Raw genomic sequence first — 56208 nt, 5'->3', positions numbered from 1 at the left:
CGCCCATGCACTCGCCTTCCTTGACCGTGAAGAGACCGTCGGGCGTGATGTCGTTGTAGTCGACCCCCAGCTTTTCCTTCAGATAGTCGGCCATCTCCTTGCCGCGCGTGAGCTGGCAAGGCAGGTTCGTGCACACGGTCAACTTGAACTTGCCCACCGGGCTCGTGTTGAACATGGTGTAGAAGGTTGCCACCTCTTGCACCGCGACTGCGGGCATCTCGAGGTAGTCCGCCACGAACTGCATGACTTCGGGCGACAACCAGCCTTTCTCGACCTGCGCTACGGCAAGGGCGTGCATCACCGCCGACTGTTTTTGGTCGGCAGGGTATTTGGCAACGGCACGGTCGATTTTCTTCAGGGCTTCGGGAGAAAGCATTTCCGATCCGACTGTTCTCTAAAACGTTATCCCCGCTCGCGCCAGTGCGGGCAAGTCGATGTCTCGACCGCCCGCAACTCACAGGCACGGCTACTGGAACGGCAATGGTATCGACCTGCGAAACCCTGCCGAATTAAAACCTGCGGGCGCCCGGGGCGCCCGCTGCGCGTTTAGCGATCGATCTCGCCGAACACGATATCCTGGGTACCGATGATTGCCACTGCATCGGCAATCATGTGTCCCTTCGCCATCTCATCGAGCGCTGAGAGGTGGGCAAAGCCCGGCGCACGAATCTTCAGGCGATACGGCTTGTTTGCTCCGTCCGACACCAGATAGATGCCGAACTCGCCCTTCGGGTGCTCAACAGCGGCATACGTTTCGCCGGCGGGCACGTGGAAGCCTTCGGTGAAGAGCTTGAAGTGGTGAATCAGCTCTTCCATGTTCGACTTCATCTCCACCCGCGACGGCGGCGCCACCTTGTGGTTGTCAGTGATCACCGGCCCCGGGTTGGCCCGCAGCCACTTCACGCACTGGCGAATGAGGCTGGCCGACTGACGCATCTCCTCGACGCGCACCAGATAGCGGTCGTAGCAGTCGCCTTCCTTACCCACCGGGATATCGAACTCGAGGCGGTCGTACACTTCGTACGGTTGCTTCTTGCGCAAATCCCAGGCAATGCCCGAACCGCGCAGCATCGCCCCGGAGAAACCCAGTTGCATGGCACGCTCGGGCGACACCACGCCGATGCCCACCAGACGCTGCTTCCAGATACGGTTGTCGGTGAGCAACGTTTCGTACTCGTCGACACACTTCGGGAAACGCGTGGCGAAATCTTCGATGAAATCGAGCAGCGAACCCTCGCGAGCCTCGTTCATCTTCTTGATGGCGCGCTCGTTGTGGAACTTCGAGGCACGATATTTCGGCATCGAATCCGGCAGATCGCGATACACGCCACCCGGACGGTAGTAAGCCGCGTGCATACGCGCACCCGAGACCGCTTCATACACGTCGAACAGATCTTCGCGCTCACGGAAGGCGTAGAGGAACACCGCCATCGCGCCCACGTCGAGTGCATGCGAGCCGATCCACATCAGGTGGTTCAGCACGCGCGTGATCTCGTCGAACATGACGCGGATGTATTGTGCGCGAATTGGCACGTCCACGCCGAGCAGCTTTTCGATCGCCATCACATAAGCGTGCTCGTTGCACATCATCGACACATAATCGAGACGATCCATGTACGGCACGGACTGCAGGAACGTCTTCGATTCGGCGAGCTTTTCGGTCGCGCGGTGCAACAGGCCGATGTGCGGATCGGCACGCTGGATCACTTCGCCGTCCAACTCGAGCACCAGGCGCAGCACACCGTGCGCTGCCGGGTGCTGCGGACCGAAGTTCAGGGTGTAATTCTTGATGTCTGCCACAAGGCCACCTTAATGTTTCAGACCGGCGTAATGCGTTTCGCGGATGATGCGCGGCGTGATTTCGCGCGGCTCGATCGTCACCGGCTGGTAGATCACTCGCTTCTGCTCCGGGTCGTAACGCATCTCGACATAGCCCGAGGTCGGGAAGTCCTTGCGGAACGGGTGACCGATGAAGCCGTAGTCCGTGAGAATGCGACGCAGATCCGGGTGTCCTTCGAACACGATACCGACCAGATCGAAGGCCTCGCGCTCGAACCAGTTGGCCGAACTCCAGACGTCGATAAGCGACGCCACGACCGGCAGATCGTCTTCCGGCGCGAACACACGCACGCGCAGGCGCCAGTTGTGGGTGAGCGAAAGCAGATGCGAGACGGCGGCGTAGCGCGGGCCGTCGTAGGCACCGTCGCCGTAGGCCGAATAGTCCAGGCCGGCAACGTCCATCAGTTGCTCGAACTTGAGTTCCGGGTGATCGCGCAGCGTGCGCGCGACGTCCAGATAGTCACTCGCCTTGACGGTCAGCGTAAGCTCGTCGAGGGCCTCCACCAACTGCTCGGCGCGGGCGCCAAGCACGTTTTGCAGGGTGGTCTTGAGTTGTTCTAGTTTAGACATGGGCGGTAGCGGTTATTTACGCGCGATCGTCGCAGTCCGCTTGATCTTCGACTGCAACTGGATGATGCCGTAGACCAGCGCCTCGGCCGTCGGCGGACAGCCCGGCACGTAGACGTCGACCGGCACGATGCGATCGCAACCGCGCACCACCGAGTAGGAATAGTGATAGTAGCCGCCGCCGTTCGCGCACGACCCCATCGAGATCACCCAGCGCGGCTCGGCCATCTGGTCGTACACCTTGCGCAGCGCGGGCGCCATCTTGTTGCACAGCGTGCCGGCCACGATCATCACGTCCGACTGACGCGGGCTCGGACGGAACACCACGCCGAAACGGTCCAGATCGTAGCGCGCCGCGCCGGCGTGCATCATTTCAACGGCACAGCAGGCCAGACCGAACGTCATCGGCCACAGCGAACCCGTGCGCGTCCAGTTGATGAGTTTGTCAGCCGTGGTGGTGACGAACCCTTCGCGCAAAACCCCTTCGATGCTCATATGCTTACCCTGAATCCTTCTGCAATGCAGCCAGTGACCTTGGCGGCCTTATTCCCAGTCGAGCGCACCGCGCTTCCACAGGAAAACGAAACCGACGAGCAGCTCAAGCAGGAAACCCATCATGGAGATAAAGCCCACCCAGCCGATATCGCGCAGGGCGACGCCCCACGGAAACAGGAATGCCGTCTCGAGATCGAACAGGATGAAAAGGATGGCGACGAGATAGTAGCGCACATCGAACTTCATGCGCGCGTCTTCGAAAGCCTCGAAGCCGCACTCGTACGGAGAGAGTTTTTCGCTGTCGGGTTTGTTGGGGCCGAGGAATTTACCGATCCCAATCAGTACCGCCCCAAGACCGCCACCTACCAGAAGAAACAGCAGGACGGGATAATAGGTTCCGAGGTTCAACTCTACCCTCTTTCGGTTAGTTCAAAGAACCGCTCTCGTCGATGGCGTGGGGACCAGAAAGCGGATGAACGGTGAGCACAAAATAAAATGCCAGCCAAAGCATGATCGCAAGGCTGGCATCGGAGAACTGTGGTGCCGACGGCGAGACTCGAACTCGCACAGCTTTCGCCACTACCCCCTCAAGATAGCGTGTCTACCAATTTCACCACGTCGGCATTCAAATTCTGCAATCCGCTGTCACTTACGAATCGCTTCAAGACCGCTATATTAGCGCCCTTCAGCATTTTGTTCAATGCACAAATCGAATTTTTTTCTACTTTCTTTACAGCTTATTACTTGTCAAAAACGCGCCGAAAATCACTTCGGCACGTCTTGCGGATTCACCGCCGAAGCCGGGGCCGGGGCGCTTGCCGCAACGGGTGCAGAAGCCGCGGTCGGCGACGTCGCAGCAGGCAAATTGCCAAGGACACCGATATTTGCCGTCGGCTTGTAGGAGCCGAGATACGTCAGCCCCAGCGTCGTCACGAAGAACACGGCCGCCAGAACCGCCGTGGTGCGCGACAGGAAGTTGGCCGAGCCCGATGCCCCAAAGAGACTGCCCGACGAGCCGCTGCCGAACGCAGCCCCCATGTCGGCACCCTTGCCATGCTGCAACAACACCAGACCGATGATGCCCAGCGCGGAAAGCACCTGCACCACGATCAACAACGTTTTCAACAACCCCATCTCATCACCCGTGTAGAAGAATCCAATTTGCAGCGCATTTTGCTGCACTGCGTCATGACTATTTCATGCCGTTACGCCGAACGGCGACGACCTCAGCGCGACAGGGCCGCCTCGCAGATCGCCAGAAAATCGATTGCTTTCAACGCCGCGCCGCCGATCAGACCGCCGTCGACGTCTCCCATTGAAAACAGCTCGGCCGCGTTGTCCGGCTTCACACTGCCGCCGTACAACACTGCCACATCCGATACCGCCTCATCCTTCGCGCGCAGCAGCGAACGCAGGTGGGCGTGCACTTCCTGCGCCTGGGCCGACGTCGCCGTCTTGCCCGTACCAATCGCCCAGACGGGCTCATAGGCCACGACGATCTGCGCGGCCTGCTCCGAAGAAAGCGATGCGAGCACCGCCTCGAGCTGACGCGCTACCACCGCCTTCGTCTCGCCCGCCTCGCGCTCCGCCAGCGTTTCACCCACACAAACGATCGGCGTCATGCCGGCGTCGAGCACACGATTCGCCTTGGCCGCCACGCTCGCATCGGTTTCGCCGTGATACAGGCGACGCTCAGAGTGACCAACGATCACGAAGCGCGCCCCGAACTCGGCAACCATCGTCGCAGCAACCTCGCCCGTGAAGGCGCCGCTCACGTGAGCGGACACATCCTGTGCGCCGAAGCCCAACACCTGCCCGGACAGACGTGCCTGACACTGCGCGAGATAAGGGAACGGCACGCACACGGCCGCGGTCACCCCCGGCGCACTCAGCACCGGCGAGGCCAGCAGGTCGCCCAGCAATGCCTCGTTGCCGGCCAGGCTGCCGTGCAGTTTCCAATTGCCCACGACGAGCTTGCCAGCCTTGCGGCTAATGGTGCGAGCCGAAGCTGCGGTACCAGTTGTCACGCCTTATCCCCCAATGCGTATGGACGAAAAACCTCTCATTCTAGTGCGTGTGGGGCATGGGGGTCAATTTCGCCGGCTTTCGAACGCAAGAACCCGCATGATTCCAGGCTTCCATGCGGATTCTTCCCGCCAACCGACGAGGGCATGCTTACCAGGTCAGCACGATCTTGCCGACGTGCGTGCTCGTTTCCATCAGGGCATGGGCCTTGTCCGCCTGCTCGGCAGGGAACGTCTGATAGATCACCGGGCGGATCTTTCCCGCCGAGAACAACGGCCAAACCTTTTCGTGGAGTTGCTTCGCGATCGCGGCCTTGAAGGCGACGGAGCGCGGACGCAGCGTCGAGCCGGTCACCGTCAGCCGGCGGCGCAGCAACGCCCCCATGTCCAGCGTGGCCTTGCTTCCGCCCAGCAGCGCGATGATGGCGATGCGACCATCGAATGCGAGCGCCTGGACTTCGCGCGGAAGATAGTCGCCCCCCACCATGTCGAGTACCACGTCCACGCCACGATCCTGGGTGAGCGCCTTGGTCACCGCGACGAAATCCTCGGTCTTGTAATTGATGCCGCGCTCGGCACCGAGGGCCTCGCAGGCACGCGCCTTGTCGTCCGAGCCCGCGGTCGCGAACACGCGATGGCCGAGCGCCACGCCGAGCTGGATCGCGGTCACGCCGATGCCGCTCGTGCCGCCCTGCACGAGCAGCGTCTCCTTCTCACCCGATTCGGTTTCGCCGAGATGCGCCCGATCAAACACATTGCTCCACACCGTGAAGAACGTCTCGGGCAACGACGCCGCCTCCACGTCCGTGAGCCCGTCCGGCACAGGCAGCACCTGTGCGAGCGGTGCGGCACAGTACTCGGCGTAACCGCCGCCCTGCACGAGAGCGCACACGCGCGAACCGATCTTCAGCCCCCAACGGTTGTCCGCACCGTCGAGCGCGCCTTCCACGATCTCGCCTGCTACTTCCAGCCCGGGCAGATCCGACGCCCCCGGCGGCACCGGATACTGACCGATGCGCTGGAGCACGTCCGGACGGTTCACACCCGACGCGCTGACCTTGATGAGTACTTCGCCCGGCTTCAGTTCGGGGCGTGGCCGCTCGGTGAGCTTGAGCACTTCCGGTGCACCGTACTGGCTGATCTCAATTGCCTTCATCGTGTCTGTCCTCGTTCCGTTGTCTGGTTGACGATGGTTGCGCGCCCCGACGCACAGCGGCGGCCCGCGCCGGCGAGACCGCCCCCTCGTCCATGAAAATGGTGTAGAGCCGGTACCATATCACCGACTGGACCGTCGCGTTGCCCGTCAGCGAGGTCAACCCGAAGGATCGCGATCTTTCAGGAGTATTCGAGACGTCCGCCTCGGACGATTCCGAGGCATCAAGCGGAATGACTGGCGCGCCGCGTGCGATCAGTTCAATCTCACGCAGCGCGCCGGATTGGCCCCGGACGGGGCGAGTCTGTCGCGCGCGGCAACTCGAAGCGTCCGAGCGCACTCAGCCCGCGCCTTCCGCCCCCTCGTCGATCAGTCCGTGCCGGATGGCATAGCCGATCAGCTCTGCGGCGTCGTCGAGCGCGAGCTTGTGCAGGATATGCGCAACGTGCGAGGTGATTGCTCGCTCACTGGCATGCAGTGCGTGTGCAACTTCATTGACGGCCAGGCCGTCGACAAGCATGTGAAACACTTCTTTTTCGCGAACCGACAGCCGCTGATGCCTCGGCTCGTGGTCGCTTGCATCGGCACCGTGTTGCGTGCGCGCCGCCCGATGCGATGCCCGCGGTGGATCACGGCGCGCCCCTGGTTCGCGCCACCCTGCGTCGGAAGCCGCCCGCGTTGCTGCCCGGCTTCGTCCGCCTTCGAGTTTCATGCCCGCCTCCTATTGTGTACACCGACTCATCCGAACCGTGCGCCGCGACGCGCGGCGCGCGAACGGCGTCGCCCATTGTGCGGCAAGGAACGCATGTTCGTAACTTCGGGGAAGCTGATCGTAACGGCGGGCCCGATTGCCTCTGCCTAACAGGAACGCCTGCCTCGGCGTGCCACATACCGGCGCAACGCTCGGCAACGCATGGGCCACGAGCGGCCACCTCCCCGGTGAGCGCTCGCTCACCTGCTCACCCGGCGCGCGCGGCGGCGTCGCCGGAGCCCTCGGCACCGGCGGTGCCATCCACGCTCGGGGCCAGCACGAAGAGACCGCGCCCGCCGTGCTTGGCGTCGTACAACGCCCGGTCGGCGGCTTCGAACAACATGTCGGGCGTCTTGTCCTCGCCGCTCGCCACCATCGCCACCCCCACGCAGGCGCCGACCGTCACCTCTCCCACCGAGAGCGCCATTGGCCGCGAGGCGGCATCGAGAATCGACAACGCCGTACGCTCGACATCGAGCGCATCGTGAACGTCGCGCATGATCACGGCAAACTCGTCGCCACCGAAGCGAGCGAGCACGTCGCCCTCTCGCACGTTCGCCACGAGCCGTTTGGCCAGGCGCCGCAACAACTCGTCGCCCAGCGCGTGTCCCCATGTGTCGTTGACCAGCTTGAAGCGATCGAGATCGACGAACAGCAATGCCTGCGCCCCCGCGCCTTCACGCGCGCGGCGAACGGCGGCGGCGAGCGCCTGATCGAAGCCCTTGCGATTGAGCAGCCCCGTCAGGTGGTCGGTATGCGATTCGCGTCGCCAGCGCCGCTCGTTCGTGCGCTCGATGGTGATGTCGCGCACGAACAGGTGCACGCCGGCGAGCACGTTTTGCGTCGCCCATTCCGGCTGATAGCTCACTTCGAAACAACGGTAGGCGGCGCCCTCGCCGAAGTCCCATGTGAACGTGGCCGCCTCGCCCGCGAACGCCCGCGCAAGGTGCGGCGCGAATTCGCGGTACAACGAAACGCCAAGCAACTCCCGCGCAGTCGCCCCCAGGATCTGGTCTCGTCGGCGACGCAGGCGTGTCTCGCACGCGCGGTTGACGAACGCGAATCGCTCATCGCCGTCGAGATAGGCCACGAGGTACGGCACGCGGTCGGCGATTTCCTGCATGCGGCGCACGCTCGCGCGTGCCGCCTCGCGCGACACTTCGAGCGCCTCGGTCCGTTCGCCCAGACGCTCCATCATGTCGCGAAATGCATTCGCCAGCGCACCGATCTCGTCGGCACGCTGCACCGGCAATGACTGCATGGCCCGCATGTCGCCCCCACTGCGAGCCACCAGAACGCGAAGCTTGTCGAGCGGGCGCAGCAGGCACCGCGCCACGCACCACATCACCAGGGCCGTCATTGCGATCGCCGCGATCGCCAGCAAGATGACACGCCGACGCACGCGCGCAAGCGGATCGAAGGCTTCGGCGCCGGGCAGCACGGCCACGACCGTCCAGCCGGTCGCGGCCATCGGTGCGCGGGCGACGAGCGGATGCATGTGAAGCCATTCGTTCGATCCGCCGTCGCGCACGCCGCAAAGCGTCTGCACCGGCCCCACGGGCGAGAGGATCCTGGTGACGTCGGCCTGGATCACATAGCGCGGCGGACTGTCGTTGGAGATGAGGCAATACCGTCCCGTCTGGCCGACGGCGTTACTGGCCAGATCGACGATGAAGTTCTGTCGCAGCAAATTGACGGCGCCGCCGATGACGCCGATCAGTTTCCCCTGCTTGTCGGTGACGGGCACAGCCAGCACGATGCCGGGCGAGTTGGTGATCTTGCCCGCGATCACGCTCGATGCCGCCTGCGGCGCGCCCGCAAGCAACTGTCGGAAATAATCGCGGTCCGCGATGTTGATGGCGGTGGTCGCGAAGGTCGAATCGTAGCGCATGTGTCCGTCGAGGTCGGCCACGAAGAGCGTGTTGAACGTCTCGGGCATGGACACGGACATGTTGGCGAACGATTCGAACTGAGCCGGTGTCAACGTGCGGGGATCGCCGATATTCCTCGCCATGCGGTGCAGCGCGAGGAATTTTCCGCGCATCTTGTCGTCGAGCTGATCGGCCACGAGCTTGACCTGCGTGTCGAGCTGGGCCTGCAGCGAGTTTCGCAATTCACCGTAGACGAAAAACTCGATGCCGACGGCTACGCCGACGATCAATACCATGGAAACGAGCGCGGTCATGGCCGCAACCCGCCCCTTCAACGACTTCACCATGCTGGCCCGTACGAGAGTAGCTTTATGCTGCTTTTGGTTTTTGGTGGCTTTTTGCGAGAGCTTACCACCCGAAACGGCACATTTTTGGGAAACTTGAGCAAATTCGGCATTCGCGCGTCACACCTTGCGCGACACCGGGAAGCGACATCGCGAGGCGCTCGATACCGTCGCTCGGCGAACCCGTCGTAAAATTGCGCATCCAACGCGCCACGAGGGCGACGGGCGAGACAGTTGCCCCATTCGGCAGACGCACCGCCGCACCGCCCGCCGCTTCGTGACCCGACTCGCCCGACCCGATGGAATTCATGACGAGCACCCAAGCCCAAGACACCCCAGCCGCCCCGGAAACAATGAAGCCGACGCCCCCGATGACGCCGATGATGCAGCAGTACACGCGTATCAAGGCCGAGCATCCGAACATGCTCGTCTTCTATCGCATGGGCGACTTCTATGAGCTCTTCCACGACGACGCCGCGAAGGCCGCACGCCTGCTCGATCTCACGCTCACCGCGCGCGGCCAGTCCGGCGGGCAACCGATCCGCATGGCCGGCGTGCCGCATCACGCGGTGGAGCAGTACCTCGGCAAGCTCGTCAAGCTGGGCGAGTCGGTGGCCATCTGCGAGCAGATCGGCGACCCGGCCACCTCGAAGGGGCCGGTGGAGCGCAAGGTTGTACGCATCGTCACGCCGGGCACGCTGACCGATGCCGCGCTGCTCAGCGACAAGGTCGATCAGTACCTGCTCGCCGTGCAGGTCACGGCGGCACGTCGCGCGAGCGAGCGAGTCGCCGGTCTCGCCTGGCTGTCGCTGGCGAGCGGCGAACTGCGGTTGATGGAAATCGCTGCGGACAAGCTCCCGCGTGAACTGGAGCGCATTCGTCCGGCCGAGACACTCGTGCCCGACAGCGCACTCGAGGCGTTCGAGGGATTCTCGCTTGGCACGACCACGCGCGTGCCCGACTGGCATTTCGACACGGCCGCCGGCACCCAGCGCCTGCGCGACCAACTGGGCGTGGCGAGCCTCACCGCATTCGGCTGCGACGGCCTGAATCCGGCGCTCGGCGCGGCCGGCGCCCTGCTCCAGTACGCAGCCGCCACGCAAGGGCAGTCGCTGCGCCATGTGCAAAGTCTGAACGTGGAGCGGGAGGCGGCCTATATTGGCCTGGACGCCGCCACACGTCGCAACCTGGAACTCACGGAGACGCTGCGCGGCACGGAATCGCCGACGTTGCTCTCGCTGCTCGACACCTGCGGCACCACCATGGGCAGCCGTCTGCTGCGCCATTGGCTGCACCATCCAATGCGCGATCAGCAGGTGCCGCAGTCGCGTCAGCTGGCCATCGCCACGTTGCTCGAAGGCCCGGGTGCGTGGCGCGCATTGAACAGCGAGCTGCGCAACGTGGCCGACGTCGAGCGCATCACGGCGCGCCTGGCCCTGCTCACGGCGCGCCCGCGCGACCTGTCCAGCCTGCGCGACGCCCTGCGCCGGCTGCCCGAGCTGCATACGACGTTGCGCGCCGTGGAAGCCCGCTCGCCACTGTTGGCCATGCTGCACGAGGATCTCGCGATCCCCGACGCCGCCCTTGCCCTGCTCACCAGCGCCATCGCCGAAGAGCCGGCCGCAATGCTGCGAGACGGCGGCGTCATCGCCCGCGGTCACGACGCCGAGCTCGACGAGCTGCGCGACATTTCGGAGAACTGCGGCCAGTTCCTCGTCGACCTGGAGACACGCGAACGGGCGCGCACCGGCATCAACAATCTGCGCGTGGAGTTCAACAAGGTTCACGGCTTCTACATCGAAGTCACCCGCGGGCAGACGGACAAGGTGCCCGACGACTACCGCCGCCGCCAGACGCTCAAGAATGCCGAGCGCTACATCACGCCCGAGCTCAAGACCTTCGAGGACAAGGCGCTGTCCGCGCAGGAGCGCTCGCTCGCGCGCGAGAAGATGCTTTACGACGCGCTGCTTCAGGACCTGCTGCCGCACATCACCGAGTTCAAGCGCATTGCCCAGGCCCTGGCGCAACTCGATGTACTCGCCGCACTCGCGGAACGCGCCGAGACGCTCGGTTGGGTCAAACCCGAGCTGGTGGAGGACCGTGTCGTCGACATTCGCCAGGGGCGTCACCCGGTGGTCGAGCAACAGGTCGAGCGCTTCATCGCCAACGATTGTTCGCTCGGCGATGCCCGCCGATTGCTGTTGATCACCGGCCCGAACATGGGCGGCAAGTCGACGTTCATGCGTCAGACCGCGCTCATCGCCCTGCTCGCCTACGTCGGCTGCTACGTGCCGGCCGAAGCCGTGCGCCTCGGTCCGCTCGATGCGATCTTCACGCGCATCGGCGCCTCGGACGATCTGGCGGGCGGGCGCTCCACATTCATGGTGGAAATGACCGAATCGGCGGCGATTCTGCACACGGCCACCGAGCACAGCCTGGTGCTCATGGACGAGATCGGGCGAGGCACGTCGACTTTCGACGGCCTTGCGCTCGCCTGGGCGATTGCACGCCATCTGCTCGGCCACAATCGCTGCTACACCCTGTTCGCCACGCACTACTTCGAACTCACGCAGTTGCCCGACGAATTCCCGCAATGCGCGAACGTTCATCTGTCGGCCGTGGAGCACGGCGAGGGCATCGTGTTCCTGCATGCCGTGCAGGATGGCCCGGCGAGCCAGAGCTACGGCCTTCAGGTCGCACAGCTTGCCGGCGTGCCGATGCCGGTGATTCGCGCGGCGCGCAAGCACCTCGCGCTGCTCGAACAGCAGGCGCTGGATCCGGCGGCACCACAACTCGATCTGTTCGCGCCGCGCGCGACGCTCGACGACGATCGCTTCACGGACGATGCCGTGCGGTCGCAAGACGGTGCCGTTGCCCATGGCACCGATCACGCGACGCTTGCCCCGGCTGCCGAAGCGACGCTGGCCCGCCTGGCGCAAATCGATCCCGACGACCTGCGTCCGCGCGAAGCGCTTGACCTGCTGTACGAACTGCGAGGCCTGATGGACGGCCGCGCGAACGGCTGACGTTTCGTGAAGCCCCCGCGTCGCGAGCGCCCCACCGGTTTGCCGCCGATTGGCCGGCGGGCCGTACGCGTCTTTTGCGCGGCGACGTTCGCGCTCGCCTGGGTTGTGACGCTCGCCCTGCCGTCACCCGCGTGCGCCGCCAATGCACGCGTGCCAGGGAAGGCTGCGACCAGGGCGCCGACCAAAGGCCCCGCGAAGCCGCCGCCATTCGAATTTGCGGTGCTTGGCAACACCCCGTTCGGCAACACGGAAGTGCCTGTGGTGCGCAGCGTGCTGGCCAGCATCGGCGACAGTGCTGCGGCATTCGTCGTGCACGCGGGCAACCTGAAAGGACCGACGGAGTCGTGCCGCGACGATCTCATCACGCAGCGCCTCAGTCTGCTGGCCAGTTCCCCAAAGCCGCTGATCTACGTACCGGGCGGCAACGACTGGGCGGACTGCCAGCGCCCCGGAGACGGGGGCTATAACCCGGTGGAGCGCCTCGACTTCCTGCGCGATCATGCATTCGACGACGACGCCCTGCTCGGGCCCGGCCCCGTCGGCTACGCACAGTTCGACCTCACGCGTCAGAGCGACATGGCACGCTTTCGCCAGTACCACGAGAACGTGCGGTGGTTCTACCGCGGCGTGGTGTTCGTCGGACTGAATCTACCCGGCAACAACAATAACTACCGCTCCGCGGGTGGACGCAACGGCGAGTACGAGGACCGCGTGATCGCCACGCGAGTGTGGTTGCAGCACGCCCTGGTCTATGCCAAGCAAAAGGAAGCACGGGGCATCGTTGTCGTCGCGGCGGCGGATCCGCAGTTCGAGCCCGCGCGCAGCGGCGGGTTGGGCGGAATCTTTTCCGATCGCGCCGGGCGGCGCGGCGTGGACGGGTACAAGGACTTCCGCACCCAGCTGCAACGACTCGCAGCGCGATTCAAGGGGCCGATCCTGCTGATTGACGGCGGCCGGACGATGCATCATGCACAGCCGCTGCGCGACGCGCACGGCGCGCCAGTGAAGACGTTTACCCAGTTGAGCACCTTCGGATCACCGACGGCGAACCGTTGGGTGCGGGTGCGTGTCGATCCACGCACACCTCAACTGTTCCGCTTCGACAGCGAACTGTTACCGCCGAACAGCAATGCAGCGCCCGGCAACGCGCGAATCGGGCCGGCGCCCGTACCCGGCATCATGCCCAACCCGGAGCCGGAGAAATCGCAGTCCGCACCGACAGCGCCGTTCGCACCCTCCGACGGCGTGTCAGGGACCGCGCCGACTGCTGTGCCCTATTCCTCGCTCTACCCCAAGCCGGGGGCTTCCGCGACTCACGTGAACGGCATGAGCTCGGACCCGAACCAGGGCGTCATGCCGATCGGCCCGTCGCTCATTCGCGAAGGGGCCCCGCGCGGCGCGACGCGCCGCAACTGACAATCGGCGCGCACAAAATGCAAACGCCGGATCCGGCACATTGCGCGAGGCAATGCGCCGAACCCGGCGTCCGTTCCAACTTGGCATGCGCGATCCGTTCGCCCGCATGCACCGCACCCGAGGCGCGAATCGCCCGTCTGGCAATCCGACGCGCCGAGACTCAGTGCAGCGTGGGGGCGTCGTCTTCGTCTTCGTCGACGATTTCGAGACCCGATGCACCGTGCGCGTGCTGGTGCTCGACTTCCTCTTCCGTTGCGGGACGCACGTCCGCCACCGTCAGCTCAAAGCGCAGCGCCATGCCGGCGAGCGGATGGTTGCCGTCGAGCACGACCTTGTCGTCCGCCACATCGGTCACGGTGTAGATCAGCGTGTCCGCTTCGTCATCGCCATCTTCCGGCGTGCCCTCGAACTGCATGCCGACTTCAAGCGGCTCGGGGAAACGGCTGCGCTCTTCGACCTTGATCAACTCCGGATCGTAGTCGCCGAAGGCATCGGTCGGCTCCAGTTGCAGGTGCGTTTCGTAGCCGACGTCCTGTCCATCGAGCGCTTCCTCGATCTTGGGGAACGTGCCATCATAGCCGCCGTGCAGATAAACCATCGGCTCGGCGCCGCTTTCCTCGATCAGGTTGCCCTGAGCGTCCGACAACTTGTAAGTCACCGAGACGACGGTATTCTTTTCGATCTTCATCAAACTCTCCGAAAAACAGCCCGCATTATACGCGCAGCCGTATGACAGCGACCCGGCAATCGATCGGAGCCAAGCCTCGACATCCGCATGACGACTTCCCGCCCCTCCTCGCCCCCGCTCGGCGGCCTCACCCCCGATGCGTTCATGAAGCGCTATTGGCACAAGCGCCCACTGCTCATTCGGCAGGCGATTCCCGGCTTCATGGCGCCGCTCTCGCGTGAGGCGCTCTTCGCCCTCGCCGCGCAGGACGACGTGGAATCGCGCCTCATCACCCACTCGCGCAAACGCTGGACCCTCGAGCACGGGCCCTTCGACGCCGACTCGCTGCCGCCGCTATCGCGCAAACAGTGGACACTGCTCGTGCAGGGCGTGAACCTTCATGCACCCGCCGTCGACGCCCTCATGCAACAGTTTCGCTTTATTCCCGACGCCCGTCTCGACGACGTCATGATCAGCTACGCGACCGATGGCGGCGGTGTCGGCCCGCATCTCGATTCCTACGACGTCTTCCTGCTGCAGGCGCACGGCCAGCGACGCTGGCGCATCGGGCCGCAGCGCGACACGACCTGGCAAGAGGGCGTACCGTTGCGCATCCTCCGGCACTTCGAGCCAGAACAGGAGTGGGTACTTGAACCTGGCGACATGCTCTATCTGCCGCCTGGCTATGCGCACGACGGCGTGGCCCAGGGCGAATGCATGACCTACTCGATCGGTTTTCGCGCACCGCTCGAACAGGAAATGCTGCAGAACTTCCTGTACTACCTCGCGGAGAACGCGCCGGAGCTCGCGTTCGCCCGTCATTTCGCCGGCCGATATGCCGACCCGAAGCAGCCGGCCGTCAAACACCCCGCCGCGCTGCCCGATGCGATGGTCGACACGCTCGCGGCACAGCTGGAGAAAGTCCGCTGGGGGCGCAAGGAAGTGGAAGATTTTCTGGGCCGCTGGCTGAGCGAGCCGAAGTCGCATGTGTTTTTCGACCCGCCGGCATCCCCCGTTTCGCCCGGCCGATTCGCCCGGGAAGCCGCGTCGCGAGGTATCGCACTGTCGCCGAAGACCCAATTGTTGTATCGACGCAACCGATACTACGTGAACGGCGAGCCGCTGGAAGTCCCCGTCAGTACGCGATCGACGTTGCGTGCGCTCGCCGACAAACGTCGACTCAATGCCAAGGAATGTGCGAATTTCGAGCAAAAAGACCAAGAAATCGTCGAAATTATGTACGATTGGTATGCTTCGGGCTGGGTACAGATTTCCGCCGACCCGGGGCCGGCGCGAAAGTTGCGCGCCGTAAGGAAAAAAGCGGGGTAATTGCGCGAGTTTGACGTGACGCATTGGGGAAAACCCAATATAATTTCTCGCCAAGCAGCTTGCATGACCAAGGGTAATCCTCAATTGCCAATGTCTCGCAATCGGCTTTGCGCTGGCAAGAGCGTATTACCGTAACTAATTATTCATTCGCTTGTCTTCTACCATAAAAGGACGTGATCATGAAGAAGTCTCTCCTCGTCGCTTCGTTGTTGGCTATCGCCCTGACCGCCTGCGGCAAGAAGGAAGAAGCCGCTGCTCCGGCTGCTGACGCTGCCGCTTCGGCTGCTACGGCTGCTTCGGACGCCGCTTCGGCTGCTGGCGCTGCTGCTGATTCGGCTGCTTCGGCTGCCGGTGCTGCTGCTGACACGGCCGCTTCGGCTGCTGGTGCTGCTGCTGACGCCGTTGCCTCGGCTGCTGACGCTGCTGCCAGCAAGTAAGCTCTCGCTGCCGCAAGGCAGCCGAGACAAAAAAGCCGGTCATTCGACCGGCTTTTTTATCGCCTCACGCGCCCCCACGCCCTCCTTCCGCACACGTCGCGCACACACAGCCTCAGGCGCCGGCTAGCACGTCAACCAATCGAAGCCTCCCGCCTGGGTGGCCACGAGAATCTCCGTCGCCTCGCTGCCGATCACAGCCGACATCGCCGTCATGGCCAGTTCCGGCGTGTTGTTCTGCTCGCTCAAATGCGCACAGATCACGCGCTGCAATCGGGTACGGTCGATCGCCCCGAGAATTTCCGCCGCCGAATCGTTGGCCAGATGGCCGTACGTGCCGCCAATGCGCGCCTTGAGCGACGGAGGATACTTGCTGTTGGCCAGCATTTCGCGGTCGTGATTGCACTCGAGCACCAGCGCATCGCACCCGCCCAGCGTAGCGATCAGATGGGCCGTGGGGCATCCGGCATCCGTGAGCACCCCCAGCCGACGCGCGCCATCGGAGAAGACGAACTGGAGCGGCTCACGCGCGTCGTGAGGTACCGTATACGGATGAAGCTCGATCGCACCGACCGCAAGGCGTTCGTCGGACCGGCACCAGCGCACCAGCGCGTCGTCGGCGTCCACCTTGAGCGTGGCGTGCGCCTTGACGGCCTGCCCTGTGCCCCAACTCATGATGAGCGGGATCCGATACTTGCGCGTGAGGGAGAGAGCACTGCCAATATGGTCGGCATGCTCGTGCGTGATGACGATGGCGGCGAGCGACGCCACGTCGACCGAGCGAGCCGCCAGGCGCCGCTCGACCTCTCGCATCGAGAAACCGCAATCGAGGAGAATACGCGTCGTGGAGGCGCCTTCCGACGCCTCCACTAGCAGGGCATTGCCTTCGCTGCCGCTGCCTAGACTGGCGAACCGCACGCCCCGCCTTAACGGAGCTGGTTGCCGATCACACTGATGATCGTCTGCGCGATCTGCGAGTTGTCGACGTTACCCTTGTCGTCGAGCACCTGCACGCGGGTCTGGTTGTCGCCGCGCCCCTGCACGTTCACGCTGTACTTCTTCGCCTTCTTGCTGTCCTGCACTTCCTTCGCATGGAACAGGCTGTAGAAGAAACCATTGTCCTTGGCGAGCGTGGCCGGATCGACGTAGCTCACGAAGTACAAGCCCTTGGCGCGATCACGATCGTCCACGGTGAAGTTGCCGCGATCGAGCGCCACGCCCACGCGGCGCCATGCACGGTCGAACGGCTCGTTGATGTCGAGGTAGGCCGAATCGGCCGTCTTCACGACCTGGGTCGCCGGCGCACCCGGCTTGGCACTTTCCACCTGCGCCTTGGCCTGATCGGCCTGGACACCGAAGCGCTGCATCAGCTTGGTCAGCATGATGGCCTCGAGACCCGGATCGTTCGGCGCCGGCTCCCACTTGGTCGTGTCCTTTTGCGAGTTCGTGAAGACTTCGACCATGCGACGATGCGTGATGTAGATGTCCGTGCCACCGTTCGGATCACGTTCGACACGGGTGCGGAAGCGGTCGCGCTCTCCGGTGGAATACAGACCGTCGAGGACCTTGCCGAGCAGATCGCGAATGATGTCCTGATTGAGCTTGGCGCGGTTTTCCGCCCAATCGGTTTCCATCACGCCCGTGTCGGGCGAATCGATCGTCAGCACGAAGCCGTTTTCCTGCCAGAATTCACGCAACGTCGGCCACAGGTCGCCGGCGGGCTTTTGAATCACGAGCCAACGCTCGTTGCCGTCGCGCACCACCTTCATGCCAGGCACATCCGGCAGCACGGTAGTCGAGGGGTTGGCTGCCACCACCTTCTGCTGATTCTCGTAATTCGACAGCGTGGCGGTGCCGCCGGGCGTCACGTACTTGCGATCGACGGCCTGAACGTTCGTCAGATCGGGCGGCACGTCGAGCGAAGGGCCGGTCTTCGAGCTCTTGTAATCGACCTTGTCCGACGACAAGGCGCTCGAGAGCGAGCTGCATCCGGCAACGAGGGCCAACGAGGCAATAGCGGCCCATGCCAGCACGGGACGAGCTACGGAATTACTGACGATTCGTTTCATGAGTCGCAAAAAAAGGGATGGGCAACGAACCCGGGTGCCTGAACGACAGCTTAGACAACGGCAATGTTGGCCGACTTGAGGGCAGCGAGCACCGTTTCGTGGTACGGCTGCGCCAGCGGCGTGAGCGGCAGGCGAATGCCCGACGCGATCATGCCCATCTGTTGCAGCGCCCATTTCACGGGGATCGGATTGGCTTCGACAAACATGGCACGGTGCAATTCGAACAGCTTGAATTGCCATTCCCGGGCCTTGGCCACGTCGCCGGCCAGCGCGGCCGCGCACATTTCGTGCATCGCGCGCGGTGCCACGTTGGCGGTGACCGAGATATTACCCTGTCCGCCCATGAGCATCAGCGCCACGGCGGTCAGGTCGTCGCCGCTGTACACGGCGAAGCTCTTCGGGGCGCGCCGGATCAGGTCGATGCCGCGATCCAGGTTGCCGGTGGCGTCTTTCACGCCGATGATGCCGGGCACCTGCGCCAGACGCAGCAGCGTTTCATTGCTGGCGTCGGCGACCGTGCGGCCGGGCACGTTGTAGAGAATCACCGGAAGCTCGACGGCTTCGGCGATCGCGCGGAAGTGCTGGTACTGCCCTTCCTGCGTCGGCTTGTTGTAGTACGGCACGACCTGCAGCGATGCGTCCGCACCGACCTGCTTCGCATGCTTCGTGAGTTCGATGGCCTCGGCGGTCGAGTTTCCGCCCGTACCGGCGATCACCGGCACCTTGCGGCCGCGCGACTTGCCGGCCTCGGCGGTTTGCTGCACGGCGATCTCGATGAGTTCGCAATGCTCTTCGACGTTGACGGTCGGCGATTCGCCCGACGTACCGACGATCACAATGCCGTCCGTGCCTTCGTCGACATGCCAGTTGATCAGGTTGCGCAGGGCTTCACGGTCAAGGCTGCCGTCCTCTGCCATCGGCGTGACAATCGCGACAATACTGCCTTGAATCGGAGTTTGGGTAGTCATGGTTGATCGAACAATTCAGCGATAAGGGTGGATTGTAGCGGATTACGAAGCCGCCTCGTACAGCGCGGCGCTGGCGGGGTTTTCCCCGGGGACCGCGCGCGTGGCGCACAGACGCTGCACGCAGGCCGCGCGCGGCGCCGGCAGCGTGACATCCTCGAAGCCCGCCACTCGCAAGTTCGCCTCACCCGCGAGATCGAGCAATTCGCCCGGTGCCAGCAGAAACAGCGGATTGGACGGCTTCCCGTACTTTTCGTTTCCCTGCGCGAAGGTCTCGTAAATCAGCACCCCGCCCGGCGCAACGCTGGCGCCAATGGTGCCGAACAGCGGCCGGTGCAGGTAGTTCGTGACGATCACCGCGTCGAACGTTTCCCCCGCGGCGAACGGCCACGGCGCGCCTTCGAGATCGGCCGCGAGCGTCGTGACGTTTGCGAGCGTTGACATGGTGGCAAGCGCCGCCGCGTCGCGATCGACGGCCGTCACACGAGCGCCGCGCGCGGCCAGCCATCGCGCGTGGCGCCCCTGGCCGCACGCCAGGTCGAGCACGCGGGCGCCGGACGCGATCAGATGCGCCCAACGCACGACCCACGCTGACGGCGCACCCGTGCCATGCATCGTCCCCGCCACGGCCGAATCCGTCATGAATACTGAAGTCCCATGGCTTCGCGCACGTCGCGCATGATTTCCTGCGCCGACTTACGGGCTTTTTCACAGCCGTCTGCCACAATGGCGCGCAGCAGCGACGGATCGTCCATGTACTTCTGTGCACGCTCGAGCATGGGTTGCTGCTCACGCAAAATGCCTTCGATCACCGGCTGCTTGCACTCGATGCAACCGATTCCGGCGCTGCGACAGCCCTTCTGCACCCACTCGCGCGTGTCGTCGTCGCTGTAGACCTGATGCAACTGCCACACCGGGCACTTGTCCGGATCCCCCGGATCGGTGCGACGCACGCGCGCGGGGTCGGTGGGCATCGTGCGCACCTTCTTCGTGATCGATTCTGCGTCTTCGCGCAGGCCGATGGTGTTGTTGTAAGACTTCGACATCTTCTGGCCGTCGAGCCCCGGCATGCGGGATGCCGGCGTGAGCAGCGCCTGCGGCTCGACGAGGATCAGCTTGCGCGCGCCCTCGAGATAGCCGAACAGCCGCTCGCGGTCGCCCATCGACAGCGACTGGGACTCGGAGAGCATCGCGCGTGCCTGCTCCAGCGCCTCCTCGTCGCCCTGCTCCTGGTACCCGGTACGCAGTTCCAGATACAGCTTCGCGCGCTTGCTGCCCAGCTTTTTCGCCGCCGCCAGCGCCTTCTCCTCGAATCCCGCCTCGCGGCCATAAAGGTAGTTGAAACGACGCGCGATTTCGCGTGTCATCTCGACGTGCGGCACCTGATCCTCGCCCACCGGCACATGCAGCGCGCGATAAAGCAGGATGTCGGCCGCCATCAGCACAGGGTAGCCAAGGAAGCCGTAGGTCGAGAGGTCCTTTTCCCTGAGCTTCTCGATCTGCTCCTTGTACGTCGGCACACGTTCGAGCCAACCCAGCGGCGTGCTCATGCCGATCAGCAGGGCCAGTTCGGCGTGCTCGGGCACCTTGCTCTGGATGAACAACGTCGCCTGATTCGGATCGATCCCCGCGGCAAGCCAGTCGATGAGTACGTCCCACACGTTCTGCTCGATGACTTCCGGCGTTTCGTAGTGCGTGGTGAGCGCGTGCCAGTCGACCACACAGAAGTAGCACGGATACTCCGACTGAAGCTGAATCCAGTTCTTGAGCACGCCGTGGTAGTGACCGAGGTGCAGACGACCGGTCGGTCGCATGCCGGAGAAAACGCGTTCGGGGTACATGGTCTCGTTATCTTGTGCAAATACGTCAGGAAATCAGCGACATCAGCGGCGTGAGCATCCACACGATCAAGTCGCGGCCCCACTGGATGAGCGGCCACAACCACACGCGGCCGAGTACGCCACTGACCACCAGCGCCATCACGATGAAAAAGCCGAAGGGCTCCACGCGCGAGAGCGTATAGGCCGCACGCGCGGGCAGCAGCGACACCAGCACGCGGCCGCCGTCGAGCGGCGGCACGGGAAACAGGTTGAACATGCACATCACGAGGTTCACCAGCAATCCCGCCTGCGCCATCATCATGAAGAACGGCTCGTGCACGCCGGCCGCCTGCAGGCCGAGGCCGAACACGGCCCAGAGAATCGCCTGAGCGAAGTTGCACAGCGGACCGGCGAGCGCCACCCAGATCGTATCGACGCGCGGATTTCGCAGACTGCCGAACGCCACCGGCACCGGCTTTGCGTACCCGAAAAGGAATGCGCCGCTCGTCATGAAATAAAGTGCGAGCGGCACGAGCACCGTGCCGATCGGATCGATGTGCTTGAGCGGATTGAGCGTCACCCGCCCCATCAGGAAGGCCGTTGGATCGCCGAAATACTTCGCGACGTAGCCGTGGGCCGCCTCGTGCAAAGTGATTGCGAAGAGAACGGGGAGCGCGTAGACCGCAACGGTCTGGATCAGGTCTGCATTCATAGCCGGCTATTGTAGCAAGCCGGCCTGCGCGCCAGTATTACCGCGTGTTGCAACGTGCGGCGGACCACGTCCGTCACGACAGGCCGAACGGCGCGAGCGAACCCCGTCCGCGACGCAGCACCTCCGGCGGCGTGACGGTCAGATCCACCACGGTCGACGGCTCCTTCGGGCAGGCCCCGCCATCGATGACCAGGTCAAGCTGCTTTTCCAGCCGCTCGCGGATCTCCTCGGGGTCATTCATCGGCTCGGTTTCACCCGGCAGAATCAGCGTGGTGGCCAGCAGCGGCTGGCCCAGCGCCTCGAGCAATGCCAGCGTGATCGCATGCTCCGGCACGCGCAGGCCGATGGTCTTTCGCGACGGATGCGAGAGGCGCCGCGGCACTTCCTTCGTTGCCTCGAGTATGAACACATACGGCCCCGGCGTGGTCGCCTTGATCAGGCGGTACTGCCGGTTGTCGACGAGGGCGAACTCGGCCAACTCCGACAGATCACGCACGAGCAGCGACAACATTTGCTTCTCGTCGAGTCCGCGAATGCGGCGCAGGCGATCCACGGCCTGCTTGTCGTCGATGTGACAGGCGAGCGCATAGCTCGAATCGGTCGGCATCGCCACGATGCCGCCCTTGTCGATGATCTGGGCGGCTTGCTTGATGAGTCGTGACTGCGGATTTTCCGGATGGATCTGGAAGAATTGCGACATGGCGTCGTGAAGTTACTGCCAACGGCTCCAGATGGGCGTGAGGTCGTCGGGCAACGGCGGCAGCTTGCCGAGTAGCGCACGGCTCTCGGTCGGTCCATGAAAGTCCGAGCCGCGCGACGCCAGAAAACCGTACTGACGCGCGACGTCGGCATACTCGCGGTATTGCTCCGGCGTATGACTGCCGGTGATCACTTCGATCGCCTCGCCGCCCAGCGCCTGGAAGCGGTCGAACAGCGCCCCGAATTCGAGCGGCGAGAACTTGTAGCGCCCGGGGTGGGCCACGACGGCAATCCCACCCGCGCCGAGAATCCATTGCACGGACTCCTCCAGCGTCGCCCAACGATGCGGCACAAAGCCCGGGCGGCCCTCGGCGAGATATTTCGTGAACACGTCCGACACCGATGCGCATTTGCCGATTTCCACCAGATAGCGCGCGAAATGCGTGCGTGAAATCAGGTCCGGGTTGCCGACGTAACGCAAAGCGCCCTCATAGGCGTTCGGGATACCCGCCGCGGCCAGTTGATCGCTCATCTGCTGGGCACGCGTGGCCCGTCCGCCGCGCGTGGCGGCCAGTCCGTCGATCAGCGTGGGATTGTCGGGGTCGATGTTCAGCCCGACGATATGCACCGTGCGATTTGCCCACGTGATCGAGATTTCCACGCCGCTCACGTAGCGCATGCCCAGTGCCTGAGCGGCCGCACGCGCCTCGCGCTGTCCGCCGACTTCGTCATGGTCGGTCAGCGACCACAGGTCGACGCCGGCCTCGAACGCGATCTGCGCCACTTCCGACGGCGCGAGCGTGCCGTCCGACACCCTGGAATGACAATGAAGATCCGCGTTGAGCATGATGTGCCGCCGGGCAATGCGACGTCCGATCGACCAGACACCGGCGCGTGACGTAGTAATGACGGCTTCATTCTACCGCTCAAGTGCACTCGACGCGAGTGACCCGCCGACGCCCTTGCCTACGTTGCGCAGAAGTCGTCGATCAGCCGCGCGACTTCCTCGGGCTGATCGTGATGCAGCATGTGGCCGGCGTCGGCCACGAAGGCCTCCGTCAAATTCGGAAAGACCTCGAAACGCGCGCGAAAGACGTCCTTGCCCTGCGCTCCGGCGAAGTGCTGCAGCACGTCGGACTCCGTCGCCTCGACGTGCAACACCGGCGCGCTCACATTGCCCCATACGGCCTGGGCTTCCTCGAGTCGGTAAGGATACGGATTCGCCATCTTGTGCGCGGCATCGGCAAGCAGATGCCATTGACCGTCGGCAGCCCGTCGCGCCCAGCGTTGCGCGAGCCAGGCCGCGCGCTCCGGCGTGAGGCGCGGGTTGGTCCGGCGCAGTCGGGCGGCCACGTCGTCGAGCGACGCGTACGCCCGCAGCGTGGGCGGTGCCTGCAGGTCGTCGAGCCAGCGGCCCAACTGGCGGATGGCGGCGGTGGCCGGCGCAGGCGGCAAACCGAAGCCTTCGAGGTTCACGAGGCGGCGCACGCGCGCGGGGCGCACCCCCGCATACAGACAGGCGACATTGCCGCCCATGCTGTGTCCGATCAGATTGATGGCCTCGCCGGGCTCGGCGTACACGTCGAGCAGCGCCTCCAGGTCGGCCAGATAGTCCGGGAACCAGTAGCTCTCGCTGCGCCCCTCGGCCACGGGCCAGTCGGTGAGGCCGAAGCCGCGCCAGTCGGGTGCGAGCAAGTGCCAGCGCCGGGCCAGCGTCTGCGCGACAAACTGGAACGACGCCGAAACGTCCATCCAGCCATGCAGGAGAAACAGCTTGGGTGCACCGGGCGTGCCCCATTGCCGGACATGATGGCGCAGACCGCGCACGGTCAGGAACTCGGATCGCGAATCAAGCATGACGCTCACGGATACTGAAGATCGAAACGATTGAGGAACGTCGAGTATATCGGCTGCACCGCGGCATCAAAAATGACGCTACGCGCCCGCCTGGAGTGCGGCGAGTTCGGCGTCGTCGAATCCCGCGGCGCGGCGCGCTTCCAGGTTGAATGGCCCGCGCAGGCGCGGTGCGTTGTACTGGGCCGCCAACCGGGCATACGTCGCGATCGGCTCGCAACCCGCACGCTCGCAGCCCCAGCGATACCAGCGATTGCCGATGGCGACGTGGCCGATTTCGTCGCGCAGGATGATATCGAGGATCGCCGCACCGGCGCTGTCGCCCGCGCCGGCCAGCTTGGCCTTGATGGGCGGGCTGGCATCGAGGCCGCGCGCCTCGAGCGTGCGCGGCACCAGCGCCAGACGCGCCAGCCAGTCGCCCGAGGTGCGGCGCGCCATCTCCCACAGGCCGTCGTGGGCGGGAAAGCAGCCGTAGTAATACGGCTCGCCCAACGTCGTCAGATGTTGGGCGAGCAACGAGAAGTGATAGGCCTCCTCGGCAGCGACCTTGAGCCAGTCGTCGTAATACGCCGGCGGCAGGCCGTCGAAACGCCAGAGGGCATCGAGGGCGAGGTTGATCGCGTTGAATTCGATGTGGGCGAGCGCATGCAGCAGCGCCGCGCGCCCGTCCACCGACGTGACCGCGCGGTGCTTGAGCTCACGGGGCGAGACCAGTGGCGGGGCGTCGGGACGCCCGGGGATGCCGGCTTCGCGCTCGCCATCGCCTGCGCCTTGGTCGTTCACCGCAACGCCGTCGATGCCGCCAGACGGGCGCCACGGCGCGATCTGGCGCGACGGGTACCAACGCATGGCGCCCGTACGGACGGCGTCGCGCAGCGCGCTCACGCCGGCGGCTTTCTCGTACGGGTCTCGCTGGCGCAGCAAGGCCAGCGCGCGTTCGCGCGCGCAATCGGATTCACTGGAAGCTTTCGGAAAGGCTGGAATGCCGCCGGCAGCGGCGGTCCCCGGGGTGTCGCCGCCGGGCACGGGAGTGAAGTCGGCCATGACGTTACAATAGCAATTTCGTCGATTTTAACCGCGAAGCGAAGCTGCCATGCCGATCTATAAACTTGGAGACAAGACCCCGCAGATCCACGAGAGTGCTTTCGTGGCCGACACCGCGACCATCATCGGCGAGGTGATTCTCGCGGAGAACAGCAGCGTGTGGCCGGGGGTCGCGATCCGCGGCGACAACGAACCGATCCGGGTCGGCGTGGGCACCAACGTTCAGGAAGGCGCCGTGCTGCATGCGGATCCGGGATACCCGCTTACGCTCGCCGAAGGGGTGAGCGTGGGCCATCAGGCCATGCTGCACGGTTGCACGGTGGGAGAGAACTCCCTCGTCGGCATTCAGGCGGTGCTGCTCAACGGTGCGGTCATCGGGCGCGACAGCCTCGTGGGCGCCGGCGCACTGGTCACCGAAGGCAAGACGTTCCCCGACCGCTCCCTGATTCTGGGCGCGCCGGCCAAGGTGGTGCGGGAGCTGACCGACGAGGAAGTCGCCAACCTCAAACGCAACGCCGACGTGTACGCGGCGCGCCGTCAGGTCTTCAAGGAACAACTGGTGCGCATCGGCTGAACGCACCGTCGGCGAGCGGCGTGCGCTGGCCGTCCGGCGCATGACCTGCGGCGCCGGCGAGTTGAAAATGCGGCGCGCGCCCCCAGATAACGCAATATCGACGCGCCAATCTTCGGCTTTTGTGCCAATTCGGGACGATTTGCCCGGTGTCCCGGCGATTGCGGCAGCCCCAGTGCGCCTCGCCTTCGATCGCCGCCCGTCACACTGACCGCCGTTGCCGCATTTTTCAGGAATTCGACCGTGTCCGACCAACTTCAGAAATTCATGTTCGACGCCGCCCCGGTACGCGGCGAGTACGTCAGCCTCGACGCCACCTGGCGTGCCGTGCTGGAGCGCCACGACTACCCGCCGGCGGTGCGTCATCTGCTGGGAGAGATGATGGCGGCAGCCGCGCTGCTCACCGCGAACGTCAAGTTCGACGGTGCCCTCATCCTGCAGTTGCACGGTGACGGTCCGGTGAGCATGGCCGTGGTCGAGTGCAACGCCGATCTGACGATGCGCGCCACCGCCAAGTACAGCGGCGACATTCCGGGCGACGCCACGCTCGAGTCGCTCGTCAATGTCCGCGGTCGCGCGCACTTCGCCATCACGCTCGACCCGCGTGAGAAGCAACCGGGCCAGCAACCGTATCAGGGCGTGGTGCCGCTGTCCGACGAGCACGGTGCCCTGCCCGACATGGCTTCGGTCCTCGAACATTACATGCATCACTCGGAGCAGCTCGACACCCGTCTGTGGCTGGCTTGCGACGACAATCACGCCGTGGGCATGCTGCTGCAAAAGCTGCCGGGACATGGCGGTACCGCGGGCACCGGCGCCGAGCGCGCACCGGAACTCGACGAGGATACGTGGAACCGGGTCTGCCAGTTGGGCAACACGCTCCAGCGCGAGGAAATGCTGAGCACCGACCGGGAGACCATGCTCCATCGTCTGTTCTGGGAGGAGGCGGTACGCGTGTTCGAACCACTGGTCACGTCGTTTCGCTGCACCTGTTCGCGCGAGCGCGTGGCCAACATGCTGCGCACGCTCGGGGAGGCCGAGGTCATGAGCGTGTTCGACGAGCGTCCGAACGTCGAAGTTGCTTGCGAGTTCTGCCGTCAGACGTACCATTTCGACAAGGTGGACGCCGCGCAACTGTTCACCGAGCAATCGCACGCCGCGCCGTCCGCGCAGCATTGATTCGCGCCCAAATCGCCGGCGCAACCGGAACAGCGAACGCAGTACCGCACGGAACCGTAAGCCAGGCCAGTGAATCTCAATGACAACGTCGGTCTGCGACGTCGGACGGTGCCATCGCGCCGCGACGCCGCGGGTCAATCCGACACGCCTTCCGACACTCGATCAGGCACTCGCCCGGGGAATTGACGCATGAAGGTATTCGGTTCCATGGATCACTCGGCTATCCGGCCCGCCGCCGCGGCGCTGGGCGTGGCCGTCATGACGCTCCTGTCCGGCTGTGCGCAATGGCAGTTGCCGCCACCCGACGCACCGGCGGCACGCCTGCCGGCGACGCCGGTGGCGCCGGCCCTGAGCGACGCGCAAGCGCAGGATCTGACGCGCCTGAACAAGCGCATCTACGACGAGCAGGAATCGACCATCGAGCGCGAACGCGCGCAGCGCGCCTACGAAAGTGCCATGCGCACCTACTACAACAGCAACGCCTACTTTTATGGCGGCTGGGGCAGTCCCGGTTGGTATGGTCCCGGTTGGTATGGCCCTGGATGGTACGGGCCGGGCGGGTATGGACCGCGCTCGTCCATCGGGGTGGGTATCGGTTTCTGAATCCGGCCGGCATTGGCGCCGCGCGCGACAAAGTAAAAAGGCGTTCCGTGAGGAACGCCTTTTTGCGTACTACCGTCCGCGCGCCGCGCCAGTGACAATCAGTGATGTTGCGACTTGTGCGCAGATTGCGTCTTGCCCTTCGACGGCGACGCGGGCGTTGCGGCGGGCGCCGCGGCCCCCACCGACTTGTGCGCGGGCTCGGTCGACGAGACGAGCGGCGCGTCGGCACCCGAAGCCCCTTGCGGGCCGCCAGCGCCATCCGGACCGACGAACTGCACGAACACTTCGCCATCCTTGACCATGCCCAGCTCGAAACGAGCACGTTCTTCGATCGCCGAGGTGCCGTCCTGCAGATCCTGCACTTCGCCGGCCAGACGATCGTTACGTTCCTTCAACTGCTCGTTCTTCTGCTGTTCGGCGCTCAGCTCGTCGCGCAGTTCGTGCACGTACAACCAACCACCGTGGCCGAACCAGAGCGGATACTGGATCGCCACGAGCAGCAGCACCAGCACCAAGGTCACCATTCGCATGCTTTCGCCTGGCAAGAATTCCGGGAAACGTGCCGCGACCGACGTCACGGCCCCTCTCCCGGGGAAACGGAATTAGCGCAGATTGTAGAACGTTTCCTTGCCCGGATACGACGCGATATCGCCGAGATCCTCTTCAATGCGCAGAAGCTGGTTGTACTTGGCGATACGGTCGCTGCGCGAGAGCGAACCGGTCTTGATCTGACCGGCGTTGGTGCCCACCGCGATATCGGCGATCGTCGAGTCTTCGGTCTCGCCCGAGCGATGCGACACCACGGCCGTGTACCCGGCGCGCTTGGCCATTTCGATGGCGGCAAACGTCTCGGTGAGCGTACCGATCTGGTTGATCTTGATGAGGATCGAGTTGGCCACGCCCTGCTCGATGCCCTGCTTCAGAATCTTCGTGTTGGTCACGAACAGATCGTCGCCGACCAGTTGCACCTTCTTGCCGAGTTTCTCGGTCAGGATCTTCCAGCCGGCCCAGTCGTCTTCCGACATGCCGTCCTCGATCGAAACGATCGGGAACTTGTCGCACAGGTTGGCGAGGTAGTCGGCAAACTCTTCCGAGGTCAGCGACAGACCTTCACCGGCCAGCTCGTACTTGCCGTTCTTGAAGAACTCGGTCGAAGCACAGTCCAGCGCCAGCAGGACGTCGTCGCCCAGACGATAGCCGGCGCTCTCGACGGCTTGTTGGATGGTGGTCAGGCACTCTTCGTTCGAGGCGAAGTTCGGGGCGAAGCCGCCCTCGTCGCCTACGGCCGTGCTCATGCCCTTCTCGGCGATCAGTTTCTTGAGCGCGTGGAAGATCTCCGCGCCGCAACGCAGGGCTTCGCGGAAGCTCGACTGGCCGACCGGCATCACCATGAATTCCTGGATGTCCAGGCTGTTGTTGGCGTGTGCGCCGCCGTTGACGATGTTCATCATCGGCACCGGCATTTGCATGGCGCCCGAACCGCCGAAGTAGCGATACAGCGGCAGGCCGGCTTCCTCGGCAGCGGCCTTGGCCACCGCCATCGACACGGCCAGCATGGCGTTCGCACCGAGGCGCGACTTGTTGTCGGTGCCGTCGAGCTCGATCAGGGTCTTGTCCAGAAAAGCCTGTTCGGCGGCGTCCAGGCCCATGATCGCTTCCGAAATCTCGGTGTTGATATGCTCGACAGCCTTCTGCACACCCTTGCCGAGATACCGCCCCTTGTCGCCGTCACGCAGCTCGATGGCTTCGCGCGAACCGGTCGACGCGCCCGACGGCACTGCCGCGCGGCCCATCACACCCGACTCCAGCAGCACGTCGCACTCGACCGTCGGGTTGCCGCGCGAGTCCAGCACTTCGCGCCCGATGATATCTACGATTGCACTCATGTATTCCTCGGTATCTGTAAGACAAAAACGCTAAAGGGAACCTGCTTCGCGCCGCCATCCGTCACCGGCCGCCGTCCAGGTCGGGCGCGCAAGCCCATGTGAGCCGCACGCGCCGAATCCTGACATGGACGCCGATGCCGCGCTTGCGCGCGCACCGACAGAGGCGACACCTGGACGGGGGAACAACGGCGCCTCGAATTGAGGCACGGCGGCCTGTGGGATGACATCGATGTCGACGGTGCGCTCGGCGTACGGCACGCGGGCATCTCCTGAGGCTCACCCTCGCGACGGCCACTGCGACCGCTGCGCGACAAGCTTAACGACTCGACGCCATGCTGCCAAGGCGTCTGACCGCTATACCCGTCCTGTGAGCGTGCTGATACTGGCCCCAGGACGGTGTGTCTCATTTCAGTTGAAATTATTTTCCAGAAACTCGCCCTGCTTCACTGCCGCATCGATGGTCTTGAGCGTAGTGAGCAGTTCGCGCATGCGGCCCAGCGGCACGGCGTTGGGGCCGTCCGACAACGCGCAGGCCGGGTCAGGGTGCGTCTCCATGAACAGTCCCGAGACACCCACGGCCACGGCCGCTCGCGAGAGCACCGGCACGAACTCGCGCTGGCCGCCCGAACTGGTGCCCTGTCCGCCCGGCAACTGCACGGAGTGCGTGGCGTCGAACACGACCGGCGCACCGGTCTCGCGCATGATCGCCAGCGAACGCATGTCCGACACCAGATTGTTGTAGCCGAACGAGACACCGCGTTCGCAGGCCATGAAGACATCATCGGGCAGGCCGGCTTCGCGCGCGGCGTCGCGAGCCTTGTCGATGACGTTGATCATGTCGTGCGGCGCGAGAAACTGGCCCTTCTTGATGTTCACGGGCTTGCCCGACTGGGCGCAGGCACGAATGAAATCGGTCTGGCGGCACAGGAAGGCAGGTGTCTGCAGCACATCGACGATGGGCGCGGCCACCGCCACGTCCTCTTCCGTATGCACGTCCGTGAGCACCGGCACGCCGAGTTGACGGCGAACTTCCTCGAGGATCTTCAGACCCGCCTCGCGCCCAGGGCCGCGGTAGGACTTGCCCGAACTACGATTCGCCTTGTCGAACGACGACTTGTAGATGAACGGGATGCCAAGCGCGCCCGTGATTTCCTTGAGCTGCCCCGCGACGTCGATCGTCATTTGTTCCGACTCGACGACGCAGGTGCCTGCGATCAGGAAAAACGGTTTGTCCAGGCCAACCTCGAAACCACACAGTTTCATGCAAACTCCTTGTTTCTCGCTCGCGGCAACTCAGCCTCAGGCAGCCTTCTTGCGGGCTTGCTGACCGGCCAGCGCCGCCTCGACGTACGCCTTGAACAGCGGATGGCCATCGCGCGGCGTCGAGGTGAACTCGGGGTGGAACTGAACGCCCACGAACCACGGGTGCACCTGTTGCGGCAGCTCCATCATTTCCGGCAGATTCTCGGTCGGCGTGCGCGCCGAGATCACCAGACCTGCCGCCTCGAGCTGCGGGACATAGTGATTGTTGACTTCGTAGCGGTGACGGTGACGCTCGTTGACCGTGTCGCCGTAGATGCGCGAGGCAAGCGTGTCGGCCCTGACCGGCACGCGTTGCGAGCCCAGACGCATCGTGCCACCCAGGTCCGAGTCCTCGGTACGCTGCTCGATCTTGCCGTCGCGGTCCTGCCACTCTGTGATGAGGGCGACGACCGGATGCGGTGTCGACGGCTCGAATTCCGTGCTGTTCGCGTCAGCGAGCTTGGCCACGTCGCGTGCGAATTCGATCACGGCAAGCTGCATGCCCAGGCAGATGCCCAGGTAGGGCACGCGGTTCTCACGGGCGAAACGAATCGCCTTGATCTTGCCTTCGGTGCCGCGGCGACCGAAACCGCCCGGCACGAGAATCGCATCGAGATGCTTGAGCGCATCGGTGCCGTCCTTCTCGATCTGCTCGGAATCGATGTACTCGATATTCACGCGCGTTTCCGTGTGGATGGCGGCGTGACGCAGCGCTTCGATGAGCGACTTGTACGATTCGGTCAAATCGACATACTTGCCGACCATGCCGATGGTGACGTCGTGCTTCGGATTCTCGACGGCCTGCACCAGACGCGTCCACATGGACAGGTCGGCCGGCTTGGCTTCGATTTTCAGTTCGTCGCAGATGATCTTGTCCATGCCCTGGTCATGGAGCATTTGCGGAATCTTGTAGATCGTGTCGACGTCCCAGACCGAAATCACGGCGTCCTGAGGGACGTTCGCGAACAGCGAAATCTTGGCGCACTCGTCTTCAGGAATCTGTCGGTCGGCGCGGCACAGCAGCACGTTCGGCGAAATGCCGATCTCGCGCAGTTTCTGCACGCTGTGCTGGGTCGGCTTGGTCTTGAGTTCGCCTGCCGTGGCAATGTACGGCACCAGCGTCAGGTGCACGAAGGCCACGCTGTTGCGGCCCAGGCGCAGGTTCATCTGACGGGCGGCTTCAAGGAACGGCAGCGACTCGATGTCGCCGACCGTACCGCCGATCTCGACGATGGCGACGTCGGGATGGCCGTCCCACGTCGAACGCGCGCCGCGCTCGACAAAGGCCTGAATTTCATTGGTGATGTGCGGAATGACCTGAACGGTCTTGCCGAGATACTCGCCGCGGCGCTCCTTGCGGATCACCGATTCGTAGATCTGGCCCGTCGTGAAGTTGTTCGCACGACGCATCTTGGCGCTGATGAAGCGCTCGTAATGGCCCAGATCGAGATCGGTTTCCGCACCGTCCTCGGTCACAAACACCTCGCCGTGCTGGAACGGGCTCATTGTGCCCGGGTCGACGTTGATGTAGGGATCAAGCTTGAGGAGGGTGACTTTGAGGCCACGCGATTCGAGAATCGCGGCCAGAGATGCGGCAGCAATTCCCTTACCAAGAGAGGAAACCACGCCGCCCGTGACAAAAACGAATTTGGTCATCGCAGTAATTGCTCGCGGGAAAGCCGGATTATACCCGAAAGCCGCCTTGCCCTCGATGTGCGGCGCGGCAAATTTTGGTCTTGACAGGCACCGTGCGGGCCGCCCCGGCGCGTGCGGCGCGCCCCGACGCACGTCGGCACTTTCGGGCAGGCACCGACAGACACCACTTCACCTCGACGTATGCCGATGTGTGTCGATGCACCACGATGCACCCCAATGCACGCCGATGCATGTTTCACCGACCTGCGAAGGCGCGCCGTGCGCCGATTCCCTGCGCGGCGCGCGGCACCCGGTTCAGGCGGCCAGCGAACGGCGGTGATCGCCGCGCAATTGGGCGAGCATGTCGCGCACCGCCGATGCTGTCTCCAGCGGCCGCTCCATCGGGAAGAGGTGTGTCCCCTTCACATAACGCAGATGGGTACCGACGATGCGGCGTGTCGCGCCGATTCCCGCCTGCCTGAGTTCACGCGACTCGGTACCGGCGAGAAATCCTGCCGGCACCGGCACGCCGCGCATGGCACGCACGGCAAGCAGCGGAGGCAGTGTCAGATAGATCCGGTACTCGATCTCGCGTGCGAACGCGAGCCGCCGAACATCGCCCTCTCCCGTCGGTACGGTGCCGCAGTCGATGTAATCGCGCAGGACATCCGGATCCCAGCCGGCGAACGCCGGCTTGCCGGCAAAGTGCCGCCATGCGGCCTCCCAGTCCGGCCAATGATCGCGCCGCCGCTTGGTCACGCCCGCCGGCGACATGCGCTCGTACAATCCGGTAAGCATGCTCAGGCGCAACATCTGCGTGCGCCAACCGGGCGTCACGATGGGGGAATCGATCATCACCACGCCGCGCACGGATTGCGGCGCCTTGAGCGACGCCATGAGGCTAAGAAAACCACCCAGCGAATGCCCGACCAGCCAGACCGGTTCGCCACCGTACTGGCGCTCGAGGGTATCGACGAGCTCGTCGCGCAAACACCGCCAGCCGGGCGTGACCGGATAGCGCGGGTCATGACCGATGCGGTCGATGGCGCGCACGTCGTATTCGTCGGCCAGCGCACCCAGCATCTTGCGATACACGCCTGCGGGGAAACCGTTGCCGTGCGAAAAATGGATGATGTCTCGTGTCATGGAATTCGTTGTCGTGGCGAGCGGTTGCCGCGCGGGCTTCGGCGATCGATTCGGCCTCGAATCTTGCCTCGAACTTCGCCTCGACGTTGACTGCGAATGCCGCTTCGACTTTGGCTTCGACGTTGGCTTCGAATCCGGTTTGGCATCGCGGCGCCCGGCTGCCGGGTCGCATGCGCCGGAAATCTTCGCCACAGCCCACCAAAGTACGCTTGCAGCGGAGCGCGCGCTGACCCATTCTAACGAATCGGCCGCAGCGCGCCGGTAGAGGTTTCCATCGAATCGCTCGGGCGGCGCGTCCTGCGCGACGGGCGCCGTCAGGCACGTCGCGCTTCGTTCCGGGGCGCACACGACGGCATCTGGCGCTTGTTGATACCTCGCCCGCCTCGGCGATTTGCCCCGACGGCCATTGCGCGCGAAGGCGACCCTTGTCACACGCACATCAGCTTCGTCACGGGGTAGCGAAGCTTTCCGCGTGCCAGTACCGTCGGCGTTGCTCGCGGCAGGATTTGGCCTCGATGCCGTCGCGATTCAGTGAAAATCGCACGGCACCGTGCACCGCGCTGTCCCACACGGTCGCTCCAGCTGCGCGGTAGCGTTCGACGACGGACGGTCTCGGATGACGGAAACGATTGCGGTACCCCGTTTGAAACACCACGTGCTCCGGCGCAACCGCTTGCACGAACGCCATCGTCGACGACGTCTGACTGCCGTGATGCGGGGCGAGCAGGACATTGGCGTGCAATGCCGAACCAAAGCGCGCAAGCATCGTGCGCTCCTGGGGAGCTTCCGCATCGGCGGCGAGCAACGCGCTGTGGCGCTCGTTGGACACTTTCAGCACACAGCTCACGCTATTGGGGCCGGCGCGCCCCGCCCATGCCGCGCGCAGGGCGTTCGGGTCGGGATGCAGGAAACGGAACGTCACGCCTTCCCATGTCCACTGCTGGCCCGCCAGACAGGTCCGATGGTCCCGCGCCGCGCGACGCACCCGATGCTCGCCCGGCAGTGACGAGAACACCTGCGCGTCCGGATACGCCCGCAAGACGCTGCGCGCGCCGCCAAAGTGGTCGTCGTGCGCGTGGCTCACCACGAGCCGGTCGAGCCGCCGCACGCCATGTGCGCGCAGATACGGCACGATTACGCGACGCCCGGCGTCGGTGCGAGCCCCCATTGGCGGTCCGGCATCGAACAACAATGTGCGTGTTGCCGTCTCGACCAGCACGGCGTTTCCTTGCCCGACATCGAGCATGGTGACGCGAAAGTCACCGTCGCCCGGTCGAGGCGGCGACGCGAACCACGCCGGCCCCATCAGGACCAAACCAGCGAATCGCCAACCCACGCACCCGGCCCTCTTCCCGCCCATCCAGCGGGGGAGCGGCATCAGGACCACCGCAGCCCCGGCGACGGCTGTGGCCAGTACCCACGTCGGCGCGACGCCCGCGCGCCACACGGCGCCGGGACTTGACGCCAGCCACCCCAGCCACTCGGCCAGCCAGACGACGGCCCAGTGGGCAACGGCCAGCGTCCATTGCGCCAGCACCGCCGGCAATATCAGGCTGAGCAACGCCAACGGGGTCACGATGAGCGTCATGACGGGGATGGCCACCGCGTTGGCGATGGGGCCGAGCAACGGCACTGCGCCGAACCAGGCGAGCGACAACGGCACCATGCCGATCGTGACGGCGAACTGGGCTCGCGTCGCACGGGCGACAACGGTCCACGCGCGCCGCGGCGCACTGTGGCGATCGGCCTCGCGCGCGCCGTGGCGCCCGGCGCCCGGGTCACCGCTGCGCGCTGGGTCCACCGTCCCGCGCCGCCTGCCCGACGCCTCGGGCCGCCGCCGCCCCGCCAGCACAAGCGCCGCAACCGCACCGAAGGAAAGCCAAAGGCCTGGCGCCACGACCGCCCATGGATCGAGCGCCACAATGACGGCCAACGCCCACGCGAGCGCATACGAGGGGGCTGCGAATCGTCCGTTCAATAGTGCAACGACGACGATCGTCACCATGCCGACCGCGCGCCGCGCCGGTACGCCCCACCCCGCCACGGCGCCATACGCGATCGCGGCCAGCAGTCCGGCAACCGCCGCAGCCTTCGGCGCTGGCCACCACAATGCCAAAGGAATACGTCGGCACCCGGCGCGTCGCCAGAGCAGGCCCACGAGCGCACCGAGGGCTCCGGCCACGAGCGACACATGCAGCCCTGAGATGGCGAGCAAGTGGCTGACCCCCGTATCGGCAAACACTTGCCAGTCGTCAGGGGCGATCTCGCTGCGCTCTCCGAGCGCGAGGGCCATCAATACGCCGCCGTAACGCGCCGACGACGTCGAGAATGTCGAGGGTTCGGGTGACACGGGTGTTGCGGATGGCGCTGGCGAGGCTGGCGACGCTGATGAGGTCGATGCGGAGGCTGGCGGCGATGACGCCGACGTCCGCAGTGCCGCACGAAAGTCGTCACGCAGACGTTCGCGCCAGGCCGCCCATCGGTACCCTTGCACCGGCCCCGGCTCCAGACGCATCAGTTGCTGCCGCTGCGACGCCCGTCGTTGTCCGTAACCCGCGCGCACGTACCCCGACGCCCGAATGCCGCGCACCAGTGCCATGAGCTCCGCATCGAAGCCATGCCAGTTCGCGAAGCCTCGCGGCGCATTGACCCTCACGGGCAAGCGCCAGCGTTCCCCCGCACGCGGCAAGGTGCCTCGCGCCGGCACTTTGTCCATCGCGTGCGACGCGTTCACTTCAGCGGGCGGCGCGCTGACCTCGTTGCGCCGTCCGGCCCACGCGGGTTGCCGGGACCAAACCAGCTCGATGTGCCGGGGCACCGGCACGTCTGTGCAGGCCGGCTGCGTTCCCCCGGCGCCCCTCTCGTCGCGCCAACCCGCACCGGATGCCGGATTGGACGACACCCGGCGGTCGCCCGCGCCCCCGCACGCCCCGCTGGCGACGTACGCCCGCTCCACGTCAAAAGCAAATCGCACGCCGCCGTCCAGGGTTGCGGGCAATCCCGCCACCACGCCCTCGACGATCAGATCCTGCCCCGCCAACGCCAACGGGAGCCGGTCACTGAGTCGAATCTCGGCGAGCAACGCTGCCCATGCATAGCCGAAAACGCCCACACAGACGGCGATCAGAACCATTGCGCAGCGGTGCCGCACCTCATTTCCCGAGTTCCCGGAACCGGCGCAACTATCGTCCGCGACGGAACCCACGCGCCCCACGCGCCACATGCGCCCCATGCGCGCCATGCGCCCCATGCGCCCCATGCGCCATTTCGTACGGACCGCCAAACCGGCCCACACGACAAGCACGGCCGCCGCCGCGCCCACGGCAGCACCGAAACCCGCGCCCGACGGCAGCGCCGACGCCTGTTGAAGCCACCAGACGCCCGCCACCCAGGCAAGCAGCACCAGCCGCACGACGTCACCGCGTCATGAATCGCGAACCGCGCGACGCCGCCGCGTCAGCGCGATCCGGCGTGGTCAATGAGGGAGTTGGCGGGCGCAGGCCCGTCGCCGGGCGCCATGGCCATGGCGCCCGACAAGCGCGGCAGCACGCGCCAGGCATTCGCGCGCGTGGCGTGCGCCAGCGCCTCGGCGGACACGCCTCGAAGATCCGCGAGCACCTGCGCGATGCGAGGTAATTCGCCCGGGCTGTTGCGCTGCTTGTAGCGCCACTCCGGCGCAATGTCCGGCGCGTCGGTTTCAAGCACGAGCGCATCGAGCGGCAGGTCCACGGCGAGGCGGCGAATCTGCAACGCCCGGTCGAACGTCATCTGCCCGCCGAATCCGAGGCAAAAACCGCGCTCGATGAACATGTCCGCCTGCTGACGGCTGCCATTGAACGCATGCGCGATCCCGCCGCGCGGCGTGAAGATTCGCAGTTGCTTGAGCAACGCATCCTGTGACCGGCGTACGTGAAGAATGACCGGCAGATCGAAGTCCCGCGCGATTTTCAATTGCTCGACGTAGAAGAACTGCTGGCGTTCGGGGTCGAGTGTCCTGACGAAGTAGTCCAGACCGATTTCGCCAATGCCGACGAATCGCGGATCGCCGATCGCCGCTTCCACGGCTCGGCGCAACGTCGCGATGTCCTCGTCGCGCGCACGTGGCGTGTACAGCGGGTGGATGCCGAGCGCGTAGGCGCCGCCGGGCATCGCGTTCGCTGCCGCCCGCGCCGCATCGAACGATGCGCACTCGACGGCGGGCACTACGAGCCCCGCCACCCCCGCAGCGGTGGCTTCGGCAATGACGGTGCCGCGGTCGGCGTCGAACTCGGCCGCGTCGAGATGGCAATGGGTGTCGATCCACATGGTCGAATGTCCTTGAGCGTCAATTCTAAGGGGCAGTGACAAGGCTCGCACGACGAGTGCGGGATGACCATCGGACAACACCGCATCACGGTCTAGGACGTTGCCGATTTCCACCCCGCGCGCAGGCCGCCGGAAAACGCAAAACGCCGGGGAATCCCCGGCGTTCGCACCCTTTCCCCACTGTCCGTCACAAACGGATTACGCGGGCTCCAGCACGCCTTCGCGCAGACGCAACGCCCGATCACACCGGCGCGCCAGATCGATATCGTGGGTCACGATCACGAAGCTGGTCCTGAGCGTCTCCGACAACTCCAGCATGAGTTCGAACACGGTCTCGGCGGTGTGTCCGTCAAGATTGCCGGTCGGCTCGTCGGCAAGCACGCACGCCGGTTGCGTGACCAGTGCGCGCGCCATCGCCACGCGCTGACGCTCGCCGCCCGACAACTCCGAGGGGCGATGCTTCATGCGCGGGCCAAGGCCCACGCGCTCGAGCATCGTCTGCGCACTCGCGCGCGCCTGCTCCGTGGGCAAACGACGAATACGCAGTGGCATGGCCACGTTGTCGAGCGCGGAAAACTCCGGCAGCAGGTGGTGGAACTGATAGACGAAACCGAGCGACTGGTTGCGCTGCGCTGTCTTGTCGCGCTCGCGCAGCGAGGAGAACGGCTTGCCCAGCAGCGACACCTCACCGCGCGACGGGTCGTCGAGTCCGCCCAGCACGTGCAGCAGCGTGCTTTTGCCGGAGCCGGATGCGCCAACGATCGCCACCTTTTCGCCGGGAGCGACGTCGAGGCTCGCGCCGTTGAGCACGGTCACGTTGAGCTGCCCCTGCCGGAAAGTCTTGTGCAGATCCCGGGCGCGCAGCACGGGACCGTCGTAGGCGAGGTTCGGCACGGGAGCCAGGGATGGGGTCGCGTTACTCATAGCGCAGGGCCTCCGCCGGTTTGACGCGCGACGCGCGCCAGCTCGGATAGATCGTCGCCAGTGCCGAGAGGACGAACGAGATCACCCCGATGCGAATCACGTCGGACGATTGCAGATCCGAGGGAAGTTCGGAAATGAAGTAGATGTCCTGGGGCAGGAAGTGAATGCCCAGCAGGCGCTCGATGAACGGCACGATGGTGCCGATATTCACTGAGATCAGGCAGCCGAGCCCCACGCCGAGCAACGCCCCGGCAAAGCCGATGGTCACGCCCTGCACCATGAATATCTTCATGATCGAGCGCGGTTGTGCGCCGAGCGTGCGGAGGATCGCAATATCCGCATACTTGTCCGTGACCGTCATCACGAGCGACGACACCAGGTTGAACGCCGCCACGGCAATGATGAGCGTCAGGATGATGAACATCATCCGCTTCTCGGTCTGTACCGCCACGAACCAGTTCTTGTTCTGCTGCGTCCAGTCGCGCACCCACATGTTGCCGGAGAGCGTCTTGGCCAGCTCGCGCGCCACCAGCGGCGCCTGCTCCATGTCCTGAATCTTTAGCCGCACGCCCGTCGGCCCGTCGAGCCGATAAAGCGTTTCGGCATCGTGCAGATCGATCAGCGCGAGCGAACTGTCGTATTCGTAGTGACCGGCAGTGAAGATCGCGACCACGGTGAATTGCTTCACGCGCGGCAGCACGCCGGCCGGCGTGATGGTTCCCTGCGGGGCGACGAGCGTGATCTTGTCGCCGATGCTCACGCCCAGCCCGCGCGCGAGCTCGCGCCCGAGCACGATGCCGAAGCTGCCCGGCGTGAGGTTGGCCAGGGTGCCTTCAGTGATCTGCTTGCCGAGATCCGAGACCTTGGCCTCCTCGCTCGGCACGATACCTCGCAGCACCACGCCGCGCACGTTGTCCTCGCGCGTGAGCATGGCCTGCTCGCCCACATAGGGCGCGGCGGCGATGACGTTCTTGTTCTGCAATGCCTCGGCGGCCGTTCGTTGCCAGTCCGGCAGGTTGCCGTCCACCGCGAAGACTTCGATGTGCGCCAGCACGGAAAGCATGCGGTCCCGAACTTCCTTCTGGAAGCCGTTCATCACCGAGAGCACCACAATGAGCGCCGCCACGCCAAGGGCGATGCCGGCCATGGAGATGAAGGAAATGAAGGAGATGAAACCGTTGCCGGATGATCGCTTGCCGGTGCGCGTGTAGCGCCAGCCGATCTGCCATTCGTATGGGAATTTCAAACGGATTCCTGATTCTTGATAAGGATCGATCGGAGCATGCCCGCGCCGGCGGCCCGCACCGGCTTCCGAGTCCGCGTCCCCGGTCCCTGCCCGGGGCGACGGACGGCACGTTCCGTACCTGACGTCAGGGTCACCCAACTGCCAGCGCGAAGTTTGCCATACAATTCGCCTCGACATGGATACACCTGCCCTGCACTTTCTCCTGCCGTTCGCGCTCCCCGCGTCGGCCCATTTTCCCGCACTGCTGGCCGGATTGGAGTTGCCCGCGCTCGAAAAGTTGCTCGCGCGCGGCGTCCCGTCGGCGCAGGACGTGCCGGAAGACCCGTTTGTCCCCACGCTGCCGCATGAGCGCTGGCTGTCGGACGCCTTCGGCCTGCCCGGCGTGCCCGCCCGCGCGCCGCTCGCGCCGTTCATGCTGCTCGAGGACAGCGGCTCGCTCGACACCCGTTACTGGTATTGCGCGCAGCCGGCGCACATCCACATCGCCACCGACCACCTGGTGCTCACCGACCCGGCCGAGCTGTCGCTGAGCCCGGAGGAGTCGGCCGCGCTCTTCGCCACGGCCCATGCACTGTTCGCGGACGTCGGCGGCGAGCTGATCGCGCCGCGTTCCGACCGCTGGTACCTGAGCGCGCCCGCGCTGGGCGAGCTGCTTACGGCGTCGCCCGGGCGCGCGGCAGGCCGTAACGTCGACATCTGGCTGCCGCAGGGCAAGGCCGAGCTGACGTGGCGCAAGTGGCAGAACGAAGTGCAGATGGCCTGGTACGACCACCCCGCCAACCAGGCCCGCGAGGCGCGTCGTCTTCCGCCGGTCAACGCCCTCTGGCTGTACGCCGGCGGACAACGCATTGCCGCGCCGCGCCTGAACCGTCCGTGCGTCACGGTGCTGTCCGACGACCCCGCCACCCGAGGTCTGGCCACCCACCTGCAGATCGCCCTTCATGCCACTCGGGCCGGGCTCGCCGCCGCCAACGGGCGCACCGTCGTGCAGATCGACACGCTGACCGACCATTTCCTGAGGGAAGACTGGGCGCGTTGGCGCGACGCCCTCGTCGAGATCGACCGCACGTGGCTCGCGCCGGCGCTCGAACGGGTCGCCAGGGGGCAGGCCCGGGAAGTCGCGCTCACGTTGTGCGGCGACTTTCACAGCGTGACGATCCGCTCGCGCGGCGTCGATCTGCGAAAGTTCTGGCGCCGCCAGTCGCTCGACGCGCGCATGTCGGCCCTCGCCCGGATCGGCGAGGACGCGGCATGACCGACATCGTCACGCGTCAGGTCGACGACGCCGCCGCGCACGCCCTCGCACGCGACGGCATCCACCCGGTCCTCGCCCGACTGTTCGCCTCGCGAGGCGTATTGGCCAGCGAAGAGACCGAGACCGCCCTCGCCCGTCTGATTCCGCCCACGCAGCTCAAAGGCGCGCGCGAAGCCGCCGTCTTTCTCGCCGACACCATCGCCGCGAACCGGCGCATGCTCGTGGTCGCCGATTACGACTGCGATGGCGCGACCGCCTGCGCCGTCGCCGTGCGCGGCCTGCGCATGTTCGGGGCGAAGGTCGACTACCTCGTGCCGAACCGCTTCGAATACGGCTATGGCCTCACGCCCGAGATCGTGGCGCTCGCCGCGCAAGGCAGGCAGGGCCCGCCCGACGTGCTCATTACCGTCGACAACGGCATCGCCAGCCTCGACGGCGTGGCGGCCGCGCAGCGCCTCGGCATTGAGGTCGTGGTGACGGATCACCACCTCCCGGGCAGCGAGTTGCCCAACGCCCGTTGCATCGTCAACCCGAACCAGCCGGGCTGCGAGTTTCCGAGCAAGCATCTCGCGGGCGTGGGCGTGATGTTCTACGTATTGCTCGCCCTGCGCGCCGAACTGCGCGCTCGGGGAGCTTTCGGCGCGCGCGAGCAGCCGCGTCTCGATACCCTGCTCGATCTGGTGGCGCTTGGCACCGTGGCCGACGTCGTGAAGCTCGACGCCAACAACCGCATCCTGGTTGCGCAAGGCCTCGCGCGCATGCGCGCGGGTCGCATGCATCCGGGCATCAACGCGCTGTTTCGCGCCGCGGCCCGAAATGCCCGCCAGGCCGGCAGCTTCGACCTGGGTTTCGGACTCGGTCCCCGCCTGAATGCCGCGGGCCGCCTGGCCGACATGTCGCTCGGCATCGAATGCCTGCTCACCGACGACGACGCCCGCGCCTGGACGCTCGCGCAGGAACTCGACGCCATGAATCGCGAGCGCCGCGAAATCGAAGCCGGCATGCAGCAGGAAGCGCTGGCGGATCTCGCGCGCTTCGACCCGCGTTCGGCCACCACGCTTTGCGCGTTCAACGAGACCTGGCACCAGGGCGTGATCGGCATCGTCGCGGCCCGCCTGAAGGAAAAGTTCTATCGACCGACGATCGTGTTCGCGCCGGGCGACGACGGGCAGATCAAGGGGTCCGGCCGCTCGATTCCGGGTTTTCACCTGCGCGACGCGCTCGATCTCGTCACGAAGCGCGAGCCGGGCCTGATCGCCAAGTTCGGCGGTCACGCCATGGCGGCGGGACTGAGTATCGCCGCCGACGCCCTGCCGCGCTTTCAGGCGGCGTTCGAGGCGGTCGGACAGGAATGGCTCGACGAGAAGGCGCTGTCGCGCGTGATCGAAACCGACGGCGACATCGGCGACGAGTGTTTCGTCCCGCCGTTCGTGGCCATCCTCGATGCGCAGGTCTGGGGCCAGGGGTTCCCGCCGCCGGTCTTTTCAGGCGAGTTCGACGTGCTCTCGCAGGCCATCCTCAAGGATAAGCACCTGAAGCTGCAACTGGGGCGCGGGCGCATGCGAATGAACGCCATCTGGTTCAATCATGCCGACACCCTGCCAAGCCGCGCACAGTTTGCCTATCGCCTGGCGGCCGACACGTTCAACGGCGTCTCGCGCGTGCAGATGATCATCGAGCACGCCCAGGGCCAGGGTTAGCGTCGGCGGGGCGTCGCCAACAGGCCCTAGGCCGCGGTGGGCGGCGCCCCGGCGACGTACTCGCGCATCACGCGCAGAAAGGCCTCTCGTGCCGGATGCACCTCCACGCCGCGATGCCGAACGAAAAAGTTCGGCACGGCGGCGAGGTCCTCCATCGCGTGGCCGACGATGTTCGCCTCCTGCCGATAACGTTGATAGATGCCGCGCGGCACGAGCGAATATCCCACTCCGGCGCCGACGCAGGCGACGATCGTCGCATAACTGCCGTAACTCAGAATGCGCCCGGGCGTGACAGCGTTCGACGCAAGCCACTGCTCCATCGTCGCGCGATACGGGCACCCGGACGGCCACATCAGCAGCGTGGCACCCGACAGATCCGAGGCCTCTTGCACCCGACCGGCCCGCGCGGGCGCAACCAGCACGATCGGCTCACGATAGATCTCGTCGGCGACCACCAGCGCCTGTGCCTGCGCTTCCAGGCAGGCCGTGCCCGCGATCAACGCGGCGTCGACGCGGCCGTGCTGAATCTCGTCGAGCAGATTGAGCGACGTATCCGTCACCAGGTTCAGGCGCACCTTCGGATAGGCCGCATGAAACCGCGCAAGCACGGCCGGCAGCCGCGACGTGGCCGACGATTCGATGGCTCCCAGCGAGAAATCCCCGGCCGGCTCGTTGGCCGGATTGAGCGCGGCGCTCGCCTCACGCGAGAGCGCGAGTATCCGATCCGCGTAGCCAAGCAGCGTGCGTCCGCTGGGGGTGAGTTGCAGTTTGCGGCCTTGCCTGTGAAAGAGCTTCACGCCGACCGCGTGTTCGAGCGAACGGATACGCGCGGTCACGTTCGACTGCACGCAATGCAGCGCCTCGGCCGCCCCCAGCACGCTGCCTTCGTCCACGATGGCCTTGAAGGTCTGAAGTTGCAGAAAATCCATGATCCTCTCCTGGGCCGGGTAGCCCTGCTGCGCGCAGATACACACATCGAAGTCGACGATGGTAGGCGACAACCGTCGACACTTCAATAATAGTGAACTGAATTGCCTCAACAATTCACTTTTTTAGCGTACGGGAAAGGCATAAGCTTCGGGTTATCCCTAGTGCGACGTCTGCCGGGGCATCCCGCCCCGGCCAGCGCGCCGCCTCTCGTGAAGGAAGTCACATCATGTACCGCCCTCTGTCCGCCGCTGGTCATCTCAACGCCTCCGCCCCGGTGGTGACTGCGCCGGTCACGCCGCTCGGCCTGTTCTTCCGCGCCGTCGATCAATGGCGCGTGCACTATGAACAGCAGTTGCAGGCCGAGGCGCTTGCCGCGCTCGACGACACGTCGCTCGCCGACGCCGGTTACGCACGCGACGCATTCGGACTGCGTCACGCCGCTCGCTGAAGACGTTACCGGAGCGCGGCCGGCGTCGCGGTCCGCCATCGACCGAATTCCCCCGAAAAGTGGGGGAAACGGGGGCTTCGCTGCGCTATAATTTCGGTTTTCCCGAATTCGCACCTGTCAAAGCTCATGGAAGCCGAACGCCTCAACGCCCTCGAATCCCTGCTCGCCGATCTGCGCACTCGCGTCGGCGAGCTCAGGGGGTATCTTTGACTTCGATGTCAAGCAAGCTCGCCTGACGGAAGTCAACAAGGAACTCGAAGACCCCAACATCTGGAACGACTCCAAGCGTGCCCAGGCGCTGGGCAAGGAAAAGAAGTCGCTCGACGGCATCGTCACGAACCTGACGGAACTGGACGCCGGTCTCTCCGACACGCAGGAATTGTTCGACATGGCCCGCGAAGAGGGCGATGAAGATTCGCTCCTGGCGCTCGAGAGCGACACGCAGGCGCTTGCCGCGCGCGTGGGTGAAATGGAGTTCCGCCGGATGTTCAACAATCCGGCCGATCCCAACAACTGCTTCATCGACATCCAGGCCGGCGCCGGCGGCACCGAAGCCAACGACTGGGCCGGCATGCTGCTGCGCCAGTACCTTCGCTATTGCGAGCGCAAAGGCTTCAAGGCCGAAGTCCTCGAAGTGTCGGACGGCGACGTCGCCGGCATCAAGAGCGCCTCGCTCAAGGTCACCGGCGATTACGCGTACGGCTATCTGCGCACCGAGACCGGCGTGCACCGTCTGGTGCGCAAGTCGCCGTTCGACTCGTCGGGTGGACGCCATACGTCGTTTGCCAGCCTGTTCGTCTATCCGGAAGTGGATGATTCGATCGACATCGAAATCAATCCCGCCGATGTGCGTACCGACACGTACCGTGCCTCCGGCGCCGGCGGCCAGCACATCAACAAGACCGACTCCGCGGTGCGCCTGACGCACATCCCGACCGGCATCGTCGTGGCCTGCCAGAACGATCGTTCGCAGCACCGCAACCGCGCCGAAGCCTGGGACATGCTCCGCTCGCGCCTGTTCGAACACGAGATGCGCAAGCGTCGCGCCGAGCAGGACAAGCTGGAGTCGAGCAAGACCGACGTGGGCTGGGGCCACCAGATTCGTTCGTACGTGCTCGACCAGTCGCGTGTCAAGGATCTGCGCACCGGCGTGGAAACCGGCAACACCGGCAAGGTGCTCGACGGCGATCTGGACGACTTCATCTCGGCGAGTCTCAAGCAGGGAGTGTAAGGAATGGCGTTTGTCCGCACGCTCGCCGTGTGGGTGGTGAGCGCGCTGTGTCTGCAGCGCGCCGCCGTTGCCGCTCCGGCCAGTACACCGGGCGCACCGGGTGCAAGTCCCGAGACGGGACCGTACCTGCATGAATTGCTCAAGCGCCCGGATTTCTCGGGCGCCTACGCGCGCATCGTGGCGCCGCGCAATGTGCCCGCATGGGTGCGTCAGGGCGGCACGTCGACGCCGTCGCAACGTGTGAGCGTTGCCGGCAAGCCGTGGTTGCTGGTGCAAAGTTGCAAGCCGCACGACTGCCCGAGCGAGTATGTCCACATTTTGTACGAGCCGCGCTCGCAATCGATCGCGGCACTGTTCGTGCGAGACCCGAGTGCGGCGGCCAACGCGGGCCCGCATCAGGATCGCACCGAACTGATCTGGCTGGGCGCGCCCGACGGCTCGCTCAAGAATGCCCTGCTGCACACGCTGCGTTTTACCGAATAACCTCATCGTTCGCATCATGACCGATCAAAACACCCCGGCCCACGCGGCCAACCCGGCGGGCGACCTGCCGCAGGACGACAACAAGCTCATCGCGGAGCGCCGCGAGAAGCTGCAGGCACTGCGCGCCAACGGCGTGGCCTTTCCGAACGACTTCCGGCCCGAGCAGCGTGCCGGCGATCTGCAGGAACGCTTCAAGGACGTCGAGAACGAAGCGCTCGAAGCCGAACCCGTCGCCGTGTCGGTCGCCGGTCGCATGATGCTCAAGCGCGTGATGGGCAAAGCCGCCTTCGCGACCGTGCAGGACAGCAGCGGCCAGATCCAGTTCTTCATCGGCCGCGACGACGTGGGCGCCGAGTCGATGACCGCCTTCAAGGGCTGGGACATCGGCGACATCATCGCGGCCACCGGCACGCTGTTCCGCACGCGCACCGGGGAACTGTCGGTAAAGGTCAAGGAACTGCGACTGCTCGCCAAGGCGCTGCGTCCGCTGCCGGACAAGTTCCATGGCCTGTCCGATCAGGAAACGAAGTACCGTCAGCGTTACGTGGACCTGATCACCTCGCCGGAGACGCGCAGCACGTTCCGCGCCCGCGCCAAGGCCATCGCCTCGATCCGCAAGTACATGACGGACGCCGACTTCATGGAAGTCGAAACGCCGATGCTGCACCCGATTCCGGGCGGCGCCGCGGCAAAGCCCTTCATCACGCACCACAACGCGCTCGACATGCAGATGTACCTGCGTATCGCGCCGGAGCTCTACCTGAAGCGCCTCATCGTCGGCGGCTTCGAGCGAGTGTTCGAGATCAATCGTAACTTCCGCAACGAGGGCGTGTCGCCGCGCCACAATCCGGAATTCACGATGATGGAGTTCTACGCCGCCTATACGGACTACCGGTGGCTCATGGACTTTACCGAGGCACTGATCCGCAATGCTGCCGTGGACGCGCTCGGCACCGCTACCATCCAGTATCAGGGTCGCGAGCTGGACCTGTCCAAGCCGTTCCATCGCCTGACGATCGTCGAAGCGATCCGCAAGTACGCGCCCGAGTACACCGAAGCGCAACTGGCTGACGTCGAGTTTGTGCGTACTGCGCTCGGCAAGTACGGCGTGAAGGTCGACGCGCCGCAATTCAAGAACGCCGGTCTGGGCGCACTGCAGCTGGCACTGTTCGAAGAGACTGCCGAGAGCCAGCTGTGGGAGCCGACCTTCATCGTCGACTACCCGGTGGAAGTCTCCCCGCTCGCGCGCGCCTCGGATTCGGTACCCGGCATCACCGAGCGCTTCGAACTGTTCATCACGGGACGCGAGATCGCCAACGGCTTCTCCGAGTTGAACGATCCCGAAGATCAGGCGGCACGGTTCCGCGCGCAGGTCGAGCAGAAGGACGCCGGCGACGAGGAAGCGATGTACTACGACGCCGATTACATTCGCGCGCTCGAATACGGCATGCCCCCGACGGGCGGTTGCGGTATCGGCATCGATCGCCTGATCATGCTGCTCACCGACAGCCCGAACATTCGCGACGTGCTGCTGTTCCCGCACCTGCGCCGCGAAGACTGACGCGCATCGAGGGCGCTTGCCGTCAAGCTGCGACAAACCACCGTCGCAGCGAAATTGAAAATGCCGCAGCATGCTGCGGCGTTTTTCATTCGACGTCGGCGTCAGCGGGCCCGCGGCGGCGAGGCTCGCTGATCGACACGTACGTCAGATGCGCAGCGAAGCTTACCCTGAGCCCCTTATCATTGCCCGCGATCTCGCGAGACTCGGCGGACAGCGCGGACGCCGGCCGTTTCGACGGCCTCGGTGCCGCCCCCGCCTCCCCCTGCACCGGATCGTCCCCTGCCATTCGCCGTCGCGGGCCGCGCGGCCCCGGCGCAACGACGCTCGCCGCAACATCGCCGACTCGGGCACCGACGAATTCACGCGCCATGGCGACAGCCGACGGCAACGTCGCCACGGTCGCCGCGCGCGCCGGGTCGGTCGATGCGACTGACGTCAGGACAGGAGAAGGGGAACCACTGGTCGGGCGCGACGAGAATACGGACATGCGAAGACTCCTCGGGGACTGGCAGCGGATTGTGCCGGTTGCGAGTCTAGGCAACGGCGGGCTGCACGCTGTCGCATCGCGCGCATGACCTGCGCAAAATGGCACAACGAGCGCTTCGCATCAGAAAGCCGGGGTTCCACGATAGGCGGACGGCCAATCGCCGTCGAGACGCAACCAGGTACGCGAGATGGGGAGAATCGCACCACTCGACGCTTCCTCGGCGAGTTGTCGCAACGCCAGCGAGCCCAGCGTCTTCGGATCGGTCGGGAACACGAGCAGGAACGTCCGGTTGAGCGCCACGGCAGCGAATTCGCGCACCTCGAAATGATCGACCATCGATTGGTAGAGGTTGCCGAGCACGAGTCCGCCTGCGGGTGCCATCCAGTTGCCTCGACACCCTCCGATCATGGTGCCGTCGTCGAGTCGGGCTATACCGAATTCGAAATGACGCGCCGTCCAGGCCCGCGAGAGGTTCGACGCGGCCTGACTGAAAGCTTCCTCGAAGGTGAGTCTCGCAGCGTGCAAATCCCGCGCTTGCAAACGGCGCAGGCCGCGCGGGCCGTCGAGCACGAGGACGACGAAAACATCGCTGGAGAACGGTTCGCTGACATCGCCGGCAGGGTCGTGCTCATCCACCCAGGCACGGGTGACCACGTACGGATAGACGTGGGGATGGCTCGCGGTGTCGAGCGGCGTTTCCAGCGGCGGCAGGGTATCGATCATGGCGTCACGTTCGCGGACAATGCGTGCCATTATGCGCGCGCCACCAACGCAGCGCACGGTACACGATCCACAGCATCGTCAGTGGTAACAGCACGACGCCCCACTGCCCCATCGGCGGCCACAGGGCTGCGAGATACGCTTGCAACGGCACGATCCATACGAGCCAGGCAAGCGCTGTGCTGGCGCCATGCAGCATCGCACGGCGCGATCGCGCCATGGGCGTACCGCCCGCCCCTGCCCACTCGGGTAACCCGGTCAGCCCCATCAGCGGCACGACCAGCCATGCCAGTTCGTAATAAAGCAGATAGGGTTGCGCGAGCAGCGTTGCCGTCGTCGCCGCGGCAACACGCAGCGCTGGCGGCGCCGGGGTCGTCCACAGCCATGCGGTGAAGAGCACGGATGGCAGCGCGATCACCGCGTAGAGCACGTAAGCGCCGGACAGTCCCACGCCGTGCAGGCGCGCCATGGCGAAGACGGTCGGCATGGCGTGCCAGATCCCTCCCGCGCCCTGCTGCACGACCTCGGTGTTGAACCGCGCAACCGCGAGAAAGAAGGCGCGCCATAGCGGCCAGCCCGCCCACGCCATCGACAGACCGCAGGCAACGGCACCGACGACGACCATCGTCGTCAACGCGCGCCATTGACCCGCGCAAATCCACCACAGCGGCAGAAGCAACGCCAACTGCGGCTTGATGACGAGCAATCCGCCGCAGAGCCCGGCCAACGAAGGACGCGATCCGCCATACGTGAGCGCCACGCACATCAGCAATAACGTGACGAGCGAATTCTGTCCCGCCAGCAAGGCAATCCACAGCCCCGGAAACGCCAGCGCCACCAGCCACGGCCAGCCACTTTGGCCCCGCCAGATCCTCACCGCAGCGACGTACGCCGCCAGACTCACGACGACATAGACCGCATACGCCGCAGGGTAGGACAGCCACGAGAGCGGCTGAATCCCCCACTGAAACGGAGGTGGGTAAAGCCAATGCCCGGCATCCGGATAGGCAGGAAAGAACCTGAGCAGCTCCGGGAACAACGTCGTCGGGTCGAAAGCGGCGAGCGGACCGAGGTGACGCGTAATCCACGACACCGTCCAGAACACACGCAGATCGTGACCCAGCGGTGGCATGCCATGACCCGATGCGCCGAGCGGTTCGGCGTCGGACGTCAACCAGCTGAGCGCCCATGCGCCAAGCGCCGCGAGTTGCAGCGCCAGCATTACGGCCGCCGCCGGCACTGCGACACGCGGCAATGCCCCGCTTCGCGCAGTCGGTGCATCGTCCCCGGCGCACGTCGGGGAAATGTCGGACGTCGATGCCTGACGCTTCACATGACCTCCCTCGGCACTTGTTTCAGATGTTAAGGCGCGGCAGCCCCTACGGCGCACACGGCGCCATCAGAATACCAAAATCCCCTTATGATTCATCGACTTAAATTCACACCGACCGCAACGTCCGCGCACTTGCCGAGACGCAGGTTTTACATCGCGTTACAAAATGAAACGGATGCCGACTTTGCCGTGAACGACACTTTTCTCATGCGAAATCGCCCCGTGCTCGCCAGCACGCAGAAAGGGGAATCGCACTTACCGCACGATGGAGAAAACAACATGGATAACGATCTGCAACCGCGTCGCATGCACCCGCTGATTGCTGCCGCTGCCGGCAGCGTCGTGGTCGTGAGTCTGCTTGGCGTGGCCGCCATCACGGGTGTGCTGCCGCTTGCGCGAAGCACCGATGGCCCTGCCCCGACGGGTAACAGTTCGCCGGGTAACAGTTCGCAATACGCGCTGACGTCGCCGCAATCGCAGCCGTCGTGGTCGACGCAGCCGGCCGCAGCCTCCCAGCAAGGGACGCAGCCGACCCAACAAGCGCAATATGCGCCGCAGCAGGCCCCGGCGCAACGCACCCCGGCGCCGCAACCGTCCTACGCGCAACAAGCCGCCGCACCGGCGCGTCAGCAGGCGGCAACGTGCTCGACCTGCGGCACGGTCCAGTCGGTGGAGCCGATTCGTACGCAAGGTCAGGCAACGGGTCTCGGTGCCGTGGGCGGTGCCGTTGCCGGCGGTCTGCTCGGCAATCAGTTCGGTGCGGGCAACGGCCGCACCGCAATGACGGTGGTCGGCGCCCTTGGCGGCGGACTGGCCGGGAACGAAGTCGAGAAGCGCGTGCGATCCGAAACGGTATATCGCGTGTATGTGCGCATGGACACCGGCAAGACCCGCTACTGGACGTATCAGTCGGCGCCGGGCGTGCAACCGGGCGACCGCGTGCGACTCGAAAACAACGGCCTGGTGCGCGCGGGTTAAGACATGCTTGCGGTCGGCACCGAGGCAATCGCTGCGATGCGAGCGCATTGACCGCCCGCCCCACCAAAGACAAAAGCCGCTCTCTCTGGAGCGGCTTTTGTCTTGTCGGCGCCCGGAGGCGACGCTCAGGCGGGCCGGTCGCGCCGGTCACCCGCGGATCAGTCGGCTTCGTCGATCCACGCCATCTGGATGGCCTCGAGGATCTTCTCGCCCGAGCGCTCCGGCGCATCGTCGAAGCCGTCGAGTGCCATCACCCATTCCCGCAGGTCGGTAAAGCGCACGTATTGCGGGTCGACGTCGGGATGCGCCTCGGTGAGCGCGATCGCGATATCCAGCGTATCAGTCCATTTCATGGGGCAGGCTCCTGTTTCTCTCGTGTCACCGCACAACGCCGGACGGCGTCGCTCAGTGATTTTCCTTGGCGTGATTGATCGTGTACTTCGGAATCTCGACGACCAGATCCGAATCGGCGGGCATCAGCGTCTGGCACGACAGGCGCGACGTAGGCTCGAGCCCCCAGGCCTTGTCGAGCAGATCTTCCTCTTCGTCCGCGGCCGGTTCCAGCGCTTCAAACCCCTCGCGCACGATCACGTGGCATGTGGTGCAAGCGCACGACAGTTCGCAGGCGTGCTCGATTTCGATATGGTTGTCCAGCAGCGCCCGGCACACGGACGTGCCCGGCGCGACTTCCAGCACCGCGCCTTCCGGGCAAAGCTCGACGTGAGGCAATACAACGATTTGAGGCATGGCTTTCGGTTTCCGTGGTGTCTTACAGTTTGTCGATGTCGGCCACGCGCCGGCCGGCGAGCGCCGCGCGGATGCTCTTGTCCATGCGGCGGGCGGCGAACGCATCGGTCGCATGCGAGAGCGTTTCGGTCGCTGCCTTGATGGCGGCCTGATCGTCGCCAGACGCCTTCTGCCGCAGATCGGCCAGCAGCGTGTCGATGTGTGCGCGCTCGTCGGCATCGAGCAGCTCGGGATCGGCCTGCAAGGCGCTGTCGATCGCCACGAGCAGACGCTCGGCTTCGACCTGTTGCTCGCGCAGCGCACGGGCGCGCATGTCCTGCTCGGCCGAGCCGAAGCTGTCCTGCAGCATGCGCGAGATGTCCTCGTCGGCCAGACCGTACGACGGCTTGACCTCGATCGAGGCCGCCACGCCGGAATGCATTTCCTGCGCCGAGACCGAGAGCAGCCCGTCGGCGTCGACCTGATACGTCACGCGAATGCGCGCCGCACCGGCCGTCATCGGCGGAATGCCACGCAACTCGAAGCGCGCGAGCGAGCGGCAGTCGGAGGCCAGTTCGCGCTCGCCCTGGAGCACGTGAATGGCCATGGCCGTCTGGCCATCCTTGAAGGTGGTGAACTCCTGTGCGCGCGCTACCGGAATGGTCGCGTTGCGCGGAATGATCTTCTCGACCAGCCCGCCCATCGTCTCCACGCCGAGCGAGAGGGGAATCACGTCGAGCAGCAGCCAGTCGTCGCCTTCGGCCTGATTGCCCGCCAGCAGGTTGGCCTGCACCGCGGCGCCGAGCGCCACCACCTGATCCGGATCGAGATCGACCAGCGGTTCCCGGCCGAAGAACCCGGCCACCGCCTCGCGCACTTGCGGCATACGCGTCGCGCCGCCGACCAGGACGACGCCCTTCACGTCTTCCGGGCCCATTCCGGCGTCGCGCAGCGCCTTGCGCATCGGACCGATCGTGCGCTGCACGAGCGATGCGCCGAGCGCGGTGAATTGCTCGCGCGCGAGCGAGAGTTCCACCTTGCGTCCCGCCGACAAGGTGAGCGCGATCGTCGCCGTGTCGGCATCCGTCAGTGCTTCCTTGGCGGTACGCGCGTGATCGAGCAGGCTGCGTACATCCTGCGGGGTGAGCGTTGCGATATCGAGCCCCGCGGCCTCTACCGCCCAACGGTAGATCGCCTGATCGAAGTCGTCGCCGCCGAGCGCGGAGTCGCCGCCCGCCGCGAGCACTTCGAAAACGCCCTTGGTCAGCCGCAGGATCGAGATGTCGAAGGTGCCACCGCCGAGATCGTAGACCGCGTAGAGGCCCTCCGCCGCGTTGTCCAGACCATACGCAATGGCCGCCGCCGTCGGCTCGTTGAGCAGCCGCAGCACATTCAGCCCGGCCAGCCGCGCGGCGTCCTTGGTCGCCTGACGCTGCGCATCGTCGAAATAGGCGGGCACGGTAATGACGGCGCCAACGAGATCATCGCCGAGCGTATCTTCGGCGCGCTGACGCAGCGTCGCGAGGATTTCCGCCGACACCTCCACCGGGCTCTTCACGCCGCCGGCCGTGTTCATTTGCACCATGCCGGGCGCGTCGACGAAGTCGTACGGCGCGTTGTCGGCGTGAGCGACATCGGCCAGGCCCCGGCCCATGAACCGCTTGACCGAGACGATGGTGTTGCGCGGATCGGTGGCCGCCGCCGCCTTGGCGTCGTACCCGATCTGGGTACGCGGCCCGCCGAGATAGCGCACGACGGACGGCAGCAGCACGCGGCCCTGTTCGTCGGGAAGGACTTCGGCCACGCCGCTGCGCACGGAGGCCACGAGCGAATGCGTCGTGCCCAGGTCGATGCCCACGGCGAGTCGCCGCTGGTGCGGCGCGGGGGACATGCCGGGTTCGGAAATTTGCAGAAGGGCCATGACTTTGCAATGCGGGCCACGCGCGCGCGCGTGCACCCTGTTCTCAAGCAGTTCTCAGGGACATGTGACGGCGCCGCACCGGGCCGTCACGCGTTTTCCAGCATTTCGATGCGCTGCGCCACGTCTTCCTCGGCGCGCGCAATGAACATCAGTTGCCGCACGGCTTCCGCCGCCGGCTGCCAGGCTTCGCTCTCGAGCCAGTCGCCCAGCTTCGCGAGCCGCACACGACGGTCGTCGCGCAGCGATCTCGCCAGCGCATCGAGCGCACCGACGTTACGGGCGGCCACGGCGTCGTCGATGGCTTCGCGCCACTCCATCTGCTGCATCAGGAAATCGGGGGCCATCGCGGTATTGTTCTCCGCGCCCACGTCGATGCCCTGCAACGACAGCAGATAAGTCGCGCGCTGCAGCGGATCGCGCAACGTGCGATACGCCGCATTCGCCTGCGCCGCCCATTGCATCGCCACACGGCGCTCCGCGTCGCTCGCGCTGGCGAAGCGATCCGGATGCACGCGCGACTGCACCGCGCGGTATGCCGCGTCAAGGGCCTCACTGTCGAGCGTGAAACGCTGCGGCAGCTCGAACAGCGTGAAATAGTTGTCAGTCAATGCACTCATCGCGCAATCGTAAAAAAAGCGGCTCGCGCCGCCTTGTTGCCTACGCTGCCATCCGTTCGCCCTGTTGGCGACGCTCGTCGATCACGGCATGCCGTGTCGGATCGTGTCACGCATCGGGCGGCTCGCCGCGTTCGCACTTGCGGCACGGCAATCGACTACCGAGCATCGCCTCACGACCTTCGGGGCTTTGCGTCCATGTCCGGATCTGCCAGGGCGGAAGATGCCGGACATGTTGACCGTGCCCGCAGGCCAGTCGCGCGACCCATTGACCTTCGTCGTCCTGCCGAAAGCCAACGATCTCGCGCAACGGCGCAGCGTCAGACGCGGAACGACTCGCCGCAGCCGCACTCATCCTTGACGTTCGGATTGTTGAAGCGGAATCCTTCGTTCAGGCCTTCGCGGGCGAAGTCCAGCTCGGTGCCGTCGATATACGGCAAGCTCTTCGGGTCGACGATCACCTTCACACCATGGCTTTCGAAGACCGTGTCCTCGCCCGCCACTTCGTCGGCATATTCCAGCTTGTAGGCCAGGCCCGAGCAGCCGGTCGTCTTCACGCCCAGCCGCAGACCCACGCCCTTGCCGCGCCGCGTGAGGTAACGCGAAACGTGCTGCGCGGCCTTCTCGGTCAGTGTAATGGCCATGTTTGCCTGCTTCCTCTATGCGTTCCGCACTCAGGCGGCATCAGCCGTCTGACCGTGCTTCTGCTTGTAGTCGGCAACCGCCGCCTTGATGGCGTCTTCCGCCAGAATCGAGCAGTGGATCTTCACCGGCGGCAATGCCAGTTCCTGCGCGATTTCCGTGTTCTTGATGGCGAGCGCCTGATCCAGCGTCTTGCCCTTGACCCACTCGGTCACCAGCGACGACGAAGCGATCGCCGAGCCACAACCGTAGGTCTTGAACTTGGCATCTTCGATCACGCCGGCTTCGTTCACGCGGATCTGCAACTTCATCACGTCGCCGCAGGCCGGTGCGCCGACCATGCCCGTACCGACGGCGTCATCGCCCTTTTCGAACGAGCCGACGTTGCGCGGGTTTTCGTAGTGATCCAGAACTTCCTTGCTGTACGACATGGCTAACTCCTTGAATACTCAGTGTGCGGCCCACTGGATCGAATTCAGATCGACCCCGTCCTTGTACATTTCCCACAGCGGCGACAGATCGCGCAGCTTGCCGATCTTGCTCTTGAGCAGCTCGACCACGTAGTCGACTTCCTGCTCGGTCGTGAAACGACCCACCGTGAAGCGAATCGAGCTGTGCGCCAGTTCGTCGTTGCGACCCAGGGCACGCAAAACGTACGAAGGCTCCAGCGACGCCGACGTGCAGGCCGAGCCCGACGACACGGCCACGTCCTTGATCGCCATGATCAGCGACTCGCCTTCGACGAAGTTGAAGCTGATGTTCAGGTTGTGCGGGACACGCTTTTCCATGTCGCCGTTCACATACACCTCTTCCATTTCCGTCAGGCCCTTGAGCAAACGGTCGCGCAGCATGCGCACACGCTCGTTCTCGACGGCCATTTCCTCGCGTGCCAGGCGGAACGCCTCGCCCATGCCCACGATCTGGTGCGTGGCGAGCGTGCCCGAGCGCATACCGCGCTCATGACCGCCGCCGTGAATCTGCGCCTCGATGCGAACGCGCGGCTTGCGGCGCACGTACAGCGCGCCGATCCCCTTCGGACCGTAGGTCTTGTGCGCCGAGAACGACATCAGGTCGACCTTCAGCGTGGCCAGGTCGATCGGCATCTTGCCAGTGGCCTGGGCGGCGTCGACGTGGAAAATGATGCCTTTCTCGCGGCAGATCTCGCCGATCGCCCCGATGTCCTGGATCACGCCGATTTCGTTGTTCACGGCCATGACCGACACGAGAATCGTGTCCGGACGCAGTGCCGCCTTGAACACTTCGAGATCGAGCAGACCGTCGTCCTTCACGTCCAGGTAAGTGA

General features: G+C 65.1%; 56 protein-coding genes and 1 tRNA gene (2 of these 57 only partly in view). 15 read left to right on the top strand and 42 right to left on the bottom strand.

Annotated features, from left to right (window positions below; translation table 11 throughout):
- The 11 genes from nuoE to W930_RS0101345 form a co-directional block, all read right to left on the bottom strand.
- Nucleotides 1-376: the 5' portion of an NADH-quinone oxidoreductase subunit NuoE gene (gene nuoE / locus W930_RS0101395; protein ID WP_023596646.1), read on the bottom strand. Its footprint begins 125 nt before the window's first position; the window shows 376 of its 501 coding nt (coding positions 1-376); the start codon lies at nucleotides 374-376; its stop codon lies beyond the left edge, outside the window.
- A 170-nt stretch (nucleotides 377-546) separates the two neighbouring features.
- The gene (locus tag W930_RS0101390; RefSeq protein WP_023596647.1) at nucleotides 547-1800 is read right to left on the bottom strand and encodes an NADH-quinone oxidoreductase subunit D; all 1254 of its coding nucleotides are present in this window, start codon (nucleotides 1798-1800) and stop codon (nucleotides 547-549) included.
- A 9-nt stretch (nucleotides 1801-1809) separates the two neighbouring features.
- Nucleotides 1810-2409 (bottom strand): NADH-quinone oxidoreductase subunit C, encoded by a 600-nt coding sequence (locus W930_RS0101385; protein WP_023596648.1) that lies wholly within the window; start codon nucleotides 2407-2409, stop codon nucleotides 1810-1812.
- Nucleotides 2410-2421: 12 nt separating this feature from the next.
- Nucleotides 2422-2901, bottom strand: coding sequence for an NADH-quinone oxidoreductase subunit B family protein (locus tag W930_RS0101380; RefSeq protein WP_010807413.1), 480 nt, complete (start codon nucleotides 2899-2901; stop codon nucleotides 2422-2424).
- A 48-nt stretch (nucleotides 2902-2949) separates the two neighbouring features.
- Nucleotides 2950-3309: an NADH-quinone oxidoreductase subunit A gene (locus W930_RS0101375; RefSeq protein WP_023873864.1), complete on the bottom strand. Its 360-nt coding sequence runs from the start codon at nucleotides 3307-3309 to the stop codon at nucleotides 2950-2952.
- Between the two features lie 130 nt (nucleotides 3310-3439).
- Nucleotides 3440-3524 (bottom strand) — tRNA-Leu (locus W930_RS0101370).
- Between the two features lie 142 nt (nucleotides 3525-3666).
- Nucleotides 3667-4035, bottom strand: coding sequence for a preprotein translocase subunit SecG (secG, locus tag W930_RS0101365; RefSeq protein WP_023873862.1), 369 nt, complete (start codon nucleotides 4033-4035; stop codon nucleotides 3667-3669).
- 92 nt (nucleotides 4036-4127) lie between these two features.
- On the bottom strand, nucleotides 4128-4895 hold the full coding sequence (gene tpiA, locus W930_RS0101360) for a triose-phosphate isomerase (RefSeq protein ID WP_023873860.1): 768 nt from the start codon (nucleotides 4893-4895) through the stop codon (nucleotides 4128-4130).
- 181 nt (nucleotides 4896-5076) lie between these two features.
- Nucleotides 5077-6081, bottom strand: coding sequence for an NAD(P)H-quinone oxidoreductase (locus tag W930_RS0101355; RefSeq protein ID WP_023596651.1), 1005 nt, complete (start codon nucleotides 6079-6081; stop codon nucleotides 5077-5079).
- 337 nt (nucleotides 6082-6418) lie between these two features.
- On the bottom strand, nucleotides 6419-6790 hold the full coding sequence (locus tag W930_RS30975) for a response regulator transcription factor (RefSeq protein WP_072619097.1): 372 nt from the start codon (nucleotides 6788-6790) through the stop codon (nucleotides 6419-6421).
- 247 nt (nucleotides 6791-7037) lie between these two features.
- Nucleotides 7038-9047, bottom strand: a complete 2010-nt coding sequence (locus W930_RS0101345) for a diguanylate cyclase domain-containing protein (protein WP_028730746.1) — start codon at nucleotides 9045-9047, stop codon at nucleotides 7038-7040.
- Between the two features lie 350 nt (nucleotides 9048-9397).
- Between W930_RS0101345 and mutS the strand changes: the two genes are divergently transcribed.
- Together mutS and W930_RS25585 are read left to right on the top strand one after the other, a co-directional pair.
- On the top strand, nucleotides 9398-12070 hold the full coding sequence (gene mutS, locus W930_RS0101335; RefSeq protein WP_023596654.1) for a DNA mismatch repair protein MutS: 2673 nt from the start codon (nucleotides 9398-9400) through the stop codon (nucleotides 12068-12070).
- Between the two features lie 219 nt (nucleotides 12071-12289).
- Nucleotides 12290-13486 carry a hypothetical protein gene (locus W930_RS25585; protein WP_145929447.1) on the top strand — a complete coding sequence of 399 codons (1197 nt, stop codon included), beginning with the start codon at nucleotides 12290-12292 and terminating at the stop codon, nucleotides 13484-13486.
- A 160-nt stretch (nucleotides 13487-13646) separates the two neighbouring features.
- Here W930_RS25585 and W930_RS0101325 read toward each other — a convergent pair whose 3' ends face one another.
- Nucleotides 13647-14174 (bottom strand): peptidylprolyl isomerase, encoded by a 528-nt coding sequence (locus tag W930_RS0101325; protein WP_023596656.1) that lies wholly within the window; start codon nucleotides 14172-14174, stop codon nucleotides 13647-13649.
- Between the two features lie 87 nt (nucleotides 14175-14261).
- Here W930_RS0101325 and W930_RS0101320 point away from each other — a divergent pair, with 87 nt between their 5' ends.
- Together W930_RS0101320 and W930_RS30355 are read left to right on the top strand one after the other, a co-directional pair.
- A complete protein-coding gene (locus tag W930_RS0101320; RefSeq protein ID WP_023873848.1) occupies nucleotides 14262-15482 on the top strand; it encodes a cupin domain-containing protein in 1221 nt (406 codons plus the stop codon).
- 179 nt (nucleotides 15483-15661) lie between these two features.
- Nucleotides 15662-15919: a hypothetical protein gene (locus W930_RS30355; protein ID WP_072617452.1), complete on the top strand. Its 258-nt coding sequence runs from the start codon at nucleotides 15662-15664 to the stop codon at nucleotides 15917-15919.
- Nucleotides 15920-16042: 123 nt separating this feature from the next.
- Here the strand turns inward: W930_RS30355 and W930_RS0101310 are convergent, their stop codons facing one another.
- The 10 genes from W930_RS0101310 to W930_RS0101265 all read right to left on the bottom strand — a co-directional run bounded on the left by W930_RS0101310 (nucleotide 16043) and on the right by W930_RS0101265 (nucleotide 25079).
- Nucleotides 16043-16834: an MBL fold metallo-hydrolase gene (locus W930_RS0101310; RefSeq protein WP_023596658.1), complete on the bottom strand. Its 792-nt coding sequence runs from the start codon at nucleotides 16832-16834 to the stop codon at nucleotides 16043-16045.
- Between the two features lie 8 nt (nucleotides 16835-16842).
- Nucleotides 16843-17985 carry an outer membrane protein assembly factor BamC gene (bamC, locus tag W930_RS0101305; RefSeq protein ID WP_023873845.1) on the bottom strand — a complete coding sequence of 381 codons (1143 nt, stop codon included), beginning with the start codon at nucleotides 17983-17985 and terminating at the stop codon, nucleotides 16843-16845.
- Between the two features lie 50 nt (nucleotides 17986-18035).
- Nucleotides 18036-18953: a 4-hydroxy-tetrahydrodipicolinate synthase gene (dapA, locus tag W930_RS0101300; RefSeq protein ID WP_036642331.1), complete on the bottom strand. Its 918-nt coding sequence runs from the start codon at nucleotides 18951-18953 to the stop codon at nucleotides 18036-18038.
- A gap of 42 nt (nucleotides 18954-18995) precedes the next feature.
- Complete coding sequence (locus W930_RS0101295; protein ID WP_023596661.1) at nucleotides 18996-19592, bottom strand: bifunctional 2-polyprenyl-6-hydroxyphenol methylase/3-demethylubiquinol 3-O-methyltransferase UbiG; 597 nt, start codon at nucleotides 19590-19592, stop codon at nucleotides 18996-18998.
- Nucleotides 19589-20791, bottom strand: coding sequence for a tryptophan--tRNA ligase (locus tag W930_RS0101290; protein ID WP_023596662.1), 1203 nt, complete (start codon nucleotides 20789-20791; stop codon nucleotides 19589-19591). Before W930_RS0101290 ends, W930_RS0101295 begins: the two co-directional genes overlap by 4 nt.
- A 25-nt stretch (nucleotides 20792-20816) precedes the next feature.
- The gene (locus W930_RS0101285) at nucleotides 20817-21482 is read right to left on the bottom strand and encodes a site-2 protease family protein (protein WP_023596663.1); all 666 of its coding nucleotides are present in this window, start codon (nucleotides 21480-21482) and stop codon (nucleotides 20817-20819) included.
- A gap of 73 nt (nucleotides 21483-21555) precedes the next feature.
- Nucleotides 21556-22182, bottom strand: a complete 627-nt coding sequence (locus W930_RS0101280; RefSeq protein ID WP_023873841.1) for an L-threonylcarbamoyladenylate synthase — start codon at nucleotides 22180-22182, stop codon at nucleotides 21556-21558.
- 12 nt (nucleotides 22183-22194) lie between these two features.
- The gene (locus W930_RS0101275) at nucleotides 22195-23028 is read right to left on the bottom strand and encodes a 3',5'-nucleoside bisphosphate phosphatase (RefSeq protein WP_023596665.1); all 834 of its coding nucleotides are present in this window, start codon (nucleotides 23026-23028) and stop codon (nucleotides 22195-22197) included.
- Nucleotides 23029-23147: 119 nt separating this feature from the next.
- Entirely contained in the window at nucleotides 23148-24038 is an 891-nt protein-coding gene (locus W930_RS0101270; protein WP_023596666.1) for an alpha/beta fold hydrolase, read from the bottom strand.
- Between the two features lie 78 nt (nucleotides 24039-24116).
- Nucleotides 24117-25079: a ferritin-like domain-containing protein gene (locus tag W930_RS0101265; RefSeq protein WP_024788721.1), complete on the bottom strand. Its 963-nt coding sequence runs from the start codon at nucleotides 25077-25079 to the stop codon at nucleotides 24117-24119.
- Nucleotides 25080-25128: 49 nt separating this feature from the next.
- Here W930_RS0101265 and W930_RS0101260 point away from each other — a divergent pair, with 49 nt between their 5' ends.
- The 3 genes from W930_RS0101260 to W930_RS30350 all read left to right on the top strand — a co-directional run bounded on the left by W930_RS0101260 (nucleotide 25129) and on the right by W930_RS30350 (nucleotide 27432).
- Nucleotides 25129-25653: a gamma carbonic anhydrase family protein gene (locus W930_RS0101260; RefSeq protein ID WP_023596668.1), complete on the top strand. Its 525-nt coding sequence runs from the start codon at nucleotides 25129-25131 to the stop codon at nucleotides 25651-25653.
- A gap of 240 nt (nucleotides 25654-25893) precedes the next feature.
- The gene (gene hslO / locus W930_RS0101255) at nucleotides 25894-26829 is read left to right on the top strand and encodes an Hsp33 family molecular chaperone HslO (RefSeq protein ID WP_023873837.1); all 936 of its coding nucleotides are present in this window, start codon (nucleotides 25894-25896) and stop codon (nucleotides 26827-26829) included.
- A gap of 189 nt (nucleotides 26830-27018) precedes the next feature.
- Nucleotides 27019-27432: a hypothetical protein gene (locus W930_RS30350; RefSeq protein WP_023873835.1), complete on the top strand. Its 414-nt coding sequence runs from the start codon at nucleotides 27019-27021 to the stop codon at nucleotides 27430-27432.
- A gap of 98 nt (nucleotides 27433-27530) precedes the next feature.
- On the opposite strand, the gene ftsB is transcribed toward W930_RS30350, so the two are convergent.
- The 5 genes from ftsB to W930_RS0101225 all read right to left on the bottom strand — a co-directional run bounded on the left by ftsB (nucleotide 27531) and on the right by W930_RS0101225 (nucleotide 33401).
- Nucleotides 27531-27962 (bottom strand): cell division protein FtsB, encoded by a 432-nt coding sequence (gene ftsB, locus W930_RS25575; protein ID WP_023873833.1) that lies wholly within the window; start codon nucleotides 27960-27962, stop codon nucleotides 27531-27533.
- 72 nt (nucleotides 27963-28034) lie between these two features.
- Nucleotides 28035-29318, bottom strand: a complete 1284-nt coding sequence (eno, locus tag W930_RS0101240; RefSeq protein WP_023596672.1) for a phosphopyruvate hydratase — start codon at nucleotides 29316-29318, stop codon at nucleotides 28035-28037.
- A 408-nt stretch (nucleotides 29319-29726) separates the two neighbouring features.
- On the bottom strand, nucleotides 29727-30581 hold the full coding sequence (kdsA, locus tag W930_RS0101235) for a 3-deoxy-8-phosphooctulonate synthase (protein WP_023596673.1): 855 nt from the start codon (nucleotides 30579-30581) through the stop codon (nucleotides 29727-29729).
- Between the two features lie 36 nt (nucleotides 30582-30617).
- Entirely contained in the window at nucleotides 30618-32276 is a 1659-nt protein-coding gene (locus tag W930_RS0101230) for a CTP synthase (RefSeq protein WP_023596674.1), read from the bottom strand.
- A gap of 294 nt (nucleotides 32277-32570) precedes the next feature.
- On the bottom strand, nucleotides 32571-33401 hold the full coding sequence (locus W930_RS0101225) for an alpha/beta fold hydrolase (protein WP_023596675.1): 831 nt from the start codon (nucleotides 33399-33401) through the stop codon (nucleotides 32571-32573).
- On the opposite strand from W930_RS0101225, the gene W930_RS0101220 reads away from it, so the two are divergent.
- The gene (locus tag W930_RS0101220) at nucleotides 33400-33666 is read left to right on the top strand and encodes a hypothetical protein (protein ID WP_023596676.1); all 267 of its coding nucleotides are present in this window, start codon (nucleotides 33400-33402) and stop codon (nucleotides 33664-33666) included. The genes W930_RS0101225 and W930_RS0101220 overlap by 2 nt on opposite strands.
- Before the next feature lie 183 nt (nucleotides 33667-33849).
- On the opposite strand, the gene W930_RS25570 is transcribed toward W930_RS0101220, so the two are convergent.
- The 4 genes from W930_RS25570 to W930_RS0101200 form a co-directional block, all read right to left on the bottom strand.
- Nucleotides 33850-36813: a DNA internalization-related competence protein ComEC/Rec2 gene (locus W930_RS25570; protein WP_023873831.1), complete on the bottom strand. Its 2964-nt coding sequence runs from the start codon at nucleotides 36811-36813 to the stop codon at nucleotides 33850-33852.
- Nucleotides 36814-36857: 44 nt separating this feature from the next.
- Nucleotides 36858-37706, bottom strand: coding sequence for a TatD family hydrolase (locus W930_RS0101210; RefSeq protein WP_023873829.1), 849 nt, complete (start codon nucleotides 37704-37706; stop codon nucleotides 36858-36860).
- A gap of 198 nt (nucleotides 37707-37904) precedes the next feature.
- The gene (gene lolD / locus W930_RS0101205) at nucleotides 37905-38630 is read right to left on the bottom strand and encodes a lipoprotein-releasing ABC transporter ATP-binding protein LolD (RefSeq protein WP_048806591.1); all 726 of its coding nucleotides are present in this window, start codon (nucleotides 38628-38630) and stop codon (nucleotides 37905-37907) included.
- On the bottom strand, nucleotides 38623-39876 hold the full coding sequence (locus W930_RS0101200; protein ID WP_023596680.1) for a lipoprotein-releasing ABC transporter permease subunit: 1254 nt from the start codon (nucleotides 39874-39876) through the stop codon (nucleotides 38623-38625). Before W930_RS0101200 ends, lolD begins: the two co-directional genes overlap by 8 nt.
- 175 nt (nucleotides 39877-40051) lie before the next feature.
- On the opposite strand from W930_RS0101200, the gene W930_RS25565 reads away from it, so the two are divergent.
- Nucleotides 40052-41131 carry a hypothetical protein gene (locus W930_RS25565; protein WP_024788722.1) on the top strand — a complete coding sequence of 360 codons (1080 nt, stop codon included), beginning with the start codon at nucleotides 40052-40054 and terminating at the stop codon, nucleotides 41129-41131.
- Complete coding sequence (gene recJ / locus W930_RS0101190; RefSeq protein WP_023596682.1) at nucleotides 41128-42831, top strand: single-stranded-DNA-specific exonuclease RecJ; 1704 nt, start codon at nucleotides 41128-41130, stop codon at nucleotides 42829-42831. Before W930_RS25565 ends, recJ begins: the two co-directional genes overlap by 4 nt.
- A 26-nt stretch (nucleotides 42832-42857) precedes the next feature.
- Here recJ and W930_RS0101185 read toward each other — a convergent pair whose 3' ends face one another.
- Nucleotides 42858-43760 (bottom strand): LysR family transcriptional regulator, encoded by a 903-nt coding sequence (locus W930_RS0101185; RefSeq protein ID WP_023596683.1) that lies wholly within the window; start codon nucleotides 43758-43760, stop codon nucleotides 42858-42860.
- A gap of 227 nt (nucleotides 43761-43987) precedes the next feature.
- On the opposite strand from W930_RS0101185, the gene W930_RS0101180 reads away from it, so the two are divergent.
- The 4 genes from W930_RS0101180 to lysS all read left to right on the top strand — a co-directional run bounded on the left by W930_RS0101180 (nucleotide 43988) and on the right by lysS (nucleotide 47484).
- Complete coding sequence (locus W930_RS0101180; RefSeq protein ID WP_023596684.1) at nucleotides 43988-44209, top strand: hypothetical protein; 222 nt, start codon at nucleotides 43988-43990, stop codon at nucleotides 44207-44209.
- Nucleotides 44210-44335: 126 nt separating this feature from the next.
- Nucleotides 44336-45440, top strand: a protein-coding gene (prfB, locus tag W930_RS0101170) for a peptide chain release factor 2 (protein ID WP_174234927.1) whose coding sequence is annotated in 2 segments (ribosomal slippage) — nucleotides 44336-44407 and nucleotides 44409-45440 — 1104 coding nt in all. Because the reading frame shifts where the segments join, the coding sequence is not laid out codon by codon here.
- A 3-nt stretch (nucleotides 45441-45443) separates the two neighbouring features.
- Complete coding sequence (locus tag W930_RS28950) at nucleotides 45444-45923, top strand: Ivy family c-type lysozyme inhibitor (protein WP_023596687.1); 480 nt, start codon at nucleotides 45444-45446, stop codon at nucleotides 45921-45923.
- 16 nt (nucleotides 45924-45939) lie between these two features.
- Nucleotides 45940-47484 (top strand): lysine--tRNA ligase, encoded by a 1545-nt coding sequence (gene lysS / locus W930_RS0101160; RefSeq protein WP_023596688.1) that lies wholly within the window; start codon nucleotides 45940-45942, stop codon nucleotides 47482-47484.
- A gap of 607 nt (nucleotides 47485-48091) precedes the next feature.
- Here lysS and W930_RS0101145 read toward each other — a convergent pair.
- A complete protein-coding gene (locus W930_RS0101145) occupies nucleotides 48092-48694 on the bottom strand; it encodes a hypothetical protein (protein WP_023873823.1) in 603 nt (200 codons plus the stop codon).
- Nucleotides 48695-48698: 4 nt separating this feature from the next.
- Complete coding sequence (locus W930_RS25545; protein ID WP_048806588.1) at nucleotides 48699-49913, bottom strand: glycosyltransferase family 87 protein; 1215 nt, start codon at nucleotides 49911-49913, stop codon at nucleotides 48699-48701.
- A gap of 390 nt (nucleotides 49914-50303) precedes the next feature.
- On the opposite strand from W930_RS25545, the gene W930_RS0101135 reads away from it, so the two are divergent.
- A complete protein-coding gene (locus W930_RS0101135) occupies nucleotides 50304-51002 on the top strand; it encodes a glycine zipper 2TM domain-containing protein (protein WP_023873821.1) in 699 nt (232 codons plus the stop codon).
- A gap of 158 nt (nucleotides 51003-51160) precedes the next feature.
- On the opposite strand, the gene iscX is transcribed toward W930_RS0101135, so the two are convergent.
- The 8 genes from iscX to W930_RS0101100 all read right to left on the bottom strand — a co-directional run.
- Nucleotides 51161-51355: a Fe-S cluster assembly protein IscX gene (gene iscX, locus W930_RS0101130; RefSeq protein WP_023596694.1), complete on the bottom strand. Its 195-nt coding sequence runs from the start codon at nucleotides 51353-51355 to the stop codon at nucleotides 51161-51163.
- Nucleotides 51356-51407: 52 nt separating this feature from the next.
- Nucleotides 51408-51749 carry an ISC system 2Fe-2S type ferredoxin gene (gene fdx, locus W930_RS0101125; protein ID WP_023596695.1) on the bottom strand — a complete coding sequence of 114 codons (342 nt, stop codon included), beginning with the start codon at nucleotides 51747-51749 and terminating at the stop codon, nucleotides 51408-51410.
- 22 nt (nucleotides 51750-51771) lie between these two features.
- Nucleotides 51772-53649, bottom strand: coding sequence for a Fe-S protein assembly chaperone HscA (gene hscA / locus W930_RS0101120; protein ID WP_023873820.1), 1878 nt, complete (start codon nucleotides 53647-53649; stop codon nucleotides 51772-51774).
- Nucleotides 53650-53735: 86 nt separating this feature from the next.
- The gene (gene hscB, locus W930_RS0101115) at nucleotides 53736-54266 is read right to left on the bottom strand and encodes a Fe-S protein assembly co-chaperone HscB (protein ID WP_023596697.1); all 531 of its coding nucleotides are present in this window, start codon (nucleotides 54264-54266) and stop codon (nucleotides 53736-53738) included.
- 106 nt (nucleotides 54267-54372) lie between these two features.
- Nucleotides 54373-54618 carry a DUF3565 domain-containing protein gene (locus tag W930_RS29405; RefSeq protein WP_072619096.1) on the bottom strand — a complete coding sequence of 82 codons (246 nt, stop codon included), beginning with the start codon at nucleotides 54616-54618 and terminating at the stop codon, nucleotides 54373-54375.
- Complete coding sequence (gene iscA, locus W930_RS0101110; RefSeq protein ID WP_023596698.1) at nucleotides 54584-54907, bottom strand: iron-sulfur cluster assembly protein IscA; 324 nt, start codon at nucleotides 54905-54907, stop codon at nucleotides 54584-54586. The genes W930_RS29405 and iscA overlap by 35 nt, the downstream gene beginning before the upstream one ends.
- A 30-nt stretch (nucleotides 54908-54937) precedes the next feature.
- Nucleotides 54938-55336 carry a Fe-S cluster assembly scaffold IscU gene (gene iscU, locus W930_RS0101105; RefSeq protein WP_023596699.1) on the bottom strand — a complete coding sequence of 133 codons (399 nt, stop codon included), beginning with the start codon at nucleotides 55334-55336 and terminating at the stop codon, nucleotides 54938-54940.
- An 18-nt stretch (nucleotides 55337-55354) separates the two neighbouring features.
- Nucleotides 55355-56208, bottom strand: the 3' portion of a protein-coding gene (locus W930_RS0101100) for an IscS subfamily cysteine desulfurase (protein ID WP_023596700.1). It continues 370 nt past the right edge of the window; only the last 854 of its 1224 coding nucleotides appear in the window; its start codon lies beyond the right edge, outside the window — the gene reads right to left on this strand; the stop codon is at nucleotides 55355-55357.

This window comes from Pandoraea sp. E26, assembly GCF_000681415.1.
Taxonomy (GTDB): domain Bacteria; phylum Pseudomonadota; class Gammaproteobacteria; order Burkholderiales; family Burkholderiaceae; genus Pandoraea; species Pandoraea pnomenusa.
This window is presented reverse-complemented; position numbering and strand designations above follow the sequence as displayed.

Bases quoted from the DNA above. Each gene is read 5' to 3' on its own strand.
- W930_RS0101385 (WP_023596648.1), bottom strand. From the start codon at position 2,409: ATGTCTAAACTAGAACAACTCAAGACCACCCTGCAAAACGTGCTTGGC.
- W930_RS0101380 (WP_010807413.1), bottom strand. From the start codon at position 2,901: ATGAGCATCGAAGGGGTTTTGCGCGAAGGGTTCGTCACCACCACGGCT.
- secG (WP_023873862.1), bottom strand. From the start codon at position 4,035: ATGGGGTTGTTGAAAACGTTGTTGATCGTGGTGCAGGTGCTTTCCGCG.
- W930_RS0101355 (WP_023596651.1), bottom strand. From the start codon at position 6,081: ATGAAGGCAATTGAGATCAGCCAGTACGGTGCACCGGAAGTGCTCAAG.
- W930_RS30975 (WP_072619097.1), bottom strand. From the start codon at position 6,790: ATGAAACTCGAAGGCGGACGAAGCCGGGCAGCAACGCGGGCGGCTTCC.
- W930_RS0101345 (WP_028730746.1), bottom strand. From the start codon at position 9,047: ATGGTGAAGTCGTTGAAGGGGCGGGTTGCGGCCATGACCGCGCTCGTT.
- mutS (WP_023596654.1), top strand. From the start codon at position 9,398: ATGAAGCCGACGCCCCCGATGACGCCGATGATGCAGCAGTACACGCGT.
- W930_RS0101325 (WP_023596656.1), bottom strand. From the start codon at position 14,174: ATGAAGATCGAAAAGAATACCGTCGTCTCGGTGACTTACAAGTTGTCG.
- W930_RS0101320 (WP_023873848.1), top strand. From the start codon at position 14,262: ATGACGACTTCCCGCCCCTCCTCGCCCCCGCTCGGCGGCCTCACCCCC.
- W930_RS30355 (WP_072617452.1), top strand. From the start codon at position 15,662: ATGAAGAAGTCTCTCCTCGTCGCTTCGTTGTTGGCTATCGCCCTGACC.
- bamC (WP_023873845.1), bottom strand. From the start codon at position 17,985: ATGAAACGAATCGTCAGTAATTCCGTAGCTCGTCCCGTGCTGGCATGG.
- dapA (WP_036642331.1), bottom strand. From the start codon at position 18,953: ATGACTACCCAAACTCCGATTCAAGGCAGTATTGTCGCGATTGTCACG.
- W930_RS0101295 (WP_023596661.1), bottom strand. From the start codon at position 19,592: ATGACGGATTCGGCCGTGGCGGGGACGATGCATGGCACGGGTGCGCCG.
- W930_RS0101290 (WP_023596662.1), bottom strand. From the start codon at position 20,791: ATGTACCCCGAACGCGTTTTCTCCGGCATGCGACCGACCGGTCGTCTG.
- W930_RS0101285 (WP_023596663.1), bottom strand. From the start codon at position 21,482: ATGAATGCAGACCTGATCCAGACCGTTGCGGTCTACGCGCTCCCCGTT.
- W930_RS0101280 (WP_023873841.1), bottom strand. From the start codon at position 22,182: ATGTCGCAATTCTTCCAGATCCATCCGGAAAATCCGCAGTCACGACTC.
- W930_RS0101275 (WP_023596665.1), bottom strand. From the start codon at position 23,028: ATGCTCAACGCGGATCTTCATTGTCATTCCAGGGTGTCGGACGGCACG.
- W930_RS0101270 (WP_023596666.1), bottom strand. From the start codon at position 24,038: ATGCTTGATTCGCGATCCGAGTTCCTGACCGTGCGCGGTCTGCGCCAT.
- W930_RS0101265 (WP_024788721.1), bottom strand. From the start codon at position 25,079: ATGGCCGACTTCACTCCCGTGCCCGGCGGCGACACCCCGGGGACCGCC.
- W930_RS0101260 (WP_023596668.1), top strand. From the start codon at position 25,129: ATGCCGATCTATAAACTTGGAGACAAGACCCCGCAGATCCACGAGAGT.
- W930_RS30350 (WP_023873835.1), top strand. From the start codon at position 27,019: ATGAAGGTATTCGGTTCCATGGATCACTCGGCTATCCGGCCCGCCGCC.
- ftsB (WP_023873833.1), bottom strand. From the start codon at position 27,962: ATGCGAATGGTGACCTTGGTGCTGGTGCTGCTGCTCGTGGCGATCCAG.
- eno (WP_023596672.1), bottom strand. From the start codon at position 29,318: ATGAGTGCAATCGTAGATATCATCGGGCGCGAAGTGCTGGACTCGCGC.
- kdsA (WP_023596673.1), bottom strand. From the start codon at position 30,581: ATGAAACTGTGTGGTTTCGAGGTTGGCCTGGACAAACCGTTTTTCCTG.
- W930_RS0101230 (WP_023596674.1), bottom strand. From the start codon at position 32,276: ATGACCAAATTCGTTTTTGTCACGGGCGGCGTGGTTTCCTCTCTTGGT.
- W930_RS0101220 (WP_023596676.1), top strand. From the start codon at position 33,400: ATGGAATTCGTTGTCGTGGCGAGCGGTTGCCGCGCGGGCTTCGGCGAT.
- W930_RS0101225 (WP_023596675.1), bottom strand. From the start codon at position 33,401: ATGACACGAGACATCATCCATTTTTCGCACGGCAACGGTTTCCCCGCA.
- W930_RS0101210 (WP_023873829.1), bottom strand. From the start codon at position 37,706: ATGTGGATCGACACCCATTGCCATCTCGACGCGGCCGAGTTCGACGCC.
- lolD (WP_048806591.1), bottom strand. From the start codon at position 38,630: ATGAGTAACGCGACCCCATCCCTGGCTCCCGTGCCGAACCTCGCCTAC.
- W930_RS25565 (WP_024788722.1), top strand. From the start codon at position 40,052: ATGGATACACCTGCCCTGCACTTTCTCCTGCCGTTCGCGCTCCCCGCG.
- recJ (WP_023596682.1), top strand. From the start codon at position 41,128: ATGACCGACATCGTCACGCGTCAGGTCGACGACGCCGCCGCGCACGCC.
- W930_RS0101185 (WP_023596683.1), bottom strand. From the start codon at position 43,760: ATGGATTTTCTGCAACTTCAGACCTTCAAGGCCATCGTGGACGAAGGC.
- W930_RS0101180 (WP_023596684.1), top strand. From the start codon at position 43,988: ATGTACCGCCCTCTGTCCGCCGCTGGTCATCTCAACGCCTCCGCCCCG.
- W930_RS28950 (WP_023596687.1), top strand. From the start codon at position 45,444: ATGGCGTTTGTCCGCACGCTCGCCGTGTGGGTGGTGAGCGCGCTGTGT.
- lysS (WP_023596688.1), top strand. From the start codon at position 45,940: ATGACCGATCAAAACACCCCGGCCCACGCGGCCAACCCGGCGGGCGAC.
- W930_RS0101145 (WP_023873823.1), bottom strand. From the start codon at position 48,694: ATGATCGATACCCTGCCGCCGCTGGAAACGCCGCTCGACACCGCGAGC.
- W930_RS25545 (WP_048806588.1), bottom strand. From the start codon at position 49,913: ATGCTGGCGCTGCAACTCGCGGCGCTTGGCGCATGGGCGCTCAGCTGG.
- W930_RS0101135 (WP_023873821.1), top strand. From the start codon at position 50,304: ATGGATAACGATCTGCAACCGCGTCGCATGCACCCGCTGATTGCTGCC.
- iscX (WP_023596694.1), bottom strand. From the start codon at position 51,355: ATGAAATGGACTGATACGCTGGATATCGCGATCGCGCTCACCGAGGCG.
- fdx (WP_023596695.1), bottom strand. From the start codon at position 51,749: ATGCCTCAAATCGTTGTATTGCCTCACGTCGAGCTTTGCCCGGAAGGC.
- hscA (WP_023873820.1), bottom strand. From the start codon at position 53,649: ATGGCCCTTCTGCAAATTTCCGAACCCGGCATGTCCCCCGCGCCGCAC.
- hscB (WP_023596697.1), bottom strand. From the start codon at position 54,266: ATGAGTGCATTGACTGACAACTATTTCACGCTGTTCGAGCTGCCGCAG.
- W930_RS29405 (WP_072619096.1), bottom strand. From the start codon at position 54,618: ATGAGTGCGGCTGCGGCGAGTCGTTCCGCGTCTGACGCTGCGCCGTTG.
- iscA (WP_023596698.1), bottom strand. From the start codon at position 54,907: ATGGCCATTACACTGACCGAGAAGGCCGCGCAGCACGTTTCGCGTTAC.
- iscU (WP_023596699.1), bottom strand. From the start codon at position 55,336: ATGTCGTACAGCAAGGAAGTTCTGGATCACTACGAAAACCCGCGCAAC.